The sequence below is a fragment of the Acinetobacter sp. ANC 3781 genome (genome assembly GCF_004331285.1).
Lineage (GTDB): Bacteria > Pseudomonadota > Gammaproteobacteria > Pseudomonadales > Moraxellaceae > Acinetobacter.
Genome location: NZ_SJOH01000001.1, coordinates 172,265 through 229,935 on the forward strand (window position 1 = coordinate 172,265; position 57,671 = coordinate 229,935).

General features: G+C 40.0%; 54 protein-coding genes and 1 other RNA gene (2 of these 55 running past the window's edge). 25 read left to right on the forward strand and 30 right to left on the reverse strand.

Annotated elements, in window-relative coordinates; genetic code table 11:
• Positions 1–1,212, reverse strand: the 5' portion of a protein-coding gene (locus E0H89_RS00925) for a LysM peptidoglycan-binding domain-containing protein (RefSeq protein ID WP_131213742.1). It extends 2,058 nt beyond the left edge of the window; only the first 1,212 of its 3,270 coding nucleotides appear in the window; the start codon lies at positions 1,210–1,212; its stop codon lies beyond the left edge, outside the window.
• A gap of 218 nt (positions 1,213–1,430) precedes the next feature.
• Here E0H89_RS00925 and dnaQ point away from each other — a divergent pair, with 218 nt between their 5' ends.
• From dnaQ to nudC, 3 genes are all read left to right on the forward strand, one after another.
• Positions 1,431–2,843: a DNA polymerase III subunit epsilon gene (dnaQ, locus tag E0H89_RS00930; protein WP_131213744.1), complete on the forward strand. Its 1,413-nt coding sequence runs from the start codon at positions 1,431–1,433 to the stop codon at positions 2,841–2,843.
• Positions 2,844–2,969: 126 nt separating this feature from the next.
• The gene (locus E0H89_RS00935; RefSeq protein WP_131213746.1) at positions 2,970–4,613 is read left to right on the forward strand and encodes a chemotaxis protein; all 1,644 of its coding nucleotides are present in this window, start codon (positions 2,970–2,972) and stop codon (positions 4,611–4,613) included.
• Positions 4,613–5,386: an NAD(+) diphosphatase gene (nudC, locus tag E0H89_RS00940; RefSeq protein WP_131213748.1), complete on the forward strand. Its 774-nt coding sequence runs from the start codon at positions 4,613–4,615 to the stop codon at positions 5,384–5,386. Before E0H89_RS00935 ends, nudC begins: the two co-directional genes overlap by 1 nt.
• Before the next feature lies 1 nt (position 5,387).
• Here the strand turns inward: nudC and E0H89_RS00945 are convergent, their stop codons facing one another.
• The 5 genes from E0H89_RS00945 to E0H89_RS00965 all read right to left on the reverse strand — a co-directional run bounded on the left by E0H89_RS00945 (position 5,388) and on the right by E0H89_RS00965 (position 8,383).
• Complete coding sequence (locus tag E0H89_RS00945; RefSeq protein ID WP_131213750.1) at positions 5,388–6,275, reverse strand: alpha/beta hydrolase; 888 nt, start codon at positions 6,273–6,275, stop codon at positions 5,388–5,390.
• A complete protein-coding gene (locus E0H89_RS00950; RefSeq protein WP_131213752.1) occupies positions 6,265–6,948 on the reverse strand; it encodes a BON domain-containing protein in 684 nt (227 codons plus the stop codon). The genes E0H89_RS00945 and E0H89_RS00950 overlap by 11 nt, the downstream gene beginning before the upstream one ends.
• 65 nt (positions 6,949–7,013) lie before the next feature.
• Positions 7,014–7,445: a YraN family protein gene (locus tag E0H89_RS00955; RefSeq protein ID WP_250697804.1), complete on the reverse strand. Its 432-nt coding sequence runs from the start codon at positions 7,443–7,445 to the stop codon at positions 7,014–7,016.
• Positions 7,445–7,672 (reverse strand): hypothetical protein, encoded by a 228-nt coding sequence (locus E0H89_RS00960; RefSeq protein ID WP_131213754.1) that lies wholly within the window; start codon positions 7,670–7,672, stop codon positions 7,445–7,447. The genes E0H89_RS00955 and E0H89_RS00960 overlap by 1 nt, the downstream gene beginning before the upstream one ends.
• A gap of 84 nt (positions 7,673–7,756) precedes the next feature.
• Positions 7,757–8,383, reverse strand: coding sequence for a penicillin-binding protein activator (locus tag E0H89_RS00965; protein WP_165493991.1), 627 nt, complete (start codon positions 8,381–8,383; stop codon positions 7,757–7,759).
• A 15-nt stretch (positions 8,384–8,398) separates the two neighbouring features.
• On the opposite strand from E0H89_RS00965, the gene rsmI reads away from it, so the two are divergent.
• Positions 8,399–9,238 (forward strand): 16S rRNA (cytidine(1402)-2'-O)-methyltransferase, encoded by an 840-nt coding sequence (gene rsmI / locus E0H89_RS00970; protein ID WP_131213758.1) that lies wholly within the window; start codon positions 8,399–8,401, stop codon positions 9,236–9,238.
• Between the two features lie 79 nt (positions 9,239–9,317).
• On the opposite strand, the gene E0H89_RS00975 is transcribed toward rsmI, so the two are convergent.
• The 6 genes from E0H89_RS00975 to E0H89_RS01000 all read right to left on the reverse strand — a co-directional run bounded on the left by E0H89_RS00975 (position 9,318) and on the right by E0H89_RS01000 (position 15,142).
• The gene (locus E0H89_RS00975) at positions 9,318–9,566 is read right to left on the reverse strand and encodes a hypothetical protein (protein WP_131213760.1); all 249 of its coding nucleotides are present in this window, start codon (positions 9,564–9,566) and stop codon (positions 9,318–9,320) included.
• Between the two features lie 176 nt (positions 9,567–9,742).
• Positions 9,743–10,984: an FAD-dependent monooxygenase gene (locus E0H89_RS00980; protein WP_131213762.1), complete on the reverse strand. Its 1,242-nt coding sequence runs from the start codon at positions 10,982–10,984 to the stop codon at positions 9,743–9,745.
• Positions 10,981–12,189, reverse strand: a complete 1,209-nt coding sequence (gene ubiH / locus E0H89_RS00985) for a 2-octaprenyl-6-methoxyphenyl hydroxylase (protein ID WP_131213764.1) — start codon at positions 12,187–12,189, stop codon at positions 10,981–10,983. The genes E0H89_RS00980 and ubiH overlap by 4 nt, the downstream gene beginning before the upstream one ends.
• Positions 12,190–12,524: 335 nt before the next feature.
• Positions 12,525–12,761 carry a DUF378 domain-containing protein gene (locus E0H89_RS00990; protein ID WP_131213766.1) on the reverse strand — a complete coding sequence of 79 codons (237 nt, stop codon included), beginning with the start codon at positions 12,759–12,761 and terminating at the stop codon, positions 12,525–12,527.
• A gap of 340 nt (positions 12,762–13,101) precedes the next feature.
• Entirely contained in the window at positions 13,102–14,433 is a 1,332-nt protein-coding gene (gene pepP / locus E0H89_RS00995; protein ID WP_165493996.1) for a Xaa-Pro aminopeptidase, read from the reverse strand.
• A 79-nt stretch (positions 14,434–14,512) separates the two neighbouring features.
• Positions 14,513–15,142 carry a UPF0149 family protein gene (locus E0H89_RS01000; protein WP_131213770.1) on the reverse strand — a complete coding sequence of 210 codons (630 nt, stop codon included), beginning with the start codon at positions 15,140–15,142 and terminating at the stop codon, positions 14,513–14,515.
• 64 nt (positions 15,143–15,206) lie between these two features.
• On the opposite strand from E0H89_RS01000, the gene E0H89_RS01005 reads away from it, so the two are divergent.
• The 3 genes from E0H89_RS01005 to ssrS all read left to right on the forward strand — a co-directional run bounded on the left by E0H89_RS01005 (position 15,207) and on the right by ssrS (position 16,329).
• Positions 15,207–15,758 carry a hypothetical protein gene (locus E0H89_RS01005; protein ID WP_131213772.1) on the forward strand — a complete coding sequence of 184 codons (552 nt, stop codon included), beginning with the start codon at positions 15,207–15,209 and terminating at the stop codon, positions 15,756–15,758.
• 2 nt (positions 15,759–15,760) lie between these two features.
• Positions 15,761–16,045: a cell division protein ZapA gene (locus E0H89_RS01010; RefSeq protein ID WP_131213774.1), complete on the forward strand. Its 285-nt coding sequence runs from the start codon at positions 15,761–15,763 to the stop codon at positions 16,043–16,045.
• Between the two features lie 100 nt (positions 16,046–16,145).
• A non-coding RNA gene (gene ssrS / locus E0H89_RS01015) (6S RNA) lies at positions 16,146–16,329 on the forward strand.
• A gap of 327 nt (positions 16,330–16,656) precedes the next feature.
• Here the strand turns inward: ssrS and E0H89_RS01020 are convergent.
• The 4 genes from E0H89_RS01020 to E0H89_RS01035 all read right to left on the reverse strand — a co-directional run bounded on the left by E0H89_RS01020 (position 16,657) and on the right by E0H89_RS01035 (position 24,463).
• Complete coding sequence (locus tag E0H89_RS01020; protein ID WP_131213776.1) at positions 16,657–19,224, reverse strand: bifunctional diguanylate cyclase/phosphodiesterase; 2,568 nt, start codon at positions 19,222–19,224, stop codon at positions 16,657–16,659.
• 591 nt (positions 19,225–19,815) lie between these two features.
• The gene (locus E0H89_RS01025) at positions 19,816–20,085 is read right to left on the reverse strand and encodes a hypothetical protein (RefSeq protein ID WP_131213778.1); all 270 of its coding nucleotides are present in this window, start codon (positions 20,083–20,085) and stop codon (positions 19,816–19,818) included.
• A gap of 205 nt (positions 20,086–20,290) precedes the next feature.
• Positions 20,291–20,524, reverse strand: coding sequence for a hypothetical protein (locus E0H89_RS01030; RefSeq protein WP_131213781.1), 234 nt, complete (start codon positions 20,522–20,524; stop codon positions 20,291–20,293).
• 891 nt (positions 20,525–21,415) lie between these two features.
• On the reverse strand, positions 21,416–24,463 hold the full coding sequence (locus tag E0H89_RS01035) for a heavy metal translocating P-type ATPase (RefSeq protein ID WP_131213784.1): 3,048 nt from the start codon (positions 24,461–24,463) through the stop codon (positions 21,416–21,418).
• 82 nt (positions 24,464–24,545) lie between these two features.
• Here E0H89_RS01035 and E0H89_RS01040 point away from each other — a divergent pair, with 82 nt between their 5' ends.
• The 3 genes from E0H89_RS01040 to lon all read left to right on the forward strand — a co-directional run bounded on the left by E0H89_RS01040 (position 24,546) and on the right by lon (position 28,136).
• Positions 24,546–24,926, forward strand: a complete 381-nt coding sequence (locus tag E0H89_RS01040; protein ID WP_131213787.1) for a MerR family transcriptional regulator — start codon at positions 24,546–24,548, stop codon at positions 24,924–24,926.
• 48 nt (positions 24,927–24,974) lie between these two features.
• The gene (locus E0H89_RS01045; RefSeq protein ID WP_131213790.1) at positions 24,975–25,562 is read left to right on the forward strand and encodes a 5-formyltetrahydrofolate cyclo-ligase; all 588 of its coding nucleotides are present in this window, start codon (positions 24,975–24,977) and stop codon (positions 25,560–25,562) included.
• A gap of 147 nt (positions 25,563–25,709) precedes the next feature.
• The gene (lon, locus tag E0H89_RS01050) at positions 25,710–28,136 is read left to right on the forward strand and encodes an endopeptidase La (RefSeq protein ID WP_131213793.1); all 2,427 of its coding nucleotides are present in this window, start codon (positions 25,710–25,712) and stop codon (positions 28,134–28,136) included.
• 246 nt (positions 28,137–28,382) lie between these two features.
• On the opposite strand, the gene E0H89_RS01055 is transcribed toward lon, so the two are convergent.
• Positions 28,383–29,339: a M28 family peptidase gene (locus E0H89_RS01055; protein WP_131213796.1), complete on the reverse strand. Its 957-nt coding sequence runs from the start codon at positions 29,337–29,339 to the stop codon at positions 28,383–28,385.
• Between the two features lie 154 nt (positions 29,340–29,493).
• Here E0H89_RS01055 and rlmH point away from each other — a divergent pair, with 154 nt between their 5' ends.
• The 3 genes from rlmH (at position 29,494) to E0H89_RS01070 (ending at position 31,862) form a co-directional block, all read left to right on the forward strand.
• Positions 29,494–29,976, forward strand: coding sequence for a 23S rRNA (pseudouridine(1915)-N(3))-methyltransferase RlmH (rlmH, locus tag E0H89_RS01060; RefSeq protein WP_131213799.1), 483 nt, complete (start codon positions 29,494–29,496; stop codon positions 29,974–29,976).
• Positions 29,977–30,168: 192 nt separating this feature from the next.
• On the forward strand, positions 30,169–30,945 hold the full coding sequence (locus E0H89_RS01065) for a DODA-type extradiol aromatic ring-opening family dioxygenase (RefSeq protein ID WP_131213802.1): 777 nt from the start codon (positions 30,169–30,171) through the stop codon (positions 30,943–30,945).
• 149 nt (positions 30,946–31,094) lie between these two features.
• Positions 31,095–31,862 (forward strand): DUF4377 domain-containing protein, encoded by a 768-nt coding sequence (locus tag E0H89_RS01070; protein WP_131213804.1) that lies wholly within the window; start codon positions 31,095–31,097, stop codon positions 31,860–31,862.
• 68 nt (positions 31,863–31,930) lie between these two features.
• On the opposite strand, the gene gdhA is transcribed toward E0H89_RS01070, so the two are convergent.
• A complete protein-coding gene (gdhA, locus tag E0H89_RS01075; RefSeq protein ID WP_250697805.1) occupies positions 31,931–33,277 on the reverse strand; it encodes an NADP-specific glutamate dehydrogenase in 1,347 nt (448 codons plus the stop codon).
• A gap of 345 nt (positions 33,278–33,622) precedes the next feature.
• On the opposite strand from gdhA, the gene E0H89_RS01080 reads away from it, so the two are divergent.
• A complete protein-coding gene (locus tag E0H89_RS01080) occupies positions 33,623–34,417 on the forward strand; it encodes an RnfABCDGE type electron transport complex subunit B (RefSeq protein ID WP_131213810.1) in 795 nt (264 codons plus the stop codon).
• A gap of 3 nt (positions 34,418–34,420) precedes the next feature.
• Positions 34,421–35,116 (forward strand): endonuclease III, encoded by a 696-nt coding sequence (nth, locus tag E0H89_RS01085; protein WP_131213812.1) that lies wholly within the window; start codon positions 34,421–34,423, stop codon positions 35,114–35,116.
• 2 nt (positions 35,117–35,118) lie between these two features.
• Here the strand turns inward: nth and E0H89_RS01090 are convergent, their stop codons facing one another.
• From E0H89_RS01090 to E0H89_RS01105, 4 genes are all read right to left on the reverse strand, one after another.
• Positions 35,119–35,301, reverse strand: coding sequence for a hypothetical protein (locus tag E0H89_RS01090; protein ID WP_131214014.1), 183 nt, complete (start codon positions 35,299–35,301; stop codon positions 35,119–35,121).
• A 96-nt stretch (positions 35,302–35,397) separates the two neighbouring features.
• Entirely contained in the window at positions 35,398–36,057 is a 660-nt protein-coding gene (adk, locus tag E0H89_RS01095) for an adenylate kinase (protein ID WP_131213814.1), read from the reverse strand.
• Positions 36,058–36,139: 82 nt separating this feature from the next.
• On the reverse strand, positions 36,140–37,456 hold the full coding sequence (locus E0H89_RS01100; RefSeq protein ID WP_131213816.1) for a DUF445 domain-containing protein: 1,317 nt from the start codon (positions 37,454–37,456) through the stop codon (positions 36,140–36,142).
• A 63-nt stretch (positions 37,457–37,519) separates the two neighbouring features.
• A complete protein-coding gene (locus E0H89_RS01105) occupies positions 37,520–38,038 on the reverse strand; it encodes a hypothetical protein (protein WP_131214017.1) in 519 nt (172 codons plus the stop codon).
• 233 nt (positions 38,039–38,271) lie between these two features.
• Here E0H89_RS01105 and mrdA point away from each other — a divergent pair, with 233 nt between their 5' ends.
• Both mrdA and rsmD read left to right on the forward strand, forming a co-directional pair.
• Entirely contained in the window at positions 38,272–40,305 is a 2,034-nt protein-coding gene (gene mrdA / locus E0H89_RS01110) for a penicillin-binding protein 2 (protein ID WP_131213818.1), read from the forward strand.
• A gap of 3 nt (positions 40,306–40,308) precedes the next feature.
• Positions 40,309–40,866: a 16S rRNA (guanine(966)-N(2))-methyltransferase RsmD gene (gene rsmD, locus E0H89_RS01115; RefSeq protein WP_131213820.1), complete on the forward strand. Its 558-nt coding sequence runs from the start codon at positions 40,309–40,311 to the stop codon at positions 40,864–40,866.
• An 85-nt stretch (positions 40,867–40,951) separates the two neighbouring features.
• Here the strand turns inward: rsmD and E0H89_RS01120 are convergent, their stop codons facing one another.
• Positions 40,952–41,155, reverse strand: coding sequence for a hypothetical protein (locus tag E0H89_RS01120; RefSeq protein ID WP_171459107.1), 204 nt, complete (start codon positions 41,153–41,155; stop codon positions 40,952–40,954).
• Between the two features lie 244 nt (positions 41,156–41,399).
• On the opposite strand from E0H89_RS01120, the gene E0H89_RS01125 reads away from it, so the two are divergent.
• Both E0H89_RS01125 and E0H89_RS01130 read left to right on the forward strand, forming a co-directional pair.
• On the forward strand, positions 41,400–42,134 hold the full coding sequence (locus E0H89_RS01125; RefSeq protein ID WP_131213823.1) for a sulfite exporter TauE/SafE family protein: 735 nt from the start codon (positions 41,400–41,402) through the stop codon (positions 42,132–42,134).
• Between the two features lie 186 nt (positions 42,135–42,320).
• A complete protein-coding gene (locus E0H89_RS01130; RefSeq protein WP_131213825.1) occupies positions 42,321–42,650 on the forward strand; it encodes a hypothetical protein in 330 nt (109 codons plus the stop codon).
• A gap of 169 nt (positions 42,651–42,819) precedes the next feature.
• Here the strand turns inward: E0H89_RS01130 and E0H89_RS01135 are convergent, their stop codons facing one another.
• A complete protein-coding gene (locus tag E0H89_RS01135) occupies positions 42,820–43,407 on the reverse strand; it encodes a 1-acyl-sn-glycerol-3-phosphate acyltransferase (protein ID WP_171459108.1) in 588 nt (195 codons plus the stop codon).
• Between the two features lie 330 nt (positions 43,408–43,737).
• Here E0H89_RS01135 and E0H89_RS01140 point away from each other — a divergent pair, with 330 nt between their 5' ends.
• The 3 genes from E0H89_RS01140 to E0H89_RS01150 all read left to right on the forward strand — a co-directional run bounded on the left by E0H89_RS01140 (position 43,738) and on the right by E0H89_RS01150 (position 46,630).
• Positions 43,738–44,229, forward strand: a complete 492-nt coding sequence (locus E0H89_RS01140) for a copper resistance protein NlpE (RefSeq protein ID WP_131213828.1) — start codon at positions 43,738–43,740, stop codon at positions 44,227–44,229.
• 179 nt (positions 44,230–44,408) lie between these two features.
• Positions 44,409–45,164 (forward strand): copper resistance protein NlpE N-terminal domain-containing protein, encoded by a 756-nt coding sequence (locus tag E0H89_RS01145; RefSeq protein ID WP_165493992.1) that lies wholly within the window; start codon positions 44,409–44,411, stop codon positions 45,162–45,164.
• A 269-nt stretch (positions 45,165–45,433) separates the two neighbouring features.
• On the forward strand, positions 45,434–46,630 hold the full coding sequence (locus tag E0H89_RS01150) for a hypothetical protein (RefSeq protein WP_131213832.1): 1,197 nt from the start codon (positions 45,434–45,436) through the stop codon (positions 46,628–46,630).
• 40 nt (positions 46,631–46,670) lie between these two features.
• Here the strand turns inward: E0H89_RS01150 and E0H89_RS01155 are convergent, their stop codons facing one another.
• The 5 genes from E0H89_RS01155 to E0H89_RS01175 all read right to left on the reverse strand — a co-directional run bounded on the left by E0H89_RS01155 (position 46,671) and on the right by E0H89_RS01175 (position 51,853).
• Positions 46,671–47,828 (reverse strand): helix-turn-helix transcriptional regulator, encoded by a 1,158-nt coding sequence (locus E0H89_RS01155; protein WP_131213834.1) that lies wholly within the window; start codon positions 47,826–47,828, stop codon positions 46,671–46,673.
• Between the two features lie 165 nt (positions 47,829–47,993).
• Complete coding sequence (gene groL / locus E0H89_RS01160; protein ID WP_131213836.1) at positions 47,994–49,628, reverse strand: chaperonin GroEL; 1,635 nt, start codon at positions 49,626–49,628, stop codon at positions 47,994–47,996.
• Between the two features lie 56 nt (positions 49,629–49,684).
• Positions 49,685–49,975, reverse strand: coding sequence for a co-chaperone GroES (locus E0H89_RS01165; protein WP_131213838.1), 291 nt, complete (start codon positions 49,973–49,975; stop codon positions 49,685–49,687).
• A gap of 185 nt (positions 49,976–50,160) precedes the next feature.
• Positions 50,161–50,934 (reverse strand): metallophosphoesterase family protein, encoded by a 774-nt coding sequence (locus E0H89_RS01170; protein WP_131213840.1) that lies wholly within the window; start codon positions 50,932–50,934, stop codon positions 50,161–50,163.
• Positions 50,915–51,853, reverse strand: coding sequence for a diacylglycerol/lipid kinase family protein (locus E0H89_RS01175; protein WP_131213842.1), 939 nt, complete (start codon positions 51,851–51,853; stop codon positions 50,915–50,917). Before E0H89_RS01175 ends, E0H89_RS01170 begins: the two co-directional genes overlap by 20 nt.
• Positions 51,854–52,270: 417 nt before the next feature.
• Between E0H89_RS01175 and E0H89_RS01180 the strand changes: the two genes are divergently transcribed.
• Positions 52,271–54,103: a phosphoenolpyruvate carboxykinase (GTP) gene (locus tag E0H89_RS01180; RefSeq protein WP_131213844.1), complete on the forward strand. Its 1,833-nt coding sequence runs from the start codon at positions 52,271–52,273 to the stop codon at positions 54,101–54,103.
• Between the two features lie 97 nt (positions 54,104–54,200).
• A complete protein-coding gene (locus E0H89_RS01185; protein WP_131213846.1) occupies positions 54,201–54,563 on the forward strand; it encodes a hypothetical protein in 363 nt (120 codons plus the stop codon).
• 134 nt (positions 54,564–54,697) lie between these two features.
• On the opposite strand, the gene glpD is transcribed toward E0H89_RS01185, so the two are convergent.
• Positions 54,698–56,218 carry a glycerol-3-phosphate dehydrogenase gene (gene glpD / locus E0H89_RS01190; protein ID WP_131213848.1) on the reverse strand — a complete coding sequence of 507 codons (1,521 nt, stop codon included), beginning with the start codon at positions 56,216–56,218 and terminating at the stop codon, positions 54,698–54,700.
• Positions 56,219–56,529: 311 nt separating this feature from the next.
• On the opposite strand from glpD, the gene E0H89_RS01195 reads away from it, so the two are divergent.
• Positions 56,530–57,671 carry the 5' portion of an MFS transporter gene (locus tag E0H89_RS01195; protein ID WP_131213850.1) on the forward strand. The gene runs 166 nt beyond the window's last position, so the window shows 1,142 of its 1,308 coding nt (coding positions 1–1,142); its start codon is at positions 56,530–56,532; the stop codon falls past the right edge of the window.

Below are 57,671 nucleotides of genomic sequence, written 5' to 3' on the forward strand. Positions count from 1 at the left end.
CGCTGCAGATGCAATAGCTTGAGATGTTTTTGTAGTCGTCGTGGTTAATACGGGTGGAGCTGTTTTTATCGGATTAATCACTTGAGTGTTTAAGTCAGGCGGATTAGATTTTTCTGGCGTAAAGGGTTTGGCAGTACTTGCCCATAAACCACCAGAACTGGAAGATAATTTTTTAAGTCGCGCATCAATTGATGGACTCAGGTCTGCCGGAATAATAATCCGCATTGGGCTTTCACTATCAATCAAATCTCCGCGATGCCCTGGATTTAACTGATATAGCTCAGCACGGCTCAAGCCGGTAATTGAAGCAATTTCATTTAAGCTTACCGGACCAACAGGCACTTCTCTAAAGTGTGGACGGTTGGCAATAGGAGGCAAAGACACGCCATAGGCGCTCGGGTTTTTAATAATTTGTGCAACTGCAAGAAAGCGTGGCACATAGTTCATGGTTTCCTGAGGCAATTTCAGTGACCAGTAATCTGTTGGTAAACCTGCGGCTTTATTACGGTTAATTGCTTGCTGGATACGACCCGGACCTGCATTATAAGCCGCCAAAGCCAATTCCCATGAACCAAACTGGTTATACAAGCCACCTAAGAACTCATACGCTGCACGCGTTGACTCAACCACATCACGGCGACCATCATATAAACTGGTTTGTTTTAAACCATAAATACGGCCGGTACTCGGAATGAATTGCCACATGCCGGCTGCTGCTGCACTACTGGTTGCAGCTGGGTCATAAGAGCTTTCAATAATCGGCAATAAAGCCAGTTCAGTCGGCAAGCCACGACGCTCGGCTTCTTTCACCGTATGATAAAGATAACGTGAAGCACGTGCGCTTAAACGATCCAAATACGGTTGACGTGAAATAAACCAACCGCGCTGCGCTTCAATACGAGAGTCCCAATGGGTTTGATCCATTTTAAAACCTACGGTCATACGCTTCCAAACGTCACCGTGTTTTAAAATAAGCAGACGATCCCCTTCTACCGCGCGCATATCTGTGGCGGAAAGTAAATCTTCCAAAGAGTCCAAACTATTGGCATCCAGATATCCAGAACCCACCAGTTTCGATTTTGATCCTTGCGTTGCACTTTGGCTTGAGGAACAGCCAGTCAGACCTAGCGCAGCTAAAGCTGAACCCAATACGGTAATTTTAAAAAATTTGGGTAACAAAGGCTGCCACAAAATCGCGGTTGGTTTATACATAAAGAAATCCAGACAACTCGTATAAAATTTATTTTTTAGATATGCCATTGTAGTGAAGCATGTCTTAGACACAAGGCAATAATTTAGCGCGATTTCACTATAAATGTTACAAGAAATTAAAAAATAAGCATGTTATACAGTTCAAAAGTGCAATTGCGTTATACAATATACTATTGACGCTGTTCAATTTGACTTTCACTCGTTCGGATTCGGTTTATATGACTCAAACAATCACACTCTATGTCGATGGCGCTTGCCGCGGCAATCCAGGTTTAGGCGGTTGGGGTGCATATGTCATTACTGAAACTGAAGAACATAAACTGTATGGCGGTGTACCGGAAACCACCAACAACCGTATGGAACTAACTGCAGCAATTGAAGGGATTAAGTTCTGCCCAACAGATGCTAAACTGATTATCTGGACAGATTCCAACTATGTGAAACAAGGCATTACCGAGTGGATTCATGGTTGGAAAAAGAAAAACTGGAAAGATGTTAAAAATCCTGATCTGTGGAAATTGCTTGACGCAACCTGCCAGGGCCGCGACATTGAATGGAACTGGATTAAAGGTCATGCTGGACACCCAGGCAATGAAATGGCAGATCAACTCGCCAACTTAGGTGCAGATCAAACCTTAGAAGCCATGAGAAATGCATCATCAAAAGCAGAAAAACCATTAGAACAAACTGTCGTTTTAGATAAAAAAAAAGTGGAAAAGGACTGGCTCCTAGATGATCCTTTTGGTTTCGATTTAATCGAATCGGATGTGCAAGATGATACTGAAGCTTTAGAAAACTTAGAACAAGAAATGATTCAGCCTGAAGAGATGAATGACGAAGCTGAAGTGCAAGATGAGCTTATAGAAAGTGTTGCGCCTGACCTTTTAAACGTAGAGCATCCTCATATTATGATTACGCCACGAACCAAACAGGTTCATGGTCCGCGTCAACTGATTCTGGATACGGAAACCACCGGTTTCTACTTCCAGGACACTGACCGGATTATTGAGGTCGGCGCCATTGAAATGGTCAACCGTAAACTGACCGGTAGCTCCATTCATATTTATATCAATCCGAAAAAACCAGTCGGTGATTCTGAGAATATTCATGGTATTTCAGATGCCTTCTTGCAAGATAAACCTGTATATGCAGAAATTGCCGATGTACTTTTTGAGTATTTAAAAGGCGCAGAAATTATTGCGCATAACGCCAACTTCGATATGAACTTCTTGAATATGGAGTTCAAACGGGCGGGCTTTGTGGCTTTATCAGAGGTGTGTAAGGTTACTGACACCTTAGCTATGGCGAAAAGCAAACATCCTGGGCAGAAAAACTCCCTGGATGCGTTGGTTCGCCGTTATGAAATTCCACAACGAGACCGTACGTTTCACGGTGCCTTACTCGATGCTGAAATTCTAGCTGATGTCTATTTAGCGATGACGGGTGGTCAAGTCTCCTTCGATATGGATACCTTGACCGAAAGTGAGCAACAACAGGCACAGACAGCACGTCTAAGTGTACAAATCGAGCTTCCTATTATTCTGCCTTCAGAACAGGAACTTGAAGCACATGAGACATGGGTCAAACAATTTGAAGAAAAACATGGAACAGCTTGTCTTTTTGCAAAATAAAATCTACATTTCTAGTGGTTTTTTGTATTTAAACGTTTAACAGTTAAGTTATAGTTGAATGTAAAGAAGTTTCGCCCTTAACCGGCTGCTCATAAACAGATAAAACACTAGGAAAGGTGCAGATCCATGTCTTACCAAACCTCTATTCATTTTGACCCAACTGCATTGCTGATAATAAAAAATGAGGTTGATAACTCAATTAAACTAGTCGAATCAGCGGTTAGCAGCTTAGCAGAGGATCAAACTTTACCTTTTGGTATTGATGATGCACTGAATCAGTTTGAGCAATGTGCCCAAGTACTTGCGCTGATTGATATGCAAAGCTTGGCTAAAATCGCTCAATATTCTGCCGAGTTAATGCGTAAAATCATGAGCAATCCTGCGCAAATTAATACGCAGGAGGTGATCGCCTTAAGTGAAGGCACCACCATGATGAAACGCTATATCGAATTTATTTGCTTGCGTGAAGTTAAAATTCCGCAATTTTTGCTTGATACTCTGAATCGCCTTGAGATTGTATTAGGCAAGCCGATTACCCCTGAAGGTCAGCATATTGAGCCATTAATTGATAGCTTCACCCCTGACTTCCAGCTTCCTAAAGCACCGAGCTTAGAAAAATCTAAATATGTGCATCGCTTGTATAAACTGTCTTTAAACAAGCTTATTAAGCAGGAAGAAACTGAATTTGATTTACAAGCCATTAAATTGGTCGGTGCATATTTAGCAGGTCTTGCTGAAAATACGCCAAGCAAGCAATACTGGAATCTGGTGCATGTTGCATTTGACCAAATTGATCACTTGCTTCTGAATGATCCACGTTTACGCACCTTGATTAGCATTGAACGTAACATTGCGCAATATTTCATTACTCCTGATCGTTTCAAACCAAGCTTGCCGGATTTAGCCAATATTTTAAGTTTGTGCATTAGCCAAGAAGATGAGACTGCGCAGCATATCCGCAGCCAGCTTAATTTGAGTGAAGACCACCTGACCGATACGCAATTACAAGTGTTCAGCCGTCATCTTTATGGTCCCGATTTTGATACCATGCATACGATTAGTGAACTTGTAACCACAGAAATGGCACAAATTCGTAACGACATTGAATACAACTATCAGAATATGACCCCAGAAAAAACGCGAGAGTTACAAGACAAATTAACCAGTCTTGCTAATATTTTCAAAGTGTTAAATCTGAATGAAGCCTTTAATGACTTGTCGCGTCAAGCCAGTTTGCTTAGCAGTGCTGAAGTGCTAAAAGATGAAGGTTTTGCACAACAATTGATGAATTGCATTCTATCTGCGATGAATTCAATTGGCGTATTGGAACGTCATCACACCTCAAGCCGTTTACAGCTTCGTGTGCATAACATGAATATCTCTTTAGACCGTTTAGATGAAGCACATGCTGCTTTGCTGAATGAAACTAAAGCTGTGATTGACCTTTCCAGCCAAACTCTGATGCAATACTTACAAGACAACAATTTGGCAACTGTAGAAAATACGCCGACGCAATTGCGTGAAATTGGTGGCGCACTCTTGTTCCTAAATGCTGAGGCAGGTCAAACTGCATTAAAAACTGCAGCAGACTTTATTCAGCAGCAAATTGAAAGTTCAACAGTGATTAATGCTGAACAAATCAATCATACTCTCGACACTTTAGCCAGTGCTGATATGATGATTGACAATTTAAAATACAAACAACCTGTATTGCAGTCAATGTTTAATGTAGCATTGGAAAGTAGCGAAAAACTGAAAACTGTTGCCTAATGTCTGAATTATCACTTGCTTATATTTTTCATCAACATCAACTGTTAGTGGATGAAAACTTTCAACTTCCTCGAGTAGAACGTTTAGCAAGTGATCTTCACTTCAACACGGGTGATCAAGTGATTGCCCGTGATCTTCTCGAACACGAACCTATTCCTCAGGGCTTGCAGTTGGTTCCCATCCGTCAGCTATTGACACTTTGGAATACCAAGCAATTCGAACATGCCAGTCGTGCAATTCAACTTTTAGAATGGCGTAAAAACCATAAATTCTGTAGCCACTGCGGACATCAGACAGAAGCACATCAGACTGAATATGCCATGATTTGCCCTGCTTGTCGCTACCATCAATATCCGCGAGTACAGCCTTGCGTAATCACGGTAATCACACGCGGTGATGACGAAATCTTGCTGGCTAAAAATGCAAAAAACAAAACCAATATGTATGGTCTGATTGCTGGTTTTGTCGAAGTTGGAGAAACTTTAGAAGAAGCAGTACGCCGTGAAACCTTTGAGGAAGTCGGATTAAAAGTAAAAAATGTACAATATCTTGCCAGTCAACCCTGGCCATTTCCGAGTAATTTAATGCTCGCTTTCCGTGCTGAATATGCTTCTGGTGACATCAAGCTTCAAGAAGAAGAAATTAGCGATGCACAGTTTTTTAAACTCGATCAACTGCCGGAAATCCCTTTTAAAGGCAGTATTGCTTACGCAATGATTAAACACATTACCGAAGGTCACCCTGTTGCAGATGACACTCGTGAATGGTTGTAAGCTAGGGGTTTAGCGCTTCATCCAAAGCCGCTAAAATTTGTTTCTTGGTCTGAAAAAAGCGGCTAAACAAACTCGAAACCGATCCCATAATGGAAATATGCCCCGTACCTGGGATGGTAATCATTTGGCTATGATTGCCCTTTTCCTGCAAAATACGATGCAAATCTTTTGAATTATTATGACCAACCACTTGATCATTCGCTGCTAAAAACAGGTAATGCTTCACTGTGTTCGGTTCAATAAAATAATATGGCATCACATGTTGATAAGGCACACTCTGATCAAACGCATCTGCACATAATGGATCATCTTTATAATCAAAATGATAAGGCCCAGATAATCCAATAATCGCCTGAATTTGGGCACGACAGTGCAAGGTATATGGCTTTGGATGATACAGTGCCGACATGACATTAAATGCGCCAGCCGAATGCCCCATCAACACGATTTTTTCAGTCCGAATATTCAGTTTAGATTGATGTTGGTTCAGATAGTTTAATGCCAGGCTCAGGTCATCAATATAACTGGGAAATACATGTTCTGGTGCAAGATGATAATTGATCACCGCAACATCATAGCCCTCCTTCGCAAAGGCTTCACCGACAAAACGATAATCTTTTTTATCTCCATGTAACCACGCCCCGCCATGTACGAATACAATTAAAGGACGGTGTTCACGTGGTGTTTCAGCGGTAAAAATATCGAGGCGTTGCCGGGCTTTTAAGCCATAAGCAACATTTTCAATGACCGAATAGCCTTTTCTGGAAGTTAAACGATTCAATGCATAACTACCAAAATCGTAAAGGCGAAAATCTTTGTAAAACATTTTCACCAATGCGACATTTTGTTCCAGTTTGTTCTTGACCAATTGAGTTACATTATTGAGCATTCGCAGGCTCAGCTTGGTCGGGATCAATCGCTACAGGGGTTTGTTCAACAGGTTGTGCATACACCACAGGACTGCTAAAACTTGAAGTCACTGCACGTGATTCTTCAACATTATCAATCAGGGTAATAATTTTAGTCACATTACCGACTTGCTCAAGTATCTGATTAAGATCCTTGATTTCAGCACTATTTAAACGTCCCATTACATATAGAATGCCATCTTCGGTGTGAATGCGGACTTTGCTATCTGATACTACGGCAGCTTTCATTATCAGCCCACGTGTGTTGGCTGTAACCGTAGTATCTTGCATAATGGTGCTATAACCAATTTGGTTACCCACAGTAATATAATTATGTACAGTTTTGACATCCGTCATTGCACGCACATTATCTTCAGCCAATTGCTTTAAATGGGCATCTGGCACTTGGCCAGTCAGTAAGACATTGCCATGAAAACTTTCAATATTGACTCGGGCTTGTTTAAAGCGGCTATCTAATTTATATAAATTGATTTTAGCGGTACGTTCTATAGAAGAATCAATAAACACCTGTCCAAGCGAACGGGCACCACTCTCTGTTCCTACCGGGGCTGGTCCTGTGCCACCAGAGATGAAACTTGCACAACCAGATAAACTTGCTACACACAGTAACGTCATTGCAATACGGTTAAACACTCAGCAAGACTCCTCATCATTAATTTCAATTCTATTTTATTTCAGCATTTACGCTCTGATTTTGTTCAAAGGTTAATGAACTCTTGATCAAAAGTAAAAGCATTTTCTATCCATTGTTGATCATAAGTGAATTTAGAAAAATCTTGCTGTATGGTTTTTGCAAATTGTTGAAAAAAATCAAAACAAATCACATCAAACCGACAATAAAATTGTTGAAATTCTGGATGACTATTTAAAAAGTATAATGCTGCTTTCATAATCTTCTTTTGTTTAGAGAGTGAAATTGTTTCACATGATTGTGCATATTGAGTTGCAGAGCGTGCTTTCACCTCCACAAAGATCAATTCTTGATCCTTTTCTACAATCAGGTCAATTTCCCCATAACGACAATGATAATTCATGGCAATCAGGAAAAAACCTTGTGCTTGTAAAAACCCCAAAGCCTGCTGTTCAGCCCATTGTCCTAAATTTAAATTGAGTTGCATATTTTTTGTCATTACAAGCTCCTAATGCCTTTTCTAATATTTTCAAAACAATGTGGAGGCCGCTGAATATGAGGATTGCTGATTTGAATCAGCCCTGTTCGCCCTTGAAATTCAATACTTTTTAAATTTGGTTTATCAAGATATTGTTGAGCAATATGCCGAACATCAACACCAAAGGTTTGTAGCCGTTGATACGGCTTGGCAACAGGATTTTGTTGACACGAATAAGCTTCAGTCACATCTGAGCCTGCCAGATTATATAAAGCGGGTACATCACAAAACTTCACTTTTTGGGGAATCGCTTGTTGCTGTTCAATGCCATTTCACCCTACATAAATATTTTTATTTGGTAACTTTGCCAGACTATTGCTCCACTGATTATTTCCGATTCGCAATAAACTGCTTTTTTTATTCAACTTTTCAGGTAATTCCTCGACCACAGTTAAGTGATAATCTATTTTTGAAACTAAGGACATGACAAAAAGCTCACTGTCGGCTTCTATTCCCGGCTGGCGAAATACATAAATTTGCTTAATTTTATCCTTCTGCAAGATTTGATTTAGTCTATAAGCATTATCTTTCTTGGACAGTCTAAACTGCCCTACCTGATCTGCTTGGTGAGTCACTTCATTTAAAGCAAAAACACAAACTTTGGGTTTACTCTTGATTAAGCCTTCCACTTCATTGCGCGCTAAAGACCCAATCACCATTTGGTTTTTTTTATTGACATTTATTTTTAACAGCTGGGCGATTTGTTTTGTATCCGAGTTTACAAATTTAATCGGGGTTTTCTGGCCTGATGCTTGATAAGCACTCATAAAATCCTGTTTGACGCTTAATCCGACTCGCGCCCTAGGACCCGATTCAGGTAAAATGCCCCATACTTCAGCTTGTGCATGGTTAAAAATGCAATACAGCATGAAGTCCATTAAATTATTTTTATTATCCAACATTGGAGAAACCTTATGAGTGCTCAGTTATTTGTTGTAGCGACCCCAATTGGGCACTTAGATGACATTACTTATCGTGCGATTGATGTTTTAAAGTCAGTCAGTATTATCGCGGCAGAAGATACGCGTACTTCTGCTCAATTATTAAAGCATCATAATATATCAACTCCCCTAACTGCGTGTCATGAGCATAATGAAAGCAACAAAATAGATATATTGATTCAAAGATTGCTGAATGGCGAAAATATGGCTTTAATTAGTGATGCAGGGACACCGCTGATTAGTGACCCGGGTTTTAAACTGGTTCGTGCCGCGCAAGAGCAAAATATTCGTGTGGTTCCTGTGCCGGGTGCTTGTGCTGCAATTGCCGCACTCAGTTCTGTCGGTTTACCGAGCGACCGTTTCAGTTTTCAAGGCTTTTTGCCTTCTCGTCAATCCCAGCGCCGAATTCAGTTGGAAAAACTGAAAGATGAAACCCAAACTTTAATTTTTTATGAAGCACCTCATCGCATTTTAGATTCTGTTAAAGATATGGCTGATATTTTTGGTGCAGACCGCCCGGTTGGCTTTGCCCGTGAAATTACCAAAACATTTGAAACCATCAAAAAAATGACTTTGGCCGATTTGATTCAACTGATTGAATCCGATCATAACCAGCAAAAAGGTGAAATTGTTTTAGTCATTGGGGGTGCAACGGTAGAAAAGGATTTAGATCAAGAAAAACTGGATCAGTTATTGACTCGCTTATTGCAAGATTTATCAGTAAAAGCAGCTTCACAGTTGGCCGCTGATTTGACGGGCATTAAAAAGAAAGTGGCCTATCAACGTGCTTTAGAACTCACCGCTAATGATTAAAATGCATCACTAAAAACAAAAAAAGCATCACTTGTGTGATGCTTTTTTATAGTCTTGGACAAAATCAAGGATTAGACCATTAACCCTTAGCAGATTCATCTGCAGGAACTTCGGTAATACGGCCACCTTGAGCAAGAAAAGCAGCAAGTTCATCTTCTAAGGCTTGGCGCTTTTTAAGTTTAGCCGTCACGGTTAAAGTTTCTGCCTCAGCCACATCGCCATCAGTTGGCGTAACTTCACTGACAGATGCACCTTTTTCAGCAGCTTTCGCTTCATCTTCATCTACTGCAGATTCTTCTACTTCATCGTAGTCATTCATATCTGTCATGGCTGTTTCTCCCCATAAATAATGTCTAGCGTTCCAATGTGAATTGGTTTTGAATTAGGAAGAAATTTAGCAATCTCTGATCATTTCGGATAGAGTGAAATACAAAAAAATCGTATCTTTTTTAATCAAAAAAGTAAACTTATATAAATATTTGTACAAAAAGCAGCATTTCAGGCTCAAACTGCATAACAAGTGTTTTTTAGAGTCTGTAATCCATTCGCTTGCGACATAAAAGCATCTTTTAAGGCAGCATGTTGCTCCACTTGTTTTAAGCCAAAATTTCGCGCCCAAACCACTGGGAAAAGTTGTGCGGTTTCCATCCAGCCAATCGCAGACATGCTATGCATCATGGCATCATTTTGTCCTTTACGACGGTGTTCATAACGCTGCAAAGTCTGTTCATGTGCCCATACGCCACGCTTTTTGTCATGCAGTAATGCATCACATAGAATTGCTGCATCCAGACAACCAATATTCACCCCTTGCCCTGCAAGAGGATGAATCACATGTGCAGCATCGCCAATCAGGGCTAAACCAGCTTTCACATATTGCTGTGCGGCACGTGCTTTAAGCGGGAATTGTGCCCGTGGTGTCGCTTCTAATATTTCACCCAACATGTGATGACTCTCGCGCGTTAAAAGTTCAGTAAATGCGCCATCATCTAGAGCTGCATATTCTTCTGCGTAATCATCAGGTAATGTCCAGACAATCGATTGCCAATAGCCGTTTTGTTCCGGCTTTAAACTGGCCATCGGTAAAAATGCCAAGGGGCCGGTTTCAAGGAAAATCTGACGGGCCACATGTTGGTGGGACTGTGCAGTTCGAATTGCGCAAGTTAAACCTGCTTGCTTGTAATCCATTATGTCCAGATCAATAAAGGCTTGTTCCCGGACAAATGAATTTGCACCATCTGCACCAATCACCAGTTTGGTTCTAAGCTCGGTACCATCCGCCAGGTGAATATGCCAAACCCCTACACCCTGTTCTACACGTATGACTTTGACTTGGGTACGGTAATCTTGCAGCTGTTGCAGCATTTTTTGCTGAATGGCTAAATTCAAAATACTCGGCTCAACCATCGAACCTAACGTATGTTCAGCACCAGGTGTATTTTGGCTGGCTTGACCAAAATTGATTTCACCATAACCATTTTTATTCCAGACCTGCATGCCGCTATAGGGCATCTGACGTGCAAGCTTTTCCCACACATGCACTGTTTTGAGCAAATGAATCGTGGCCTGGCTAAGGGCCAAAACACGCGGATTTGTAATAGAAAGAACTTTTTGTTCATCTAAAATAGGTGCGGCATCGAGTACAGTCGCCTGAACACCACCTTGAGCCAGCAACAATGCGGTTAAGCCACCCACCAGGCCACCACCAATCACAACGACATCTAACACCTCCAGAACGTCACTCATGCTTTTAGCCCCATTGCATAATTTGCTACCAATGGCTTAACGCCCGGAATCATATCAAAAGCAAGCAATCCGGTATTACGGATCAATTTGAGCACTGGATTTTGATTACTAAAACCACGTACCACACTGTCGCAAAACTTGATCACACGTTGTTGATCGTTTAATCGTGCCTGCTCGTAAGCAAGTAACATACTTGGCTCACCAATATCTTCTGATTTGGATAATTGCTCTATCAGAGAGCGTACCAATACATAAGCATCTCGCATACACAGGTTAAAGCCCTGCCCTGCAACTGGGTGAATCGTATGTGCAGCATTGCCCATTAATACTACACGACCGACTGCCTGTTTTTCAGCAAGTACTTGTGACAATGGGAAACTGAAACGACGACCAGTTTTTTGGAACTTGCCTGCCCGGTCGCCATAGGTTTCTTGCAAAGCATCTAGGAAGTGCTGATCGTTTTCTTCACCGAGCCATTCACCTTCTGTACCTTTTTTCACTGGCCACACCACTGAACGACGATATTCACCCGGTAAAGGTAGAAGTGCCAGAGGCCCTAAATGGCTAAAACGTTCGAAACCAACATGGTGATGGGGTTTCGAGGTTTGTACCGTCGTAACAATAGCGACCTGATCATAATCATACTCATCTGCACCAATGCCAAGAGCTTGACGGCAAAAAGAGTCCCGACCGTCAGCAGCAATGACCAGTTTAGCTTGCAGAGAGAAGCTTTCTTCACCACGTACAGCTTCGATATGAGCTTGATCAGTATCTTGTGTGAGTGAAATGACTTGTACACCATCAATTAATTCAATCAGGGGCTGTTTTTGCACTTCAGTGAGCAGCACACGGCCCAACCAGGCATTCTCAATTACCTGGCCAAAGCTTTCGACTTTTTCTTGATCTGCTTTTAAACGTGCCTTACCAAAACTGCCCTGTTCAGTAATATTGACTTCCAGAATAGGCGTAGCATGTTCTTGTAAGGCATTCCATAAACCCAGTTCTTGATAAATTTGTACACTACGACGGGATAATGCGCTATTTCGCGCATCAAAACTGGAGTGATACGGCGCAAGATTGGCATCATCATAATTTGGATATTTGATGGCTTCTAACAGCTTTACCCCAATGTTTGCTTTAGCTAACATTAAGGCCAAACTTAGCCCCACCATACCACCGCCTACGATGATCACTTCTTGCTGCATGCCTTGATCCTTTTATGTCGTATCTAGTAAGTTTTAGATACTTATAATCTTGATTGATTTTATATTACCTCAAAGATTTTCATTTTTATAATGAATTAGCGCTTCGCTTGTAAGTGATATTCGATTGTCGGTAAATTTCGGCTATCTAACTTGCCTTTTGAGATAAAATGTAAACAGAAATATATAAGTTTTAGCTCTTCTCATAAAAAAAACGGAGCTTAAGCTCCGTTTTTTCCAGATCAACTCAGTTATTAAAATAAGCCAATAATATAAATTACGGAAGAATTGACTTAATTAGGATCCAAGTTAGTCTTTGTATTCGATCCTACTCTCTGCTAACGCATTACTCTTGTCTGAGGCTCATGATGTACTGATTTACCTAATTTAGTAGCTGTATAAATCAAATAAAGTGCAGATAAACCAACCAAGACATAAACAATTCGAGATAGAGGGCTCATTTCACCAAAGATTGCAGCGACCAAATTGAAATCAAATGCACCAATTAATCCCCAGTTGATGCCACCAATAATGGTTAAAGCATAAGCAATCCAGTCTATAGTGTTTAATCTCATAATTTTTCTCCTGCTCTTCTTTAAGTTTATTTGAGGATCAAAGAAAGTATGAGAAAAAAATCAGCTTTAATATGTTGCTTTGATGCTAAAAACCGATTTCCTATGTTGAATTCGTGTCAGTTTTTAGAACTTAAATTTTAACTGGGTTGGTTTTATTCGAGTTATGCTTGATAAACGTAAATTAAATTGCCTTTTGATTGAATGCTTATCCTGCGTTCACATTTTCTTCCTAAATCAAGTTAATTCTCCTTAAAATATATAAATGTTTCACTCAAAGATAATGCATCTTTAATAAAAAAGCCGATCATCTGACCGGCTTTTAACTCACTATGAAACTCGCTTAGGTTACTTTCGCTTTAGCCATCAATGCTTCAATATCTTCTACTGTTTTCACCACATCCTTGGTGAGTACGAGTGGCCCATTTTCAGTAGCGACCACATCATCTTCGATACGAATGCCAATACCACGCCATTTCGTCTCAACCGTTTCATCATCTGGTGCAATATATAAGCCCGGCTCAACGGTAACGACCATACCCTCTTCATAGGTGCGCCATTCACCGTCCATTTTATATGAACCCACATCATGCACATCCATACCCAACCAGTGCCCCGTACCATGCATATAGAACTGACGGAAGGATTCAGTACGGATAATTTCTTCAATATCGCCTTTCATTAAGCCAAGCTCCACCAAACCTTCAACCATAATGCGAACAGCAATATGATGCGGTTGTTTATAGGAATTGCCGACACGTACCGCGTCAATCGCAGCTAGTTGTGCTTTTAGTACAACTTGGTATAAAGCTTTCTGTTCAGGACTGAACTTGCCATTAACCGGAAAAGTACGGGTAATATCCGATGCATACAGTTGATATTCAGCTGCTGCATCAATTAGAACCAGATCACCATCTTTCAGTTCTTTATCATTTTCCACATAATGCAGAATACAGCCATTGGCACCGCCACCAACGATACTATTATAGGCAGGAACGCAGCCATTTTTGCCAAAAATGTAATTTAGCTCTGCTTCCAGTGCATATTCCATCATGCCTGGTTTAACCGTTTGCATGGCACGCATATGTGCTTCACTACTGATATTCGATGCAATTTGCATCAAGGCAATTTCTTTTGTAGATTTGTGCAAACGCATTTCATCTAAAATACGATCCAGCTGAATCATATGTGCAGGCGCTGACGTACCTCGACGTGATTCACCATTTGCCTCAGCAACCCACTTTGCTACACGTGCATCAAAATCAGCTTGCTGGCCAATCCGATAGAACAGTTTTTGTTTATCGAGCAATTTCTCGATAATCTCTTCATCTAACAGATCGATGGCATACGCTTCATCAGCCTCATAATCATCTACTGCACCATCTACACCGGCACGGTAACCGTTCCATATTTCCATTTCCCGGTTACGTTCACGGCAGAACAAGCTATAAGTATAACCTTCATCAATAGACTCAAAAGTCTCAATGACAGCCACTGCTTCAGGTTCTGCAAATCCTGTCAGGTAAAAAAAGCTGCTGTCCGCACGAAATTTATAATCTGCATCACGGTTACGCATGGCAACCGGACTGGTGGCAATAATCGCAATACTGTGCGGACCCATTTCTTCTGCCAGGCGGTCGCGACGTTCCTGAAAATCTGCTTGAGTCAGTTTCATCATTAAGTTTACTTTTGTCTTTTATGAGTGGAGTTTATAACTTTTTAAATGGTCTATTGTTGAACCAGAATCGCCCGAATTAGCTCGGACGATGGGGGGTAAACATTTCTACAACACTGTTTGGCTCTGTAGGCGCTGCACTTTTCAATTGAGGCTGAATCTTTTTCAGCAAAGGCGTTTCTGCAATTTCTACTTTCTTGCGTCCCAATGATAAGCTGACAGGAATTAAGCGTACAAATTCATATAACTCCTGATAGCTTTCTTCACCTTCTTCGTCATCATCAGATTCTTCAAACTCAACTGCTGCAACATCTTGAAGATGTTCAACCCATTCGACTTCATCTTGACGGATGTGACCTGAAGCCAAACCAAAACCAAGTACAACCCCTGCACACCAGTCTGCCAACGCTTGTACACGATCCGCAAGAACGTGCTCGTCATCAGGAAGAAGAGGTAAATAGTCGAGTTCATCATCTGATAAAGCATGGGCAATATCTTCCGCTTCATCTGCGAGCAGATTCAGAACATGTTCATCCAATGCTGGAATTTCAAGACTTGCTAAAATTTGTTGCCATTCATCACTGGTAGGTGCTTGAGTAACACAAACAATACCTGTAAGTAACCCATGTAACTCACTTGGGCTTGAAATCTCTTCAATTTTTGAAAAATTGTGGTGCCATTCCGACCAACCTGAAATATCGTCTTGCATTCGCTTATCCAATCTCTATACTTCGTATATATTACCTTTGTTTGCAATACTGTGCGACTACGATATGTTAGAAGAATTACAGCGTCTACAGGCGCATCTTGGCGTTTTAAAAACGCGACTTACGCATTATGAAAGTGAAAATAGTGCACTCACCGCGGCAAAAGAAAATTCTGCCGAGCATCACCACGCTCAAATTGTGCAAAAGAACGGCATTATCACCAAGAAACAAGAAGAAATAGACGATCTGAGTGAACAATTAAGTGATGCACGGTCTCAATTCAAACAATTGAATACAGATGCGAGCTCTTTAGCAGACCGTTATAGCCGTTTGGAAAAAAGTTGTACCGATCTTAAAAATCGTTTTCAGGAAATTCTGGCTGAACGTAATGAATTACGTGTCATTAAAGAAAAAATGCAAAATGAACAACGTCTTGCTCAACAAGAAATTCAGGGTTTGCAGCAGGAACGAGAAAGATTGTTACAAAAAAATGAACATGCCAAGGCTAAGGTTGAAGCCATTATTCAGCGTTTGTCTATTTTAGGAACTGCTCAAGACCAGCACGCGCAAGAAATTCAACAACTTGCCCATCCGACAGAAGCCAATGAGGACATTTAAGCATGAGTGAACAAATTGCTGTTGAGCTGCGCGTATTGGGACATAATTTTCGTTTAGCCACCACTGAAACTGAAAAGGCTGATTTGGAACGTGCGGCTGAATTGTTAAATGGAAAATATGATGATTTTCGTCGTAAAGCCCCACGTCTAGAGCCAACCAAACTGATTATTATGGTTGCGCTGGAGTTGATGCAAGAAGTGCTCGCGATGAATAAATCGTTGCAAGAGTACGCTCACTGCGAACGCTTATTGGCGACCATTTTAGAAGATGTGGATGATTTGGCTTAATTTTTGTTAAAATCGGGTAAAGTATCGGCAGTTGAAATCTAAGTTTACAGTTCCTGCACACGGATGATTTGCCAATACGCGATTATTGGTTATACTTGTTTCATCTCTGAGATGTTCGCCAGCGAGTCAGATTCCCCTGAGCCGATATCTACATCCCCGGATGCGTTCTGTATATTTAGAGTGTATGCCTGCCTTCGTGTAGGTAACCCAGCAAGTATGCGCCGCGTCCACCTTGAACTTTAGGGTTCAAGGGTAATGACATGCAGCGGCATCTTCGGAGTGTTTTTAGTTACTTATTTGAAAACAAATCTAATAAAAATTTCTACCTCTTTCTTTGTTCTTTTTTAAGTATTTGTATACTCTATATATAAAACTATTTTCCCAGCTCTGCGAGTTAGACTAAAAGAGGTCTGAGAAGAAAATTAATATTCCTATTTTAATTTATTGAAGATTTAATCAAAAAATATAGTTAATCTACAGGCCAAACCCGTATTCAGTTCGAGTATTGATATTCTTCATATATCAGATATTTCACTTAAAATTAACAGCGGCTCTTAGATTTTTATCTGAAGTAAATACCTACAACATAAAATAAAACCTGTACTGCTTCCCTAATTCCCCAATTCCGTATGCATAAGTTTTAAATCAGTAAGCGGGGCGGGTTTCGCATAAAAATAACCCTGAAGCAAATCGCAACCTTGCTGATATAACAAACTGGCCTGTTTCAGTGTTTCTACACCTTCGGCCACCACTTCTAAATTAAGCTGATGTGCCAGGTGAATAATGGATTGAACAATCGCAGCATCCTGATTATTTATGGTTAATTCTTCAATAAAGCTACGGTCCAACTTGATTTGATTGATGGGTAAACGGCGTAAATAACTGAGGCTTGAATAACCGGTACCAAAGTCATCAATTGCTACTTGTACCCCTAAAGCACGTACCGATTTTAAAATTTCTACTGTTCTTTCTGCCCCTGTGATAATTACACCTTCTGTAATTTCAATTTTAAGCAATTCAGGAGACAAATGACTTATTTCCAGCACATAGTTAAGTCCCTCTAGAAAACCGGTTCTACCGAACTGTAAGGGAGAAATATTGACTGAAACGGTAAGCTGAGTATTGTGTTGCCGGTTCCATTCAGCAATATCTAAACAGGCTTTTTCTAATACCCATTGACCAATCGCGACAATCTGTCCAGTTCTTTCTGCTAAAGGGATAAACACATCCGGGAAAATATAACCTCGCTCTGGATGACACCAACGTACAAGCGCCTCCACCCCCTTAACCCTTCCAGTCGAGGGGTGAACCAGAGGTTGATAAAACAGATTAAACTGTTTCTGCTGGATAGCTTCCCTAAGTTCCAGACGCAAATGTGCATAATCTATTTCTGGTACAATTTTATTATTACTTTCTTTATACCATTGCCAAGTATTACGACCTTGTTTTTTTGCTTCCTTCATTGCCAAAACAGACTGATATAAGAGCTCAGTAGACTGTTGTATAGAACCGTTATCTACGGCTATGCCAATACTGGCACTCAAATGGATCGGGTGATTATCTACCTGAAAAAGTTGTGAAAGAAGATCGAGAATCTTTTCGGCTAATGCAATGACGCTCTTCTGATTCTGGGGACCCGATATCAGTAATGCAAATTCATCTTCAGCAAAACGACTGAGAAAATCATCTTCTTTTAGAAAATTTTGCAGCCGCTCACCCACACTCTTGAGAATTTGATTACCTACCTGATGCCCCAAGCTATCATTCATAGACTTAAAGTCATCTAGATCTATGTAAAACAGGATTAAAGGCTTTAAACTATCGCGTTGTGATTCAAAAGATTGCTCTAAAAAAATTTCAAAAGCTTTCTGATTAGGTAATCCAGTTAAATAATCATGGCTGTGTTGATGCTTAATATATTCCTCATGAATACGTTGTTGAGTCGTATCTTCCTGAATTCCCAGAAAATGACTACAATTCCCCTCTTTATCCAACACAGGTCCCAACGTTAAACGGCTCCAGAACCAGCTTCCATCCTTACAATAATTTTTTAACGTAAGCTGAACTTCTTTTTGTTCTATCACTGCTTGCTTGAGTAATAAAACCTGCTCTAGATCGGTATCGAAACCCTGTAAAAAATTGCAGCTCTGTCCGATTATTTCTTGCTCTGTATAACCTGTTAAATTAAGGAATGCAGGATTACCATAAACCATTAACATTTCTTCAGATGCATCAGTAATAAATATAGCGTTAGGACTCGCTTCTACCCCAAGTTTCAATAGGCGTAAATTTTCCTGATTTTTTCGACTTAGGCTAATGTCGCGTGCTATCCCAAATACCCCTGTAACTTTTTGATTTTGTTTAACAGGCAAATTAGTTAGCTCAAGCCACAAGATTTCTCCTGAGGCATTATAAATAGGGATTTCATAATATTGAGCCTTACCTTGACTCGCTTCTTCAAATGCAGCGTTAGCCAATTGATGATATTCAGCAGGAATAAATGCACAGTAATGTTGGCCCCGAATTTGCTTTTCAGAAAAACCCGTAATTTCACGACATGCAATATTTGTGTTTAGAATATGCCCGTGTATATCAAGTTCAAAAATTACATCGGGATGATAAGTATAAAATGAACTATATTTTTCATTCATGACCAGTCGTCGTTGGCGTTCATCGTTGAGTTCAATCGCTAATGCAACTAAGGTTGAAGCTTGTTCTAAAAGCTTAATATGACGTTCAGTTGGTATTTTTGAGGTTTTGTAATAAGTTGCAAAAGTTCCATAGAGGGTGCCTGTCGCGCTTATGATAGGTGAAGCCCAACAGCTAGAGAGTTTTTCCGCTTTAATCACGGCACGATACGCCTCCCAATGATCATCTTTCATCAAGTTTGGACTAATCACCACCTTGCGCAGAAATGCAGCCGCTCCAAAGGCTCCCTGATGTGGACCTATTTTTAAGCCATCGATTGCTGTGCAATACTGATCTGAAAAATGCTGTTTCCCACTGACCAGTTTTAAAGTCTGCTCTTGTTCTGAATAGAGCATAATAGTGACTAGTGCATTTGAAATACATAATTCAAGCCACTGGGTAACTGCATTCAAAATACAGGTAAGATCTGTATGTTGTCCAATGAGGTTAAAAATATGCTGGGTACCCTGGTCATCATATTTTTTTTTCATTTATAAACCCTATCTTCCGTGGCTTTGCTACATTTCAAGTCCAACTCTAGCTTAATTATCACAGGAAATGTGTGTTTATTCGAGTATAAGTGAGCAAGATTAATTAGAGAAATATTTGATTGAATATTTCTGTAAACATTCATTTATTTTATAAGCAATTTTTAAAACCTTGATAATAGCAATAATTAACTTTATTGCCCTTTTTTCAATAAAACTCAATTTAGAACTATAATTTCAAAATAAATAGGTTTGCCCCATAAGCTCACCTTGCGATCAGGTCGTCATAATGAAATATAGCCCTGATCAATAGCGGTATTTAAGATAAGATGAAATAAGAAGTTCATTGTTAGCTTTATATAAAATCCCCCATATAAAAAGCCCCATCTACTTTCTCAAGCGATGGGGCATCTAGCAGCATGTATGTACAGAACTGAAGAAAATTTATTCAGATTTAGTCTGGTCATATTTCTGATATTCGACTTCAGTAAATATATTAGACTCATAATCGTGCACAGGAATACAAAATAATTTACTTAGAAACTTAATCATAGTCTTCACCTGTATTAATAAGTTAATGTTCAGAAAATAAAATTAGCGATGCAATTGTTGATATACCCATTTCAAAAATTCATTTTTATCCCTTAATGGAGGTGCCAATTTAATATTAATGATTTCTCGACTTCCAAATTTACCTACAATCTTGCCAGGCGAATCAAATCTGATTGCAGTAGGAAAATCTTCATGTATTGCCGAAAAAAACTCCAGCAATAAATCCAGCTCACTTTTCGATTTAAAGCCAGGTCTTTCTGCAATAAAGTTATAAACTTGCTGCAATATATGAAAATTAGCACTATTTTTCATTTTTTTTAATCAAGTAAGTGGTTAATTAAGCTATATATAGTGCATGCATCTCTCTTTATATTTAGAAAATATTTGTTAAGTATTTGTTTATTTTTATTACAAAAAAAGCCCATTTTCACATGGGCTTTTAATTTTTTATTTTGTGTACTGATCCACTTTTCCAAGACAACGCGGCTTGAAAGAAATACTAGTTTCTCCTAATAACTTAGGCATATTCCTCTGTTAAGACTTTAAATACTTTTCCTGTTCGAGGATGAGTAAATGTCTCGTCATAACTTAAATCAATTACTTTGTCTGTAAGCGCAATTTTAAACAAAGGTATCCATGCTTCATCATTACTGGCTTCCTGTTGAGCTCTTTCATAAATTCGCTCTACAACAATCTCTGTGCCGCAACTACTTTTAGCACTGACCTCTTTTAATTTATGAAGTTTAGGCATATTTGTATCTCTCTTATTTTTCCAAGACATTATAAAAAGGCGCTAAGTAAAAATTGTAAATTTTATAATTAGATATGTAATGATTTCTTTAGAGTTAGAAACTCATTTAATATTTTTAGTAAGGTTAGAATAAGAAGCTCTAAGCCAGTTGATTAACCTTTCTCCTCCTTTCTTATCGCACATGCAGATTTTATTGTTTCAACATGAAAGGTATATCTCTATATGAATGGAAACTATTTTTGTAAGCAATCAAAAAAATCTCCAGATAAAAAGCATTATAGAGCGTAGCAATTATGATCATACATTCATTTATGCAGCAGTTCTGCTCAGGCTCGCAATATTGTAGAGATTAGAAGAAACTCTGCCAGAAGCATGTCTAAGTTTCTAACATGCTGCAAAGGTCTTATATTTTAACTGTTCATGGCAGCTGCACGAATACGGTTGTATTGCTCACCCTAAAACAAGATGAAAAAGTGTGCTAACGAATCGGGTTTAAAACAGTTATGGTCTTATGCCTATACAATGAAAATGATTTATAGAAGGTTCTAGAAAAGTTTCGAAGTAGAGTGATTGTCCATTTAAACAAGAGCATGAATGAGCTGTCATTACGCCCTCTCGTATATTGAATGCACAAAGTCATAGCACAGACCTGTCAGACAATACAGACCAATAGACTTCAGCAGATATCTCTCTTAGTTAAAAATATTTCATTAAAATCGTTAGCATAACTTTATGATCAGGTCGAAATTAAAAAGGGATCTATTTCAGATCCCTTTTTAGATACTTAGATTCAATACTTTCTTCAATCTATTTTCATGACTATTTTTTAGGCAAAAAAATACCCAAAATTTTCATCTTGACTATGCTCTATGAATGCCTAGGCTTTTAGTCTTATTCAGATTTTTGCAAACGTAGTGCATTAATCACCACAGATAAAGAACTTAAGGACATCGCTACCGCGGCAAGCATCGGTGTTAATAATAGACCGGTTAATGGATAGAAAATACCTGCCGCAACTGGCACGCCTAAGCCATTATAGACAAAAGAAAATGCCAAGTTCTGCTTCATATTTTTTACGCCCAGTTTCGCCATATGAATGGCATCAGCCACACCGCGGATATCCCCTTTGACCAGGGTAACTTGAGCCGTTTGTTTGGCAATATCGGTACCATTGCCCATCGCAATCCCGACATTGGCTTGTGCAAGTGCAGGTGCATCGTTAATACCATCGCCTGCCATTGCCACAACTTGTCCTTGCGCCTGAAATTTTTTCACAATGTCTAATTTTTCAGTCGGGGTGCAGTTACCATAGACCTGCTGAATTCCTAGCTCAGCCGCAACCAGTTTTGCATTTTGTTCATGGTCACCTGTAGCCATCACCACCTCTATGCCATCAGCAATCAGCTGATCTATTACCTGATGTGCATTGTGTTTAATCGCATCATGAATCGAGATATATGCCAAAACTTGCTGTTCATTGGCCAAGAAGCTAATCACATTACCCTTTGAACGTTGCTGATCAAGTTGCGCTTGAATATTTTCATTTAACGTTAAGCTCAGTTGATCAATCAGTTTTTGGCTGCCCACATACAATATTTGATTTTCAATGTGACCTTTGACACCAAAGCCTGTAATATCTTCAAAGTCATTAACTTTAATCAATTGATTATTCGGAATGAGCTTTGTCAAAGTTTGTGCAATTGGATGAGTTGAATATTGTTCAATTGATGCAATCCATTGTTCTACTTGCGCTTGCTGAACTGTATCTGAAAGCAGTTTAATCTCTTTCAAGCTCGGTTTACCTTCAGTCAAGGTTCCGGTTTTATCGATAATTAAAGTCGTGACTTTGCTTAAAGCTTCAATCGCTTCTGCATCTTTAAACAGTACACCTTTTTGCGCTGCCCGGCCTGTGGTCGCCATCACCGACATCGGGGTTGCCAGACCTAAGGCACATGGACAAGCAATAATCAGTACAGCCACTGCACACATGAGTGCCAAATCAAATTGAGCTTTGCCAAACACCATCCAGGCAATAAAGGTCAACACACTAATTGCTAAAACAATCACCACAAAATATTTGGCAAATACATCGGCAAGACGTTGCAACGGTGCTTTTGAACGCTGTGCTTCGACTACGGTTTGAATCATTTTTGCTAAGGTGGTATTTGCGCCCACTGCCGTGGTTTGAATGCGGATACTACCCTGCTGATTCACCGTACCGCCAATCACCCGGTCATCAATTTCTTTTTTGACCGGAACAGGTTCACCCGTCATCATCGCTTCGTCAACATAGGTTTTACCTTCCACCACAATGCCATCGAGTGGGATCTGATCACCGGAAGAAATCTGCAAGATATCACCCTGTTTTACCATGCCAACATCCACTTCCACCACCTGATCATGCTGCACCAGTTTTGCGGTATGCGGCTGCAGTTTCAGCAAGGATTTAAGTGCGTCTGCTGTTTTGGCACGGGCTTTCAACTCCATAATTTGCCCAAGCAGACTTAATGAAACAATCATACAAGCCGCTTCATAATACACAGCGACCCCATGACCGGTTTTGGCCTGCATGGGAATTAAAGATGGGAAAATAGTTGCAACCACACTATAAATAAAAGCTGCAAGTACCCCAACACCAATCAAGCTCCACATGTTGAGGTTGCGGGTTTTATAAGAGATCCAGCAGCGTTCAATGAATGGTTTACCCGCCCAGAGCACCACTGGAATAGAAAGCACCAGTTCAATCCAAGGCTGAATATGCTGCGGAATAAAGGCATGAATATGCGAACCCATCGCCAATACAAACACAATTAAAGTCAGCGGTAAAGTCATCCAGAAACGATGACTGAAATCGACCAGCTCAGGATTCGGCGCATCATTTAAGGTCGGTTGCATCGGCTCTAAAGCCATCCCACAAATTGGACAGGTTCCTGGTCCTTTTTGCACAATTTCAGGGTCCATGGGACAGGTATAATCCATATCCGCAGCGCCTTCCGGTACAGGTCGCTGATCCGCCGGTATCAGATAAAACTCCGGGTCGCCTTTAAATTTTTCCAGACAAGACGGATTACAGAAATAGTAAGTTTTAGTCTGATACTCTGTTTTTAAATCGGTTGCCGTATCCACTGACATGCCACATACAGGATCGATCTCTGAACTCTGTGCAGATGAAGGATGAGTTCCGTCACAGCAGCCAGATTTCTTTTCTTCAACTGCTAATTTTTCTTGTGAACTGCAGCAGGAGGAAACTGTTTGCTTAGTTTGCAGATATTGTTCAGGCTGCTGGGTAAATTGAGTCAGACAGCGTTCTGAACAGAGATAATAGTCTTGCGATTGAAACTGAGTGTGAAACTTAGAATCCGTTTTAACCTGCATGCCGCAGACCGGATCGGTGACGGTGGTTTGCATCTCTAATCCAGCTTTTGAATCTCTGCCGCTACCACATCCCTTTTGTTCTGCTGTTTTACGCTGCGATGTACAACCACAACCCGAAGTCTCAGATTTATTTTTTTCTAAATACTGTTTTGGATTGGCCTGAAATTTATTCAAACAACCCTGACAGCAAAAATAATAATGTTGTCCCAAATATTCCGTGTTCGGCTTGGACAAATCTGTCACGGTCATGCCGCAGACCGGATCAATATATTGCTGCGCTTCAGCTTTTTGACCGCCACAGCATGGAGATGAGGCCGCTACAACTTTAGCTTTATTTGCACAGCCACAGCCTGATTTAGGCTTGGTTTCTTGAAGGTAAGCTTCAGGTTTTTTAATAAACTTTTGTTTGCAGCCATCACAACAAAATAAATATTTTTCCCCCCGATATTCAAAATAATGTTCTGAACTTTCCGAAATATTCATGCTACAAACTGGATCAACTTTTACCAATTCAAGACCTGAAGCCTGTTTTTTACAGCAGGAAGATTTTTGTTGCTCATTCATCCGACTCACCTGTTTTATTCTTGCATTGTGTTAGCATAAAGTCTGTACCTAGGTACAGAGTCAAGTCATTTGAGGATATTTTATGCTCACCATCGGAAAACTGGCCAAACAGTGTCATGTAAATGTCGAAACCATTCGTTATTATCAACGCATCGGTTTAATGCGCGTACCTGAAACCACGCAGAACTATCGTTATTACAATGATAAAGATATGGAAACCTTAAGCTTTATTCAAAAAGGCAAAGATGCAGGTTTGCAACTTAGTGAAATACAGGAATTACTGCAACTTCAGCTCGATGATCGAGAGCAAGTGAGACATGTCATTGAGCAACGATTAAAAAAAATCGATCAAAGAATCCGGGAATTACAAGCACTCAAAACCCGTTTAAGCAGCTGGATAGATGAATGCAAAACTACAAATGACAGCGGTTGTCCGATTTTGAAAGAGCTGAAAAACAGTTAAACTCCTTTTACGATGAAGATTTTTGTATTTTTTGGGAACGAATAAAAGATGTCAGTGGATTTAAAAATTTTACGCAAGCAACTTCGACATCAACGTAGAGTCGTTTCCAGTTTTCAACAAAAGCAAGCTCAACAAAAAGTACTTCAGCAACTTATCCGGCTAAAATCTTTTCAGCATGCAAAAAAAATTGGTGTTTACCTGCATGCTTTTGGAGAGCTTAATACCAACCAGATTATCGAGTACTGTTTTAAACAGCATAAACAAGTTTATTTGCCGATGATTTGCAATATGAACCAGCAATTGCACTGGGTTAAAATCACGCAACAACAATATCGAAACAATCGGTTCTCCCATCATCCTTTCGGTATGAAAGAACCCATGGCCAGTCGCGGCTTGCATGTATCTAAACTCGACCTGTTAATCATGCCTTTATTGGCCTGCGATATTTATGGCACACGCATTGGTATGGGTGGCGGCTACTATGACAAAACCTTAGCCAGTGCGGGCCAGCGCCCTTTTCGTTTAGGAATTGCACATGACTTTCAGTTGATTGAGCAACGTTTGCATCGTGAAACTTGGGATCAACCTCTGGATGCCTTACTCACTCCTTCACGTTATTTATATTTCAAATGCTAATCCGGTATTTTTTGACCACCATGAACACGTCTAAATCATACATTTACCTATTTTTTATATATTTTCATTGGTTCGACCCTTGTAATTTTTGAAATACACTTCACTATAAAAATATGGCAACACCATTGTTACTCATTAGGAGTGCCCATGTCTGAAATTATTATGAATCAAGAAACCTTAGTTACACAGGTTCCAAGCGTATTACCACTTTTAGCGCTACGAGATGTAGTGGTTTATCCACACATGCAAATTGCGTTATTTGTAGGTCGTGAAAAATCGATCAAAGCAGTTGACGTGGCTCGTAACAGTGACAATCTTGTATTTGTAGTTGCACAACAAGATTCTCTTACAGAAGAAATTGATCACGACAACTTATATCAATACGGTACTGTCGCGAAGATTGTGCAAGTTGTGAATCATGAAAATGATGAAAACTGTATAAAAGTACTCATTGAGGGTTTACAGCGTTCTAAACTGGTAAAAATCATCGACAATGATGAATATTTATCAGCCGAACATGCTATTAGCCCAATGACAGTTAATGTCGAAGCTGACTCTCAAGAAACACGTGTGCAAGAACTGCGCGCTTTATTTGCCCAATATGCAGAAGCAAAATTACGTAATGCACGTGAATTGATTACTGCTGCAAATAAAATCGACGACTTATTGCAACTATTATTCTTCGTGGCTACTCGTGTCCCATTGAACATCGATGTAAAACAAAAGTTCCTGGAACATGATGACTTTGAAGCACATTTGACTGAACTCATGACCTATTTGTTACAACAATCTGAAGAACAACAGATTGAACAAACCTTGCATGACTCGGTAAAACGCCAAATGGAGAAAAACCAGCGCGAATATTTCCTGAATGAAAAAATGAAGGTGATTCAGCGCGAACTTTCTGACATGAATGGCGGTGCTGAAGATGATGTTGCCGAAATTGAACGTCGTCTTGAAGAAGCAGATTTACCTGAACATGTGCGTAAAAAAGCGGAATCAGAATTCCGTAAGCTTAAAGCAATGCAACCTGCTTCAAGTGAAGCTGCTGTGGTGCGCAATTATATTGAGGCAATTTTAGATACGCCTTGGAATAAAGCTAGCAAAGTCAGCATTAACCTGAACAAAGCACAAGAGATATTGGACGCTGACCACTATGGTCTGGATGAAGTTAAACAACGTATTGTTGAATATCTGGCTGTTCAATCACGCGTGAAAAAACTCAAAGGTCCAATTCTTTGCCTGGTTGGTCCTCCAGGGGTAGGTAAGACTTCACTGGGTGAATCCATTGCTAAAGCCACAGGTCGTGAGTTTGTACGTATGGCTTTAGGTGGCGTGCGTGACGAAGCGGAAATCCGTGGTCACCGTCGTACCTATATTGGTGCGATGCCGGGTAAAGTGGTGCAGTCTTTAACAAAAGTAGGCGTGAAGAACCCGCTGTTCTTGCTCGACGAAATTGACAAGATGGCACAAGACTACCGTGGTGACCCTGCTTCTGCCCTGCTTGAAGTACTTGATCCATCACAAAACAGCAAGTTTAACGATCACTATTTAGATCTTGATCTTGACCTGTCAGAAGTGATGTTTATCTGTACTGCAAACAGCATGAATATTCCTGAAGCTTTGCTTGACCGTATGGAAGTGATTCGTCTACCGGGTTATACCGAAGAGGAAAAAGTCAATATTGCTGAGCGTTACCTTGTTCCTAAAGCCATTAAGGACAACGGTTTACGTGGTAAAGAACTGACTATTCATGAAGAAGCAATTCGTGACATCGTGCGTCGTTATACTCGCGAAGCGGGTGTACGTAGCCTTGAACGTGAAGTGTCAAAAATTGCACGTAAAGTCGTGAAAGAAGCGGTGAGCAAAAAAGCCAAAAACTTGCATATCGATGTGACTGCTGAAAATCTGTCTGATTACCTGGGCGTACATAAGTTCGATTTCGGTATGGCAGAAGAAGAAGCACAAGTGGGTCGTGTAAATGGTTTGGCTTGGACGTCAGTCGGTGGTGAATTGCTTTCGATTGAAGTTGCTGCGGTAAAAGGTAAGGGTAAATTCATTACCACCGGTTCCCTCGGTGATGTCATGAAAGAATCCATTACCGCTGCAATGACTGTGGTTCGTACCCGTGCAGATGCCCTCGGTATTGAGGCTTCAAGATTTGAAGAAACCGATATTCATGTGCATTTACCTGAAGGTGCAACTCCGAAAGATGGTCCATCTGCAGGTTTGGCATTAACTACTGCCTTGATTTCTGCCTTCACTGGCATTCCAGTTCGCGCGGATATCGCGATGACGGGTGAAACCAACCTGAGTGGTCGTGCAATGCGTATTGGTGGCTTAAAAGAGAAACTTTTAGCAGCACATCGCGGTGGCATTAAACTGGTCTTTATCCCTCAGGAAAATGTTCGTGACTTGGTGGAAATTCCCGACAATGTAAAAGCAGGTCTTGAAATTAAAGCAGTGAAAAGTATCGATGAGATCTTGCCATTGGCTTTAATCGAAACACCGAAACCTTTGCCTAAAAATCCGATTGTAAAACCGGTTGAAGAAAGCAAAGCCGCACGTCATTAATCGCATTTGGATACAAAAAAGAGAGCTTCGGCTCTCTTTTTTTATGATGAAAAGTTTTACTATATTAGTAAAGCATAATCTTGAAAAATGTACATCTAATCCTGATTTATTATTATAGAGACCCAAATGCGCTGTAAGTTTCTGATTAACAAGTTATGTGAATGGTCATCTACATCTCCAGGTGGATGACCTTTTGATCGCAGTTCCAGTATTCATTCAGGGACTGCGTTTTTTATGCGTTCTTTATCAATCCGATTGAACCATTAAGCTATAAACCAGTCCGTCTACCACACTGGCCATTTTTCCAACATTCAGTGTTTTTAAGGTATCTCCCTTGGTATGGTAATGCTTATTTCGGAAAGAAGCGGTATCGGTAATCATCAGCGCAGGAATCCCGAATTTCCAATAATTCACATGATCAGAAAATTCCATTGCTGATACAAAAGAGGGTGTGGCCAATCTTTGACACTCTAAACGGTTAATAATTTGCATGGCTTGACAATACTTCGCCCCTAGCTCATAAGACTGTAAATTACTCACCGCTGCAATAAAATTACCATGACTTGGATAGACCCACTTTAAACCGGCTGGATATTGCTGTACAAGATTTTCATCATAGTAGCCAATCATTTCTAAAATATAGACCCCACGAATCTGCTCCTTTTGCGCTTGTACCGATTTGGCGTGCACATAACTTCCCATCTGCTCGGTTTTGAAAAATGGCGGTTCTTGCAAGGTATAAAATACAAATTCTATATTATGTGCCAACTGTGACTTCTGCTGCGCAAGGATGCGTGCCGTCTCAATCACCCCGGCCACACCAGAAGCATTGTCATCAGCGCCCTGTTGCTCCCCAAACACATCATAATGCGCACCGACAATCACTTTATCAGCATGACCGGCTGTTAAGGTACATACTACATTTCGATAGCCCAAACCATTCACCGAATAATTTTGATACTGGCACGGTATACCAAACAAACGCATCTGTTCTTTAATCCAGGCAGAAACGCGTTGCAATTCTTGTGTGTTTTTATAATTACGATACCCCTGCTGACCTGTAATTTGCTCCAGATAGACTTTTAAATTATCAGTACTCGCTGGAGTTACGTTCGGTAATGCCCAAATTGAAGGACTAAAAAAAATAGTGCAAAGGAAGATGCCCCACAACAAGTCTAAATTTCGATTATTTTTGAATCGCATTTATTATTAGTCTCCTTTTATTCTTCATATTTAATCCATTACTGAAGATTAATGCAGCATCTTGCTCGACTTTTCAATTGCAATTTGTTGCGCAAAATAAGTAAAACCAGTTTTAGCGTTTATAATAACGATGACTTTCAAATTATCGAATCTTATGAAAATCCGTATTATTACCATCGGTCAAAAAATGCCAGCTTGGGTCCTCACTGGTTTTGAAGATTACTTCAAACGTATTCAGCCTTTTGTACAGACTCAAATTATTGAATTACCCATGGCAAAACGTGGTAAAAATGATTCGGAAGCGGATATTTTAAAATATCGCCAGATTGAAGGAGACAGTATTTTGAATGCACTGAAGCATAATGAAACCCTGATTGCGCTTGAAGTCGGTGGTAAAGAATTCAGTACGGAGAAACTGGCGGAAACCATGAAAGGCTGGATGCTTGAAGGCAATGACGTGGTTTTGGCCATTGGCGGGCCAGATGGTCACTCTGAAGCGGTGCGTAAAGCCGCTGCATGGCACTGGTCGCTGTCCAAGCTGACCTTGCCCCACCCGATGGTTCGAGTGATGCTGATCGAGCAGCTATACCGTGCCATGAGTATTAACCATAACCATCCTTACCATCGTGCAGGTTAAAGCAACCATTTGAAATATTCATTTTTGTTTTTATCGAATTCACATAAAGAGTTTTTCATATTTCGTCTGATTTCTTCATCGTTGCATATCTGCAACAACATGTTGAAATATACTCTATTTATTCTATCTGCTCTTTTTGGCATTATAACCATTACACCCCCAATCGATATTATTTAAATTAGGCGCATTGTCATGAATTTACAAACTTTACCCGGTTTATTTATTTCACATGGATCACCCATGCTTGCGCTTAACCCAGAACAAGTCGGACCAGCTTTACATCGCCTGAGTTTAAATCTTCCCAAACCTGAAGCAATTATAGTGATGTCGGCACATTGGGAAAGTAATGCCCTAGAAGTGAGTAGCAGCGTACGTCCAGAAACCTGGCATGACTTCCGCGGTTTTCCAGCTGAACTGTATGAAATGCGCTACCCTGCGCCTGGTCAGCCAGAACTTGCTGAGGAGATCTTACATCTTTTGGCCGATGCTGGCTTGGCCGCACATGCCAATAGTACCCGTCCTCGTGATCATGGCGTGTGGATGCCCTTGCTGCATATGTATCCAGAAGCTGATATTCCTGTGGTAGAAATTTCCTTGCCCATGAACATGTCTGCGGACGAGATTTATAAAATTGGCGAAACACTGGCGCCATTACGGGAAAAACAGATATTGATCATTGGTTCAGGCAGTATTACCCATAACCTGGCTGAGCTTGCTTGGCGCGGTGAACCTGCTGACGTACCTGAATGGGCATCGACTTTCCGTAATTATGTGGTCAACAAACTGACCCATCAAGATTATGCGGCTGTACTGGATTGGAAAAATATTCCGCATGTGCAACGTAATCACCCAAGTCTAGAACATTTTGCGCCGCTATTTTTCGCAATGGGAACCGGTCAGCGATTTACTATTGTACATAGTAGCTTTAGTATGGGTTCACTCGGTATGGATATTTATCGTTTTGACTGATGCCTACTAACTTATAATTTTTTATTAACAATCAACAAAAAATTAGTTATGGATACATTTTGATACTTAACTCATCAGAATGTATCCATATTTTTTAAATAGTCATACGTTATTCTATTAAAAATTCTTCAAAACTCAGTACTTTTAACATGAAATTTAAATTTTTAGCGATTGCTCTTTTCCCACTCACGCTTGCGGCTTGCCAATCTGGTGATATTCAAAAAGCTGGAGATGTTGCCGTGTCTATATTACAACAACAAAATGCCGATAAGACGCTTGCTTCTTATCAATGGAGTACCAATACCGGGACTGCACCTAAACCTTTAGTGCTTCATTTTGATGATAAAGGTCGCTTGAGTATTGCCACCAGCTGCAATGGTATGGGAACCAGCTGGAAAGTGGAAAACAATCAAATTGTAACGGGTGATTTAATGGCCACCCAAATGGCTTGTCCAGAAGCTTCCATGCAACAAGAGGCCGTAGCCTCAGATTTGTTTAGTAACCGCAAAGCACCTTTTGTTTTAGATCTCAAAGATCCGCAAAATCCAACTTTAACGGTCATTTCGGCTAAAGGCCAAAAATACGTTTTCACCGGAAAAATGACACCCGAAACAAAATATAACACTCAGGCTGAAATGATTTTCTTGGAAATTTCACCTGAAACCAAGCCATGTACTGGTGTAGCACCACAAACATGTTTACAGGTACGTGAACTTAAATATAATGACAGCGGCATTAAAACCCAAGTCGATAAAGACTGGAGTTTATTTTACGATCACATTGAAGGTTTTGAGCATAATCCTGCTGAACGCCAAGTAATTCGGGTGAAGCGTTATGAAATTAAGAATCCGGCAGCCGATCAATCAAAATATGCATATGTGTATGATATGACTGTAGAACGTGCTAGTGTAAAATAATTCTGCTTAATTCAGATATAAAAAAACCGATGCTTAGCACCGGTTTTTTTATATCTGAAAATATATTCTTAGAATACGCCTTGAGCCAACATCGCATCGGCAACTTTTACGAAGCCAGCAATGTTCGCACCATCAACATAGTTTACAGAACCATCTTCTTTAACACCGTATTTAACACAGTTGCGGTGAATTTCTTTCATGATTGCATGTAGACGTTCGTCAACTTCTTCGAAAGTCCAGCCCAAACGAATCGCGTTTTGAGACATTTCAAGACCAGAAGTTGCAACCCCACCAGCATTTGATGCTTTACCTGGTGCATAAAGAATTTTCGCTTCAACGAATTTCTCAACAGCATCTAATGTAGATGGCATGTTTGCACCTTCAGCAACACAGATCACGCCATTTGCAATCAACTGAACTGCATCATCCGCATCCAACTCGTTTTGAGTTGCACATGGAAGTGCGATATCACATTTGATTGACCAAGGACGCTTGCCTTCAAGGTATTCAAAACCGTGTTTAGACGCGAATTCTGAGATACGACCACGTTTTACGTTTTTAAGCTCCATCACTTCAGCAAGAAGTTCATCAGTGAAGCCATCTTTAATGTAAACAGTACCCGCAGAGTCAGAAAGCGAAACCACTTTCGCACCCAAGTACATTGCTTTTTCAGCAGCATATTGTGCAACGTTACCAGAACCTGAAATGGTTACAACTTTGTCTTTAAAGCAGTCGCCACGAGTTTTCAGCATTTCCTCAGCGAAATAAACTGTACCGTAACCTGTTGCTTCTGGACGAGCCAATGAACCACCGAAAGTCAGACCTTTACCTGTAAATACACAAGCAGTGTCATTACTCAATTTTTTCATCATGCCGGCCATGTAGCCAACTTCACGGCCACCCACACCAATATCCCCCGCAGGGATGTCAGTATTTGAACCTAAGTGACGGTACAATTCAATCATTAATGCTTGGCAAAAACGCATGATTTCGCCTTCAGACTTACCTTTAGGATTGAAGTCTGAACCACCTTTACCACCACCCATCGGGAGGGTAGTTAAGGCATTTTTAAAGGTCTGTTCAAAACCTAGGAATTTAAGAATTGAGAGGTTCACAGATGGGTGGAAACGCATACCACCTTTGAATGGACCGATTGCTGAATTGTACTGTACACGGAATGCACGGTTGACATGTGTTTGACCTTTGTCATCAACCCAAGAAACACGGAATTGAATCGCACGTTCTGGCTCAACTAAGCGTTCAAGTAGACCATGATCAGCATACTCTGGGTTCTTTTCAATGAACGGCCAAAGGCTAGTCATTACTTCTTCTACCGCTTGTAGAAATTCTGGTTGATGTGCATCACGTGATTTAACGTAATCTAGGAAGTCGTTAAGGCTGTTATATTTCAACACTTAATCCTCAGCAGAAAGATGGATCAAAATTGGTCAAATTTTCAAAAAATGATAATTTTTGGCGCAAAATATTAAATAGCTTTTGTAACAATAGCACAATACTTTTTTTTAAAAAAATTAAATAATATTTAATAACATATATTTATTTTAATTATAACCATTTTTTTATCTTAGTACTAAAGCGATGCTGTGTGACTGTTTTTGCTATCTTTTCGCCCGATAATAAGGCGCTTATAGCTTCATTTTCGCGCATAAGATTAAAAGGTGAAAACATGCTAAAATCCTCTACTTCGTTTTAATCTTCTTTCAGTATGCTGCTATTTCTTCAGCAGTCGTGGTCTACACATGAATTCGCAACTTGCTCTCATCCAAGATATTGATGCCCTTCTTCCTCAAACCCAATGTGGCTTATGTGGTCATCGGGATGGATGTTTACCTTATGCAAAAGCCATAAGCGAAGGTGAAGAAGCCAATAAATGTGTTCCAGGGGGTCAACCCGTTGCCGATGCTCTAGCCCATTTACTCGGTCGTGCTCAACTGCAAGCCGAAGCAAGTGTTTGGCCAATTCAAAGTGATGGTCGTCCACAACGCATGAAAGCCATTATTCGTGAAGACGAATGTATCGGTTGTACCAAATGTATTAGTGCCTGCCCTGTAGATGCCATAATTGGCTCGGGCAAACTCATGCACAGCATTTTGACTGACCTGTGTACTGGCTGCGAACTGTGTATTCCCCCTTGCCCGGTCGACTGCATTGATTTGATTGAAGATCATCATGCGGTGCCTGATGAGAGTATGCGGATTGCGGAACAAGATGACTTGCGCAACCGCTATTACGCGCATATTCAACGTGAAGAAAAACGACGTTTAAACCGTAAAGGTCCTGTGGTGCGTGCCAATATTGATACAACCTTATTTGCTCGGTTTTCAGCACAAAATGACAGTGTCCCAGACATTGTTATTACTCAAAATGAAGTTAAACCAACCATCCATTTTGATGCCAAATCAACCATCGAACTGGCAAAAATTCGTACACAAATCAAAAAATTAGAAAAGCAACTGAGTGTTCGTGAGGATACACAAAAACGTCTACAATTAGATGAACTTAACCATCAACTCAATGCTTTGCAAGGAGTATAAAAAATGCCTGTAAAGAATATGACTAAAAAACAAATTCAGGTATTTTTTGAGCGATTACGCGAGCAAAGGCCTCATCCGAAAACCGAACTGAATTACACCAGCCCTTTTGAGCTTTTAGTGGCTGTAACACTTTCTGCGCAGGCAACCGATGTCAGCGTGAACAAAGCCACGGACAAACTGTTTCCTGTTGCCAATACACCGGAAGCAATTTATGCACTTGGCGTTGATGGCTTGAAGGAATATATTAAAACAATTGGCTTATATAATGCTAAAGCCGAAAATGTTATCAAAGCCTGTAAAATACTAATAGACCAGCATAATAGTATCGTTCCAGACAACCGTGCTGATCTGGAGGCATTGCCTGGCGTTGGACGTAAAACTGCAAATGTGGTGCTGAATACTGCCTTTGGTCAGCCCACTATGGCAGTCGATACCCATATTTTTCGTGTAGGCAACCGAACTGGGCTGGCGACTGGCAAAAATGTGTTAGAAGTTGAACATCGGCTGGTTAAAGTCATTCCTAAAGAATTTATCATTGACTCGCACCATTGGCTGATTTTACATGGTCGTTATTGTTGTATTGCCCGTAAGCCGAAATGTTATGAATGCGTGGTATCTGACGTCTGCCAGTGGCCGGATCGGTTTGAATTTGGTGCAGCGAAAAGCATTCCCGTAAAAATGATTGAAGATAAAATCTAACTTCAATTTTTATCTTTATTTTTTTGCTGCACTTTTGGATGTAGCTGACGTTCGGGCTGACTATTTTTCTTTTCTGCCGCTTCCTGCTTTTCCACTCGGCGCAAGAATTTAAAACTTTGTACCATTAAAGCTAATACCACAATACCAAAAAAAATCATCAATACAATTAAGCCAATTTTTAGCAAGGCATCACCTTCAAAATAGTGCACAAATAAAAAGAGCCCTAATATGACTTAGGACTCTTTTAATGTCAAAACATTCACTACGCTAGGGCAAGCAAATTATTTTGATTGATCTAAAATCGCGAACAAATCAGTTTGAACTTCTTCAATCGGACGAAGACCATTCAATTTGTCATAAGTCGGTGCATTTTCGCCAGAAGCTGCACGGTCTTGATAGAAACCGACCAATTGTTCAGTTTCAGTGTGATATGAACCTAAACGTTTACGAATCGTTGCTTCCAGGTCATCTGGACGCTGAACCAAGTCTTCACCAGTTTCATCATCTTTACCTTCCACTTTAGGTGGATTGTAAATAATATGATAAATACGGCCAGAAGCTGCGTGCTGACGACGACCCGAAAGACGTTGTACAATTTCTTCATCAGGTACATCAATTTCGATCACATGATCGATATTAATACCTTCACTTTCCAAAGCTTCTGCTTGAGGAATCGTGCGCGGGAAACCATCAAAAATGCAACCGTTTACACAATCAGGTTGAGCAATACGTTCTTTAACAAGCCCGATGATGAGTTCGTCAGATACGAGACCACCGCTTTCCATCACGCTTTTAGCTTTAAGACCTAATTCTGTACCTTCACGAATTGCAGCACGGAGCATATCACCGGTTGAAATTTGTGGGACATTGTAGCGCTTACAGATCAACTGAGCCTGTGTACCTTTACCTGCTCCAGGTGGTCCGAGTAATATAATGCGCATAAAAAAACATCCTCATTTAACAATGTATATGACACTTTGTTTATGTCGAATCTATTGATCCAACATGCAGTCCAGCATCTAATTATAAGAAAGCCACAAACAAATGGATTGTACCCGCTATAAATCCGGTTACGCCACCCAGGAGGATCAAAATCCATTCATCTTCCTGAAAAGCAGGCCGTAATAAATTCTGAAACTCTCTGGGAGTCAGCTCTAGAATACGGTCTCTAAACATTTGATAGATTTTCTGTGCACGGCTCGCATTAAAGGCAGGGTCGCATACAGGCACCATCGTAATTTCAATTGAGCGATCGATCAAGTCCGTCTTGAGTTTTGCGTATTCTTTTGGCCCTAATGAGAGCTGTAAAGAGGTTCTAACCAAGGGTGTTTCCATAATTTCGTTAATATGACGTTTAACGATACGGCGAGTCTTATTTTTCTTCCCACCATACATCATCTCAGTCATGATCGATTTTAACGTAATTAGGTCTTCTGTGACTACTCGTGCAAAAACATCTGACACTTCTTCTTGGCGTTTCATAAACGCGCCCTGAATATTGTAGGTGCCAATACGTGGAATCACAGGTTTCACCCAAGGAAATTTACGGTTCTTGGTTAATTCAAAGAATTGGGGATAACGGACATAATGCGGTTCAAGCGGATTAAATACCATCCAGATTGCAATCCAGTTGGTCAGAAAGCCCCAAATCGCAGCCCAGAATGGTACAGTCCAGTGCCAAGGCACAACAAACCATACAATCATCTGGAATATACCAAAGAACATCCCGATTAATGCACTAATATGCCAAATAAAGTTGATCTCTTTCTGGCCAACTTTGAGGAACATATTCACCATTAAACGGCGATCCCCTTCCATTTGGCGAACCACCATTGCACGCATATCTACAAGTGACTCGACGTTCATGGTCAGCTCAGTGACAAGTTCTCTTAAGATACCTGGCAACTGTTTATGTGCCTGAGCATAAATACGGCGCTTAATTGAGTAAGGTAAGTTTTCCCAGAGCACCGCATTCCTTTCCATCATCATTTCGTCAATCAAGTGTTCCAGTTCAAAACCCACCTGCTCACCAATGATACGCGCCATATCTTCTGGATCCATCGCATCCAAAAATTCACGCAATGACCCCAGTTTTGACAGAGTATTATCGGTAATAATCCCTGAAATACGGCCGGCTTTACGCGGCACAATACCCTGCCAACCGACAGGTAACGGACCTAAATGGAATCCCCAAAATGTAATAGGATAAAAGACCATTTTAAGCGCCATCCACACATGCGCCCAAGTGACAAAAGCAGTTACAGGAATAATGCTAAGTACTGCCCAAAAATCTGGGCGTTTCAAGAAGGTTTGCCACAATTCGTTGACGTACTCAAGCATGCATAATATCCATTTTAATTTTTAATTACCAAATACTAAATCGTATAAAACTGAACATTTTGACTATAAACCGACACTGAGAGTATAGGAGAATTGTATTGTTGGCTCTGTTTCAGCAACGACATTGCCAGCACTATTCTTTAACTCTTCGCCCGCACCAATACCGATACTAAAACTACTAATCCGTTCATTGCTCAGCAAAACATAGGCTAAATCCACACCAGCACCCAATCGTGCTTTAAGATCATTGTCTACTCCTTTACTTTCAATATGTCCAGCATAAACCCCTAGATAATAACCGTTTTTATCTTTACCTGTGAGATGGTATGGATAGCGAAATCCGAGCTGAGCACCCGGAGTATAATCATCATCTATGAATACCCCTGCTTTTGCATAGGCAATTCCATAGGGATTCACCCACTCTGCATTCGCATGAATCATTTCTTGTGTGAATCCAGCCCCAACATTCCAGGCTTTTGCATTATCTGATGTTAATTTTGCTTCTGGTAAATACGGATTGTCTTGTGCATAAGTCACATTCGCTAGCGCAAAAAATGCCAACAAAGAATACACTTTTGTGATTATTTTCATGCTTGTCCTTAATTTTATTTTTAATACAGTCCTTTTTTCAATTTTGACTTTAGCAGAATTATCAGAACTCTTATATACTGCACTTTACAATTTTAATGTCTGTAAAGTCAAAGTTTAAGCTAAACCAACCTAACTGCTTACCTGAACAAATATCAAAAAATCCTGACATGCGTTAGAATGTACCACCCGTTTTTTCCACTCTCCGGTATGTAAGTCGATCGCGTATGAAGCAGCACTTTCCTTTAAAAAATGTCCAACAAGAAAAGCGCATTTATCGCAATCGGGTGTTTATCTCGGTCGGGATTGTGGTCTTCTTTCTTCTGTTACTCGTTGCTCGTTATGCATATTTACAGATTGCACACTACGATGAGTTTTCAACGGCTTCAGACCAGAACCGAATTCGACTGCAGCCTTTAGCACCTGCACGTGGTTATATTTATGACCGTAATGGTATTTTACTGGCTGACAATTACCCTGTATTTTCAGCCACCATTTCACGTGCTGATGTTAAAGATATTGACGATACAGTTAAGCGCTTAACGCCAATTTTGGCATTAACACAAGAAGATATAGACCGTTTTAGCAGTCGAATTAAAACTTCCAAAAAAACCGAACGGGTTTCAGTTAAATTAAATTTAACTGAAACTGATATCGCCAAATTTAGCGAGGTAAAGTTTCAGTTTCCCGGGGTCAATATAGAAACCCAAATGACCCGCTATTATCCGCATGGTGAATTATTTGCGCATGTCATCGGTTATGTCGGACGCATTAATGACAAAGAATTAAAATCGATTGATAAAGATTTATATGCCGGGACTAACCTGATTGGGAAAATTGGGGTCGAAAAATCCTATGAAGATCTTTTACATGGTGTGCCCGGCAATGAATCGGTAGAAGCGGATGCACACGGTAATGTATTGCGCAATTTAGGTCGTAAGGATCCTGTTCGCGGCAATGATCTGTATCTGTCGATTGATTATGGTTTACAAGTCATCGCCACAGAACAGCTGGCAGGACGTCGTGGTGCAATTGTGGCATTAAATCCGAAAACAGGTGAAATTTTAGCCCTGGTTTCAAGCCCAAGTTTCAACCCGAATCTATTCGTTACCGGAATTAGCAATACCGATTATAGTGCGCTGCGAGACAACCTTGACCAGCCGCTTTATAACCGCGCTGTGCAAGGGGCTTATCCTCCGGGTTCAACCATTAAACCGATGTTTGGTTTGGGAGGCATTCATTATGGTTACGTCGACTGGGCAACTGCCATCTCTGATCCTGGTTATTTCACCTTACCGGGTGACAGCCACCGTTTCCGTGACCATAAAAAAACCGGACACGGTGCTGTAAATATGCACAAAGCCCAAGTGGTGTCTTGTGATACTTACTTTTATGTCCTGTCTTATCGCATGGGCATAGAAAAAATGAATGCTTGGATGCGCCAGTTTGGTTTTAGTGAAAAAACCGGCGTGGATTTACCGAGTGAAAGTACCGGGTTGTATCCAAGCCCGGAATGGAAAATGCGCACCCGTAAAAGCAAATGGATGAAGGGTGAAACCATTTCCGTGAGTATCGGTCAAGGCGCTTTTACTGCAACGCCATTACAACTCGCTATGGCCACTGCGATTACTGCAAATCAAGGTTCGCATATTACCCCACACGTCCTGCGTGAAAGTCATGGTGCCAAATCATATCAAGTGCATAATGCACCAGACGGCAAAATCCAGTTTAATGGTAAACCTGAAGACTGGGTTAAAATGCGTGATGCCATGGTTGATGTAATTCAAACTGGTACAGGTCGTGGTATTCGCACCCCGATGTATCAAATTGCAGGTAAAACAGGTACAGCCCAGGTTAAAAGTATTGCCCAAGGTAAAAGATATAACGAAGCTTTATTAACCGAGCGTCAACTTGACCATGGTTTATTTATTGGTTTTGCCCCTGCTGAAAACCCTGACATTGCGATTGCAGTGGTATGGGAAAATGGTCGTCATGGCGGTTCAGCCGCACAGTTGGCTCGCCCAATCTTTGATTACTGGCTATTGACGCGTAAAAAGAATCCAATCCTTCCAGCCAGCCATCAAATGAGTGGCGGCTTGATGACAGCCGGAATTAAACCAGGTGAATTACCAAGTGGCACCTTGCCAGTCACCGCTGATCCTTCTGTTCAAAATACAGTCCCATCAGTTCAGCAGCCTAGAATTCAAGCAATGCCAAGCACACCCTCATCAACCAACCCTCAACCCGTAGAAAGTGAATGATCCATGAAAAACCAACTTCGTATTATTGGTGGTGAATGGAAACGCCGCCAACTTGCTTTTGCCAGTATTGATGGCTTACGTCCTACACCGGATCGTATCCGTGAAACTTTGTTCAACTGGCTGATGTGGAACATTCAAAATTCTAATGTCCTCGATCTCTGTGCTGGTTCGGGTGCCTTAAGTTTTGAAGCATTGTCGCGTGGTGCGTCACAAGTGGTGATGATTGAACCGAATCGAACCCAGGCCGCATTTTTAACAGATAATTTGCAGTTGCTTAAAGTGACCAGTCAGCATGCAAAATTGAAAATCGCCACAGCTCAACAAGTCGTGCCGACTCTCAAAGAACAATTTGATCTGGTATTTTTAGACCCACCTTATAGTCTGGATTTATGGCAAGAACTTGCTCAACTTGCCGAGCCTTTGATTAAAGATAAGGCTTTTATCTATGTAGAAGCCGATCGAGATTTGACTCAGCTGAAACTTCCATCTTCATGGCAACAGATTAAACAGACCAAAGCCGGAACTGTGCGGGCAGGCTTATATCAAAAAAATGCCTGTTAATGAAAGGCAATAAAAAAGGATTCCTGTATGGAATCCTTTTTTATCGAATGTAGTTTAAAGATTCAAGATCTGGCTTATAGACCTGTTAACGATTGTAGTGTCGGTCACGATCGTTTCTGTCATGGTTCCAGTCCGGACGGTCTTTGTTGTTCCAATCTCGGTCACCATGTTGTCGATCATAATGTCCGTTGCGGTCTCGATGATCACGATAATCGCCATCATAAGGATCAACAACACAGCCACTTAAAGACACTGCCAATACAGAAAGTAATATCATTTTTTTCATCATGTCCATCACCTCTTACTGCACTATGTCAGTATCAAACGATTTAATGGAGAAATGAACGGAGCGATTGTTGCTCTCTTGTAGTGATTTATTCATTTTTTATGCATAGTGAATATATTCAATTAATATTTCATTCAATCCTTTTATCAAAACTTTGACATAGATTTGCATAAATTCAGCTAACTATAAGCTTGGCTTTTGCCCTGATCTTTAGAATACTGCTGCCTTTCCTTATGACCTTATCCCTATGACTTGGCTGTTATTTATTCTTGGTGCAATGGTCGCAGGTTTTGTACAAGGACTCACAGGTTTTGCTTTTGCCTTAATTGCTATGTCTTTCTGGGTATGGGTATTGTCTCCGCAAATTGCTGCTCCTCTAGTGGTATTTGCTTCGGTATGGAGTCATATCATTTCATTATCCAATGAACAAAAGCATCCTCATCTGAATAAAACCCTGATATTGCCTTATTTAATTGCCGGGCTGACTGGGGTGCCTTTAGGCACTTATTTACTGGATATTATTCAGCCAGAAACATTTAAACTAATCTTGGGCTTATTTTTGGCGCTATGGTGCCCGCTCATGTTCTTCAACCCGCAATTTCCAAGACTGCAACAGTCCGGGAAATTTGCAGATGGCGTGGTGGGATTTATCGGTGGAATACTGGGTGGTTTAGGCGGGTTTTGTGGTTCGCTTCCTTCAGCTTGGGTCATGCTAAAAAATTTATCCAAACAAGAACAACGTTATATTTTACGGCATTTCAATTTTGGCATTCAGGTGTTTACCTTGGTTGCCTATTTGCTCCAAGGCACACTCGAAATACAACTGCTGCCTTATATGGCTATCCTGTTAATTAGCGTCAGTTTCCCCGTAATCTTGGGAGCAAAATTATTCTATAAAATTTCAGAGCGGCAATTTAAACATACCGTATTAAGTTTATTATTTGCATCTGGCTGTTTCTTAATCTTTAGTACTTTGTTTTAAATTTATCGATCGAGAGAATATTTAAAACTCACATACAGCGAGTTAAAATAATTTTCCCTAAACAATATTTTAAAAAATGAGATAAATATCATTTAATCAAAAAACATACAATTGGTATTCGACATTTCATTAATGTGAGAGAAAACTTTATACAATAACTCATCCCGTCCATTAGTTTTTCTAAAAATGAAAACCTTGATTTGCTTAGCAGGGATAATTCTGCTAACCGGCTGTAGCTTAAGTACTTCTCGCGATGTCAAACATGCTGAAAAAATGCTTTCATATTTTAAATGCAATAAAATTGAAAGCACACAAATGACGCATAGTTCCATTACCTCATTTCACGAACAATCACTCGCTTCTAGCCGTCAAAAAGCCGAATCTTATGTGCAAAGTTATAAAGAAGGTGAAAAGTTATTTGATGTTCCCTTAACCGATGTAATTAAGGAACAATATGGCATTTATCAGGAAGCTTGCCAGTATTTAGGTGGTATTAGTCCACCAGCAAATAAATAAGTATATTTCAATCGTTTAATTGAAGACTCTACAGGTCTGTGGATGACTAAAAAGTGTCAAATCACATACTGATTGACAAATCATGAAACGTTGAGGCAAGTTTTTTCAATTTATAAATTTCGCCACGTTTTAAAGCAAGACAGGGATACGTTCCCTGTCGTTTTAGAAACTATGCTTCAGTATAATAACGCTTATCAACACTAAATTTTTTCGGAAACTTAGCATGGATTTTTGAATAGAAATCCATAATTTCGGCCATATCTCTTTCATAATCCCCAGTAGGATATACAATTTTTCCTACCCCAGTTTTTTTCTTGGCGTAATCCATATACGCCAAAGCAATAGGCACGCCTGCACCCGTTGCTACATGATAAAACCCGGTTTTCCATTGTTCTTGTTTTGCACGTGTTGCTTCAGGTGTTACCAGCATTACCAATTTTGGATGGTGTTTGAATAAATCGGTCATAACCTCAACCATACTTAGGCGCGGCTCGCCTTGTTTTTTTGGGGTACGGTCAATACCGATGCCGCCCAAAGCACGTACGAATGGCCCGAATGGAAACTTCATATAGCTGTCTTTAATTGTTAGACGGACATTCACTCCTAAAGCTTTTAGAGCCAAACGGGCATATAAAGCATCCCAATTACTGGTGTGAGGTGCAGCAATCATTACACACTGATCCAAATCAAGTGACCAATGGTTATCAATTTCCCAACCCATCATTTCTAGACTTTGTTCAGCCAACTTTTCGAACACAAAAACACCACACCCTAATAAAGTGTGCAGATTCTAACAATGTCTCTAAAATAAGATAGCTCCACATGAATAATTAATGATCAATTAATATATAAATGTATAACTTTCAATTTAAATGAAATATATATTTATTTTCACCTTTATCCACCGCAAAAAATATTTTTTTAGGAAAAATTGAGTTTAATCAATAAAAGTTAAGCGAAAAACAGTAATGTCTATTTTAAAAACACCTAATAAGTAATAACAAAGCATGAACCATATCGTTCTTTAATAAATATGCTTTTCTACGTAGTTTTAAAAGTTAGATTTTCTTATAAAAGGAACTAAAGCGTGAAAAAACCAATATTAATCCTACCTCTTATCACTATTGCATTAACTGCATGCAGCAAACCAAATACCGATATGAATGCAAGTAATCAAGCACCTGAAAATACGGTCACTCAAACTCAATCCATGCAGCCAACGCATACTCAAGCTGCAACCTCATTAGGTGATACCGCAGAAACTTCACTCGATTGGGCGGGTGAATATAAAGGTGTTTTCCCCTGTGCGGATTGTGAAGGAATTAAAACCGATCTCGAGTTGAAAGCAGATAAAACTTATGAATTAACAGAAGAATACTTGGGTAAAGGAAAGAACAACGAATTTAAAGTCAAAGGGACTTTTAGCTTCGATCAGGATAATCCATCGATCATTAGCTTAGATAAAGCCGGTGATAATCGTAAATTTTTTGTCGGTGAAAATTTTGTAGAAGCGCGTGATATAGATACAGGAAAAGCCATAGATTCAAAGCTAAACTACAAGCTCCAAAAAAGATCTTAACCAGTTTAGTTGCCTTTTTTGTCTGCATCAAGAGGCTGAAATATGGATTTTTAGCCTCTGGATTTTCTGCTATCCGTCACGATTTGCTACAAATAAATCACTTATTTAATGACTTCATACTAGCGGGATCATTCAGTTATGATTATGTTTAAAAATATGTTTTTCATTAAATGACTCTTATGAAACAAGCGATGATTACCCTCAGTGTTTTTTCCATTTTACTTTTAAATGGCTGCGATAATACGAGTACATCATCATTGAATGAAAAAGTTAGTCTTCCTGAGCAACCTTCAAAACCTATACAGGTTGAAGTTCCAGATTGGATTGGCTACTACAAAGCATTTATTCCTTGTAATACTTGTGAAAAGAAACTCATTTCACTCAGACTTCATCAAAACCAAACCTACAGCCTAAAAGAAATTAGTTTTTTAAAGCAAAAAATTAAACAAAAAGAGTCGTCCGGAACATTTACTTTCGATGAGCAAAATTCAAACTTATTACAATTATGTGATGATAAAACTAAAAAAAATCGTTATTTTTCTCTACATCAGCATTCGATAGAATTATTGGATCAGAATAAAAACCCATTCAAAAATTTTGAACAATACCAGATTCCTCAAGTGCAAAATATTCAAGTCAATAATGCGCTCAAATACGTAGATATACAGGCTGATTTATTTAAATCGGAAAAAATACAATTAAATGGTATTGAAAGCACTCAATTGACGTATTTTTTTGAAATTAATAATCAGTCAGATCGACCACTTAAATTACGCAACAGCGATATTGTTTTAGTGGATAATAAAAATAATGAATATATTGCTACGATTAAAAATAACCCAAGCTCACCTATCAAATTCAATAGCACTCAACATGAGTTGATTGTATTTATTTATCCAGATTCTTCTCAACCTGCTTATATCAAAATTAAATAATTGAATATAGGTAGTAAATATTAAAAAAATTAAAGTAAAACGATTTTTTATATCTAAAAATTGCTGTCGCTTAATGTATTTAAAAATTAACTTCATTTTTAAATCATTTGAATAACAACACAAAACAGTTCTCTTAATTTTTACAACTTATTACGTTGTTATAAAAAGTGACGAAAAAGAATTTATTTATCCCAATTTGAGGATATTTTGCGCCCATTCAGCTTGTTTATGCTCTATGCACAATAATCAAAGGTTGATGGAGTAGAAAAATGAAAAAAGTGCTCTTGGCATTTGCCATTGCGGGCTTACTTACAGCATGTAATGACGATGATGATGACGATTTTATCCCACCACCTACCCCTACCACTCAACAGGGACAACTCGTTGATGGACCAGTATCGGGCGTTGAATATCAAACAAGTAGCGGTATAAAAGCTAAAACCAATGCGGAAGGTTATTTTGACTATAAAGCGGGTGATACCATTAAGTTTTTTATTGGTGGTGTACAGCTAGGCGATTCAATTCCAGCTTCTTCTCGAATCACTCCATTACAATTATCTACAGTACAAAATGTCCGTCAAAATATTATCGTTTTCTTGCAAACACTTGATACCGATGCAAATCACGATAATGGGATTCAAATTAGCGATGCTGATTTCGCCGCACTGGCTGACAACACCATCAATTTCAACCAGACTTATGAGCAATTTATTACAGATCCTGTTTTTACCGAACTTAATAAAACTCCAATTGCATTAGAAACTGCACTCACTAATTCCGAAAATGCCTTCTATAAAGATATTGCTGGAAGCTGGGAGTTGAGTCATACCGGTCAGGATGCTGTAATTGTTCATATTTCTCCTTCTGGTCAATATATATTAGGAGAAGTAGATGGAACTAATCTAACGGGTAGCGGCGTAGAATCCGGCACATTGGACTGGAATCCAATTACTGGACAAATTAATCCAGAAATTGAGATTGATACCAATGGCGATTTAGGACTGTCTAATCCAAACGGAGATGTACCGTTTACCTTAAGTTATGATCGAACCAACTTAACACTGGTCGAATCTGGTGTGACGAATGGTGAAAATAAATTAAAACGGATTAGCACCACTGCAAACAATCTTCAGGACAACTGGTTCAATGATACAAATGCAATCACATTCTTTAGTGACGGCTATTATATGTATATTGACACTTTAGCAAACGATGAATGTGAAACACCGACTCAGGGGGTTGAATACGGCAAATACACCACGACCAATGGAACTGTGATTGCCACTCAAAGTATAGTGGATACCACTGGCTGTTCAGGACTTGTCAATGGGACAACGCTTTATCCAGCGTTTACCTACACGCTTGCTACTGGATCTTTAACTCTTGTCAGCGGTGATATTTCATATACTTTTAATAAAGACTTCTTAGCTACTGAGACTACTGGCACTCTTGTTGCTACCGAATAATAATCAAGATATATCTATCCAGAATTAGGTTCTGGATAGATTAACTTACATGCTCGAAATCTAGAGTAAGGCCAATTAATTTATATAAAAACTCTACTTGGGTATTACACTGCATTTTTGCATAAATATTTTTTAGATAGGTGCGTACTGAACTTAATGCCAAGTTGCAATGCACTGAAATTTGCTCAAGGTTATATCCATTAACAAATAATTCGCACAATTCACATTCCTTCTTCGACAACCCATAAACTTTCTTTAAGTAAGGTACGGCAAGGGTATATTTTTTTTCTGTTTCAGTAATGAAGAGAAGAATATACTCATTTAAATGGTCTTTTAAATCGGGAAAATGCTGCGTACTGTTAAACGGTGCAACAGTGAGCATAAACTTATGGCCGGCTTGATCCGTTAATGCCAATAACCCGCCGACCTGTTTTTTTGTATATTCAGATTTAAGTCTAGTGCTCAATATTAATTGTTCTAAATCAGGTTGAGCTGTCTTGCTCACATTAATTCGATTGTTTTTATCCAGTTCAACTACGTTAGATTTTTCAAAAATAGATTGGGCTTTTTGATTGAGATAATGCACTTTTCTATCTAGATCAATCAGTAAAATACCAGTTTTTGCTGCATTCAGTATTTGGTATAAATTATGATTTTCTAAACGAGCCAAACTTAATTGTTTATGAATTTGCAGTGCGCGTCGTAAATGTAGACCTATCCTTTTTAAAATATCTAATTCAAATTGACTAAACGGTTGATCTTGCTCACTTCGATGAATTCCAAGTAGAGACCATTGGTGATCGCCCTGATCCAACAGCACCGCAGCAACAAAACAAATCCCTATAGGCTTTAAATATTTTTCATAAAAAATAAACTCATCCGTACCCAACATTTGACTATAGTGCGATAAATTTTGACTTAAAGTATTTCCTACACCTAATTTTTGCCATAGTGGCAAATGTAATTTCTTATCAATAATTTTTATTCTTTCCTGTTGCCCCCTTTCTACACTTTGTTGGGGAAGATTATATGTATAGATAAAATTATAGGCGGGGTTTAATTGATCTAAAGCCGTGAACATGGCAGCTTTACTTTCAGTATATTGAACAATGTGTTGAATCACCTTAGGCCACAAACTGACATCCAAAGCAGCTTCATAGATTTGCCCAATGATTAGATTCTCTAACTCATTATTCATTATTTTCACCAGTTACAAACAGATAAAAAATTTATTAATTAGTTTTTCTTAAGAATAGAGAATTAAAGTAATTAGTCAAACTTAGCGGATGAATCATTTGAATATGATTCTTTAAAAAAATCCCCGCATTTTGCGGGGATTTTTTTATCGGATGATCAGTATGAATTACATCATACCCCCCATGCCACCCATACCGCCCATATCAGGCATTGCAGGTTTATCTTCTGGAATATCAGTGATCATGCATTCAGTTGTAAGCATCAATGCAGCAACAGAAGCAGCGTGCTCAAGTGCTGAACGCGTTACTTTTGCAGGGTCAAGAATACCCATTTCTAGCATGTCGCCATATTCGCCAGTCGCAGCGTTATAACCGAAGTTACCTTCGCCATTTTTCACAGCATTGATTACAACTGAAGGCTCATCACCAGCGTTTGCAACGATTTGACGAAGTGGCGCTTCAATCGCACGACGTAAAATGTTGATCCCAACATTTTGGTCATCATTTATCCCAACTACACCATCAAGTGCTTTAGCTGCACGTACTAGCGCAACACCACCACCTGCAACCACGCCTTCTTCTACCGCAGCGCGAGTTGCGTGAAGTGCATCGTCAACACGGTCTTTTTTCTCTTTCATTTCAACTTCAGTTGCCGCACCGATTTTGATCACTGCAACACCGCCTGCTAATTTAGCAACGCGTTCTTGAAGTTTTTCTTTGTCGTATTCTGAAGTTGATTCTTCAATTTGCGCACGAATTTGTTGAACGCGATCCGCGATTTGAGCAGCATTTCCTGCACCATCAACAAGAACAGTATTTTCTTTGGATACTGTCACTTTGTGTGCTGTACCTAAGTGCTCTAGAGTTGCTTGTTCAAGTGACATGCCAATTTCTTCAGAAATTACAGTACCACCCGTCAAGATCGCGATGTCTTGAAGCATAGCTTTACGACGGTCACCGAAGCCAGGTGCTTTAACCGCACATACTTTGATAATACCGCGCATATTGTTCACTACAAGAGTAGCCAACGCTTCGCCTTCAACATCTTCAGCAATAATAAGCAGTGGCTTACCTGTTTTAGCAACAGCTTCTAATACACTGATCAATTCACGGATGTTGCCAATTTTTTTGTCAACAAGAAGAATGAACGGATTTTCAAGTTCAGCGGTTAACGTGTCTTGTTTGTTTGCAAAGTACGGGCTGATATAACCACGGTCAAACTGCATGCCTTCAACTACGTCAAGCGAATCTTCAAAGCCTGAACCTTCTTCAACCGTGATTACGCCCTCTTTACCTACGCGTTCCATTGCTTGCGCAATAAGTTTCCCCACAGTGGTGTCAGAGTTAGCAGAAATCGAACCGACTTGTTCAATCGCTTTCGTATCAGAAGCAGGTTTGGCCGTTGCTTTAATGTTTTCAACCACAGCGCGAACTGCAAGATCGATACCACGTTTCAAATCCATTGGGTTCATACCCGCAGTCACTGATTTGATCCCTTCGTTCAAAATTGCTTGAGCCAATACAGTTGCAGTTGTTGTACCGTCACCTGCGATGTCATTGGTTTTTGAAGATACTTCACGAACCAATTGCGCGCCCATGTTTTCAAACTTGTCTTTAAGGGTAATTTCTTTTGCAACAGTTACCCCATCTTTAGTGATGTGTGGTGAACCGAAAGAACGGTCAATGACTACGTTACGACCTTTAGGGCCTAAAGTTACTTTTACTGCATCTGCAAGTACGTTCACGCCTGCAATCATTTTGCTGCGAGCTGAATCACCAAATTTTACGTCTTTAGCTGACATGCTTTACTCCAAATATTTTAATTTTCAAAAATTTGATTAACTGAAACAGGTCTGAATTAGTCTTCTAAAACGGCTAAAATGTCAGACTCTTTCATAATAAGAAGTTCTTCACCTTGTACTTTGACAGTTGTGCCAGCGTAAGTACCAAACAATACTTTGTCGCCCACTTTAACGTCTAAAGCACGTACACCATTGTCAGTAATCTGACCGTTGCCTACTGCAATGATTTCACCTTGAGCCGGTTTTTCAGCAGCAGAACCTGGAAGTAAAATACCGCCAGCAGTTTTAGTTTCTTCTTCAACACGACGAATAACTACGCGATCATGTAATGGACGAATGTTGCTCATTGGAAACTCCATCAGACTAAGTCTTTTATAGTGAAGTAATGATGACTTTGTTATTCCATCGGTCATCATCAAAAAATAATTTCGATGACACTTTGGTGGGGATGGAAAAAAACGCTTCAAGGGGGCAAGCAAAAAAAAATACTGTTTTTTGTATATTTTTTATTCAATCTCAAATATTTCTGTATTTATTCAACATTTTCTTCTTTTAATACAAATTCTTTTTGCTGTTCATCAAAATAATAGTGCTGCACATCTGCATTTGCATGAATGACGTTAAAACTATTCGGTAAGCCATGATGTAGCCGATATGAAGTCGCTGTACCTGCATGAATATCCAGTACTGGATGTGCTGCGCCTAAATGATAAATCTGGTTTAAATCATAGACTGCCGATTGATGCAGATGGCCATGCAATAAACCATTTAAACCACTTTGACTCCACGACTCTAAAGCCATCCGGCCCAACATGGGACAATCTTTCACCCCATGCGAATCATTCGGCGGGGTATAAAAAGGTTGATGCGCCACGATCAGTTTGATTTTATCCGCAGGTGCAATCATTAAAGACTGGTCAATCTGCTGAATTTGCTCTAAGGAAATATGTCCGCGAGTGTGATAACGACGTCGAATACTGTTCACCCCAATAATATAAAAATGTTCAGTTTCCAAGGTGGTTTCCATATGCCCAAAGAACAATTTATAGCGGGTAAATGGACTAAAGATACGGCTCCACACGTGATACAGCGGAATATCATGATTGCCTGGAACCACCAAATACGGCAGATTTAAACTTTCCAAAAATTTTTTGCAATCATGAAACTGTATATAGCGTGCACGCTGGGTCAAGTCCCCACTCACCACAACCGCTTCAATCTGTTGCTCTTGACAAAATAAGCGGATTGCCGCCATACAGGCGAGTTTTTCCGTTCCAAAATGCAGATCAGAGAGATGCAGAATCATGAGGCACCATTATTTTTAAGGCATTTTTACGCACTGAAATTTTAAGTGGAGGCTGTATTTCAACAATTTCACCATCTAAAGCAACTGTTAATTTTTTTCTCTTTGAATAAATTTTGACTTCATCTGCTGAAAAGCTATACACATCCGGTGCTTTATCCAAGTTTCCTTTTATTAATTGCCATAATATTTTAAATAAGGTGCGTTTATCACTTTTGGCGACGACTAAACCCGCCACCTTGCCTTTTTTAGCAGATTCAGCAATACCAAGGTTCATTTCTGCGAGTTGCAACTGGTTATTGCCAAAGAAGATCAGTGGCGTTTTAACAGGATATTTTTTGCCATCAACTTCGACTTCAAGTTTCAGTTCTTTACGGTCACGAATGAGCACATCCAGACCTGAGGTATACGCATTTAAAGCAAAACGACCAAAGCGCTGATTATAGAGTTCACGTTTCTGAATAAATAAAGGATATAACCCTAAACTGGCATTATTTAAATAAATATGATCATTGATCTGTGCCACATGCACTTCACGCATCTTTCCTGTGGCAATCACATCCGCAGCTCTTAATAGGTCCAGTGGAATATTCAGTAATCGTGCCACATAATTAAATGTTCCTAATGGCAAGATCCCCATCGGTATTTCAGTTTCCATAAGTTTCGCAGCAACTGCGTTTAAGGTTCCATCCCCCCCTGCTGCAACGATAACCCCAAGCTCATGAGCTTGTTGATGGCGTAAAATGATTTTATTCATTAAATGATCAAAACTAACTTCTGCACCAATTTCAAAAGCCTGAATTTCATAGCCATAAGCAGTTAAATTTGTCATAAGCTGCTCAAAGACTTCATCTTTATTCGCAGCATGAAATCCGGACTTTTCATTATATATGAGTGATAAGGGCTTTAAAGATTCTGACATTTTTTATATCTTTTTGAAGCAATTGCTCTAATCTTGTCCAAATTATCAGCAATTAAAAGTCTCTTTATGTAAAATTCGAATGACAACCATTTATTTAATCAATAATAATTCTCATAAAAAAAATATCAATAACTTACTGTTTTTAAAGTAAATAATTTAAATAAATAATCCCCATAATATATAAAAATACCATTTCAAATCTTATTTAAAAATCATAAGTTATTGTTTTAAATATGTTTAAAATAAAATAAACCTTATCTCTTCTCCTATTTTACATACTTCTTAAGTCTTATTTTTTTTATGATTTTATGCTTTAATACAGCCACTTTTTTTTATATTTTCATCCAGGCGGTGTATCCCATTGCTTGGATTGTACTTTGTACATTCAAATTGTACACATATGAGATAGGCCTCACCATGACCCAAGTGAACGCACCAGAATTCGTTCGACACCCTAAGCTTATTGCATGGGTTGAAGAAATTGCAAAATTAACGAAGCCAGCGAAAATTGAATGGTGTGACGGTAGCGCAGAAGAATATCAACGTTATATCGACTTGATGATCGCTAACGGCACTATGCAAGCGCTTAATGCGGAAAAGCATCCTGGCTCTTACTTAGCTAATTCTGATCCTTCTGACGTTGCTCGTGTTGAAGGTCGTACATATATCTGTTCAGAAAAACAAGAAGATGCAGGTGCGACAAACAACTGGGAAGCTCCAGCTGAAATGCGTACTCGCCTGAATGGTTTATTTGATGGCTCAATGAAAGGACGTACTTTATATGTTGTCCCTTTCTCTATGGGTCCTTTAGGTTCTCATATTGCACACATCGGTATTGAACTTACTGATTCTCCTTACGTTGCGGTAAGCATGTCTAAAATGGCTCGTATGGGTAAAGCTGTTTATGATGTTCTTGGTACTGACGGTGAATACGTTCCTTGCGTACACACTGTAGGTGCTCCGCTTGAAGCAGGTCAAAAAGACGTTGCATGGCCTTGCAACCCTGAAAAATACATCGTGCATTATCCAGAAACTCGTGAAATCTGGTCTTACGGTTCTGGTTACGGCGGTAATGCATTGTTGGGTAAAAAATGCCTGGCTTTACGTATCGCATCTTCAATGGGTCGTCAACAAGGCTGGTTAGCTGAACACATGCTAATCCTTGGTGTGACCAATCCACAAGGTGAAAAACATTACATCGCAGCAGCATTCCCTTCTGCTTGTGGTAAAACCAACTTTGCAATGTTGATTCCACCAGCAGGCTATGAAGGCTGGAAAATTGAAACTGTAGGTGACGATATTGCCTGGATTAAACCAGGTGAAGACGGTCGCTTATATGCAATCAACCCTGAAGCTGGTTTCTTCGGTGTAGCGCCTGGTACAAATACCAAGACTAACCCGAACTGTATGGCTACGCTGAACAGAGACGTAATTTATACCAACGTTGCTGTGACTGATAACGGCGAAGTTTGGTGGGAAGGTCTGACTAAAGAGGCGCCTGCTAACCTGACCAATTGGAAAGGCCAACCACACGTTGCTGGTGAAAAAGCTGCTCATCCAAATGCACGTTTCACCGTTGCTGCTGGTCAATGCCCTTCTATTGATGCTGACTGGGAAAATCCAGCTGGCGTGCCAATCTCTGCGTTCATCTTCGGTGGTCGCCGTGCAGATACAGTGCCTTTGGTTTCTGAAGCTTTCGACTGGGTTGATGGCGTTTATAAAGCAGCAACCATGGGTTCTGAAACTACTGCTGCTGCTGTTGGTCAACAAGGTGTTGTTCGTCGCGATCCGTTTGCGATGCTTCCATTTGCTGGCTACAACATGGCTGACTACTTCTCTCACTGGTTAGAATTGGGTGAAGAAGTTGGTGCTAAAGCTGCAGCTGCTGGCAACAAACTCCCTAAAATCTTTAACGTAAACTGGTTCCGTCGTGATGCTAAAGGCAACTTCGTATGGCCTGGTTTCGGTCAAAACATGCGTGTTCTTGAGTGGATGATTGATCGTTGTGAAGGCCGCGCTGAAGCGACTGAAACTCCAATCGGCTTGGTTCCTACTTATGAACAATTGAACTGGACAGGTATCGATTTCTCTAAAGAGCAATTCGAAACTGTTACAGCACAAGACAAAGATCAATGGATCAAAGAGTTGGAAAGCCACACTGAATTGTTCACTAAATTAGGTGAACGTTTACCGGCTGCACTTAAAGCACGTCAAAATGAGCTTTTAGAAGCTGTTAAAAAATCTGCTTAATTTTTTGAATTAATTGATAAAAGGTCACTTCGGTGGCCTTTTTTTACGCTAATATAAGCCCGCAAATAATTCCATAACAATAAAAGAAGAAAATCTCATGTTAAAAGCATTCACACTTACAGCTTGCCTACTCGGTTTATCTGACCTAACCATGGCTCAAGAGACTACAGAACAATCTGATCTTCATATCTGTGCCATCAAAAGCACGCCTGACTCAAGCCAATTTCAGGTCAAAAAACGCATTAAAGTTGCCAAAGGTACTTATGGTAGCGTAGAAGAGTTATATTCACGCTTTGCAGAACGTGCACATCAGGTCGGCGGTAACGTGGTGATTAACTACAATGCCAGCCAGCGATTTGGTTTCTGGCCTTGGCGCATGGTACGTCCAGTGATTTTGGGTACTGCAGTTAAATGGAATACGCCTGTGAACTGTGTAGCAATGGGCGGCGTTGAAATTTAAAACACTCTAAAAATATAAAGTTAAATGCAGTCTCAGCTAAAAACTTAATTGAAGATCAATATTGAAGACCAATACTGCAATTTAACTCAAATAAAAGACCGTCTAAGCGGTCTTTTATTTCAAGTTTAAAAAACTTAAGCTGCACTCTCCTGCGATCTCTTAACCAGTAACTTCGAAAGATATTGATCCAACAGCTGAATCTGGTCATTAGTAAATTGATAGCCTAGCTTGGTTCTGCGCCATAAAATATCCTGGCTGGTTCTGGCCCATTCTTGATCTACCAGATAATCTACTTCTCTAGCAAATAAGCCATATCCAAAGTCTTCGCCAAGTTCATCCATCGCTGTAATAGCACTTATAAATTTCCATACCCGTGAACCATAGGCATGCGCCCAGCGCGAAGCCAACTGGAACGGTACATCTTCAATGCTTTGCGTAATTTCCTGAATTAACCGTTCAACTGAAACCAAGTTTTCTGCACCGGGCAATAATGCTTTTTCAGTCCAGGGCTTATTCATGTTCGGAAAAAAAGGTTGCAAATGTGCAACTGCAGATTCTGCCAGCTTTCGATAGGTCGTCAGTTTTCCGCCAAACACTGAAAGCAAAGGCGCATCATCTTTCTGCTCATACGACATTGCCAAAGTATAGTCGCGGGTAATCGCGGATGGATTATCAGACTCATCGTCACATAAAGACCGAACCCCTGAATAGGTCCATAAAATATCTTCAACACCTAACTGATGCTTAAAATGATCATTATAAACATCCAGCAGATAATCAATTTCAGCTAGGGTAATCTTGACCCGATCCAAATCGCCTTGGTATTCATGATCAGTGGTTCCAATCAGGGTGTATTGCTCCAGATAAGGAATCGCAAAAACAATCCGCTGATCATCATTTTGAAGAATAAAGGCTTTATCGCCTTCATAAATTCTTGGCACAATAATATGGCTACCTTGAACCAATCGGAGCCCATAAGGGGATTTTTGTTTTAAATTCTGTTGAATAAATTGTGCAACCCACGGCCCAGCAGCATTCACCAATGCTTTGGCTTGAACCTGATAAGTGCCTTGTGCATTTTCCAGTTGCACCACCCACAATCCATTTTCACGGTATGCAGAGTTGCATCGCGTTTGGGTAACAATATACGCACCACGCTCATGTGCTTGTAGCGCATTTAAAACCACTAAACGCGCATCATCCACCGCACAATCTGAATATTCAAAACCCTGTATCATTTCTTCCTTTAAAGGGCTGGTTGCGGCATCAAAATGGATATGCTTTGAGCTTGCTAATTTTTCTCGTTTACCCAAATGATCATAAACAAATAAACCGGTACGAATCAGCCATGCAGGACGTAAATGTGGCTGGTGCGGCATGATAAAGCGCAAGGGTCGAATAATATGCGGAGCTTTGGCTAATAAAATTTCACGTTCAACAAGCGCTTCACGTACTAAACGAAACTCCTTATGTTCAAGATAACGCAAACCACCGTGAATAAGCTTACTGCTTGCAGAAGATGTATGACTGGCTAAATCATCCTTTTCGCATAGGAACACAGACAGCCCTCGTCCAACGGCATCGACTGCAATGCCGACACCATTGATGCCTCCACCAATCACCACTACATCATAGACCGGATGACTCATTTGCATGTCTACCTCCTCTAATCCTGTCAAAACAGCTGACTTAAATTTCTTATTGTTGTATGAAACTTAGCACCATTTAAGGTGAAATGACACTTGCAAATTACGGATGAATAGAAGGAATATAAAATAACAATGGGGTTGTCACAGCAAAAATAAACCGTACCTATCTATCCTTCACCTCACTCTCCCCTTCAACCACTTCTGTTTCAGACACTTAAATTCGAACATTTTTCATACAGAACTAAAAACTCGTATGCTTATATCGTTAAAACAATAGGTTTAACATCTAAAAATAATAACAAAATGGACTTGGACAAATGATTGAAGATAACGTTCCTCAAGCAAATCTAGATACCAAAACACGGGTCAAATCCATTCTGGGTGGTTCAGCAGGCAACCTGGTCGAGTGGTATGACTGGTATGTCTATGCCGCATTTACCTTATATTTTGCGCATGCTTTCTTCCCCAAAGGCAGTCAAACAGCACAATTACTTCAAGCTGCCGCCATTTTCGCAGTCGGCTTTTTAATGCGCCCAATCGGGGCCTGGATCATGGGTATTTACTCGGATAAAAAAGGACGTAAATCGGGACTTACTCTTTCTGTAACCTTGATGTGTATTGGTTCTCTGATGATTGCAGTAGCCCCAACACATGACCAAATTGGGGTATTTTCACCTATTATTCTTGTGGTTGCCCGCCTTATACAGGGCTTAAGTGTTGGTGGAGAATATGGTGCCAGTGCCACTTATTTAAGTGAAATGGCAGAAAGAAACCGACGCGGTTTTTTTTCTAGTTTCCAGTATGTGACTTTAATCGCAGGTCAGCTCACCGCACTCTGTGTGTTACTGATTTTGCAGTTTGTTCTTACTGAAGCACAACTCCATGCGTGGGGATGGCGCATTCCTTTCTTTATCGGGGCTTGTCTTGCGATTGTCGTGTTCTATATTCGCCGTGGCTTACTCGAAACCCAATCTTTTAAAAATGCACAAAAAGATAAGAATCAGCCTGAATCGAGTATGTTTGCACTGTTCAAACATTATCCTAGACAGGCATTTACTGTGTTGTTTTTAACCGCAGGTGGTACGGTGGCCTTCTATACCTATACCACCTATCTGCAAAAATATTTAGTCAACACCTCCGGCTTTAGCAAGCCCGAAGCCACGCAGATCACGACTCTGGCTCTGTTTATTTTCATGTGTTTACAACCTTTTGCCGGAGCTTTATCCGATAAGATCGGACGCAAACCCCTCATGATTGCCTTTGGGGTATTGGGCGTTCTATTTACCTATTTCTTATTTGACAAACTTGGACAGACTCAAGACTACTGGTCTGCATTCTGGATCTGTTTGGTCGGCTTGATCATTGTTACAGGTTACACTTCAATTAATGCTGTAGTAAAAGCTGAAATGTTCCCTGCACATATTCGTGCATTAGGAGTCGCGCTTCCCTATGCACTTGC

What these genes read in the sequence shown, in the direction of transcription:
- E0H89_RS01170 (WP_131213840.1), bottom strand. Translation starts at nt 50,934, where the DNA reads ATGATTCTGCATCTCTCTGATCTGCATTTTGGAACGGAAAAACTCGCC.
- E0H89_RS01030 (WP_131213781.1), bottom strand. Translation starts at nt 20,524, where the DNA reads ATGCCTAAACTTCATAAATTAAAAGAGGTCAGTGCTAAAAGTAGTTGC.
- E0H89_RS00980 (WP_131213762.1), bottom strand. Translation starts at nt 10,984, where the DNA reads ATGAGTGACGTTCTGGAGGTGTTAGATGTCGTTGTGATTGGTGGTGGC.
- E0H89_RS01100 (WP_131213816.1), bottom strand. Translation starts at nt 37,456, where the DNA reads ATGCTTGAGTACGTCAACGAATTGTGGCAAACCTTCTTGAAACGCCCA.
- E0H89_RS00975 (WP_131213760.1), bottom strand. Translation starts at nt 9,566, where the DNA reads ATGACAGATATGAATGACTACGATGAAGTAGAAGAATCTGCAGTAGAT.
- mrdA (WP_131213818.1), top strand. Translation starts at nt 38,272, where the DNA reads ATGAAGCAGCACTTTCCTTTAAAAAATGTCCAACAAGAAAAGCGCATT.
- E0H89_RS01180 (WP_131213844.1), top strand. Translation starts at nt 52,271, where the DNA reads ATGACCCAAGTGAACGCACCAGAATTCGTTCGACACCCTAAGCTTATT.
- glpD (WP_131213848.1), bottom strand. Translation starts at nt 56,218, where the DNA reads ATGCAAATGAGTCATCCGGTCTATGATGTAGTGGTGATTGGTGGAGGC.
- E0H89_RS01010 (WP_131213774.1), top strand. Translation starts at nt 15,761, where the DNA reads ATGAGTGAACAAATTGCTGTTGAGCTGCGCGTATTGGGACATAATTTT.
- E0H89_RS00935 (WP_131213746.1), top strand. Translation starts at nt 2,970, where the DNA reads ATGTCTTACCAAACCTCTATTCATTTTGACCCAACTGCATTGCTGATA.
- nth (WP_131213812.1), top strand. Translation starts at nt 34,421, where the DNA reads ATGCCTGTAAAGAATATGACTAAAAAACAAATTCAGGTATTTTTTGAG.
- E0H89_RS00990 (WP_131213766.1), bottom strand. Translation starts at nt 12,761, where the DNA reads ATGAGATTAAACACTATAGACTGGATTGCTTATGCTTTAACCATTATT.
- E0H89_RS01155 (WP_131213834.1), bottom strand. Translation starts at nt 47,828, where the DNA reads ATGAATAATGAGTTAGAGAATCTAATCATTGGGCAAATCTATGAAGCT.
- lon (WP_131213793.1), top strand. Translation starts at nt 25,710, where the DNA reads ATGTCTGAAATTATTATGAATCAAGAAACCTTAGTTACACAGGTTCCA.
- E0H89_RS00945 (WP_131213750.1), bottom strand. Translation starts at nt 6,275, where the DNA reads ATGCTCAATAATGTAACTCAATTGGTCAAGAACAAACTGGAACAAAAT.
- E0H89_RS01055 (WP_131213796.1), bottom strand. Translation starts at nt 29,339, where the DNA reads ATGCGATTCAAAAATAATCGAAATTTAGACTTGTTGTGGGGCATCTTC.
- E0H89_RS01000 (WP_131213770.1), bottom strand. Translation starts at nt 15,142, where the DNA reads ATGCAAGACGATATTTCAGGTTGGTCGGAATGGCACCACAATTTTTCA.
- E0H89_RS01125 (WP_131213823.1), top strand. Translation starts at nt 41,400, where the DNA reads ATGACTTGGCTGTTATTTATTCTTGGTGCAATGGTCGCAGGTTTTGTA.
- E0H89_RS01035 (WP_131213784.1), bottom strand. Translation starts at nt 24,463, where the DNA reads ATGAATGAGCAACAAAAATCTTCCTGCTGTAAAAAACAGGCTTCAGGT.
- E0H89_RS01080 (WP_131213810.1), top strand. Translation starts at nt 33,623, where the DNA reads ATGAATTCGCAACTTGCTCTCATCCAAGATATTGATGCCCTTCTTCCT.
- E0H89_RS01130 (WP_131213825.1), top strand. Translation starts at nt 42,321, where the DNA reads ATGAAAACCTTGATTTGCTTAGCAGGGATAATTCTGCTAACCGGCTGT.
- E0H89_RS01175 (WP_131213842.1), bottom strand. Translation starts at nt 51,853, where the DNA reads ATGTCAGAATCTTTAAAGCCCTTATCACTCATATATAATGAAAAGTCC.
- rlmH (WP_131213799.1), top strand. Translation starts at nt 29,494, where the DNA reads ATGAAAATCCGTATTATTACCATCGGTCAAAAAATGCCAGCTTGGGTC.
- groL (WP_131213836.1), bottom strand. Translation starts at nt 49,628, where the DNA reads ATGTCAGCTAAAGACGTAAAATTTGGTGATTCAGCTCGCAGCAAAATG.
- dnaQ (WP_131213744.1), top strand. Translation starts at nt 1,431, where the DNA reads ATGACTCAAACAATCACACTCTATGTCGATGGCGCTTGCCGCGGCAAT.
- E0H89_RS01045 (WP_131213790.1), top strand. Translation starts at nt 24,975, where the DNA reads ATGTCAGTGGATTTAAAAATTTTACGCAAGCAACTTCGACATCAACGT.
- E0H89_RS01025 (WP_131213778.1), bottom strand. Translation starts at nt 20,085, where the DNA reads ATGAAAAATAGTGCTAATTTTCATATATTGCAGCAAGTTTATAACTTT.
- E0H89_RS01070 (WP_131213804.1), top strand. Translation starts at nt 31,095, where the DNA reads ATGAAATTTAAATTTTTAGCGATTGCTCTTTTCCCACTCACGCTTGCG.
- E0H89_RS01150 (WP_131213832.1), top strand. Translation starts at nt 45,434, where the DNA reads ATGAAAAAAGTGCTCTTGGCATTTGCCATTGCGGGCTTACTTACAGCA.
- E0H89_RS00955 (WP_250697804.1), bottom strand. Translation starts at nt 7,445, where the DNA reads ATGACAAAAAATATGCAACTCAATTTAAATTTAGGACAATGGGCTGAA.
- pepP (WP_165493996.1), bottom strand. Translation starts at nt 14,433, where the DNA reads ATGAAACTGACTCAAGCAGATTTTCAGGAACGTCGCGACCGCCTGGCA.
- E0H89_RS01145 (WP_165493992.1), top strand. Translation starts at nt 44,409, where the DNA reads ATGAAACAAGCGATGATTACCCTCAGTGTTTTTTCCATTTTACTTTTA.
- E0H89_RS01165 (WP_131213838.1), bottom strand. Translation starts at nt 49,975, where the DNA reads ATGAGCAACATTCGTCCATTACATGATCGCGTAGTTATTCGTCGTGTT.
- rsmD (WP_131213820.1), top strand. Translation starts at nt 40,309, where the DNA reads ATGAAAAACCAACTTCGTATTATTGGTGGTGAATGGAAACGCCGCCAA.
- rsmI (WP_131213758.1), top strand. Translation starts at nt 8,399, where the DNA reads ATGAGTGCTCAGTTATTTGTTGTAGCGACCCCAATTGGGCACTTAGAT.
- E0H89_RS01020 (WP_131213776.1), bottom strand. Translation starts at nt 19,224, where the DNA reads ATGAAAAAAAAATATGATGACCAGGGTACCCAGCATATTTTTAACCTC.
- ubiH (WP_131213764.1), bottom strand. Translation starts at nt 12,189, where the DNA reads ATGCAGCAAGAAGTGATCATCGTAGGCGGTGGTATGGTGGGGCTAAGT.
- E0H89_RS01065 (WP_131213802.1), top strand. Translation starts at nt 30,169, where the DNA reads ATGAATTTACAAACTTTACCCGGTTTATTTATTTCACATGGATCACCC.
- E0H89_RS01120 (WP_171459107.1), bottom strand. Translation starts at nt 41,155, where the DNA reads ATGATGAAAAAAATGATATTACTTTCTGTATTGGCAGTGTCTTTAAGT.
- adk (WP_131213814.1), bottom strand. Translation starts at nt 36,057, where the DNA reads ATGCGCATTATATTACTCGGACCACCTGGAGCAGGTAAAGGTACACAG.
- nudC (WP_131213748.1), top strand. Translation starts at nt 4,613, where the DNA reads ATGTCTGAATTATCACTTGCTTATATTTTTCATCAACATCAACTGTTA.
- E0H89_RS01040 (WP_131213787.1), top strand. Translation starts at nt 24,546, where the DNA reads ATGCTCACCATCGGAAAACTGGCCAAACAGTGTCATGTAAATGTCGAA.
- E0H89_RS01005 (WP_131213772.1), top strand. Translation starts at nt 15,207, where the DNA reads ATGTTAGAAGAATTACAGCGTCTACAGGCGCATCTTGGCGTTTTAAAA.
- E0H89_RS01185 (WP_131213846.1), top strand. Translation starts at nt 54,201, where the DNA reads ATGTTAAAAGCATTCACACTTACAGCTTGCCTACTCGGTTTATCTGAC.